The sequence below is a fragment of the Halonotius sp. F2-221B genome, from assembly GCF_046719765.1.
In the GTDB taxonomy this organism is placed as follows: domain Archaea; phylum Halobacteriota; class Halobacteria; order Halobacteriales; family Haloferacaceae; genus Halonotius.
Window position 1 is genome coordinate 114758 of the sequence record NZ_JABEBY010000006.1, and the last position, 55887, is coordinate 170644.

Annotated in this window: 57 protein-coding genes and 1 pseudogene (2 of these 58 only partly in view); 28 read left to right on the forward strand and 30 right to left on the reverse strand. The window is 63.7% G+C overall.

Features of this window, described 5'->3' with window-relative positions:
* Positions 1-205, forward strand: partial view of a chemotaxis protein CheD gene (locus HKK80_RS05900; RefSeq protein ID WP_411798685.1) — the 3' end only. It extends 329 nt beyond the left edge of the window; the window shows 205 of its 534 coding nt (coding positions 330-534); its start codon lies beyond the left edge, outside the window; its stop codon occupies positions 203-205.
* 122 nt (positions 206-327) lie between these two features.
* On the opposite strand, the gene HKK80_RS05905 is transcribed toward HKK80_RS05900, so the two are convergent.
* From HKK80_RS05905 to HKK80_RS05940, 8 genes are all read right to left on the reverse strand, one after another.
* Positions 328-609: a hypothetical protein gene (locus HKK80_RS05905; RefSeq protein ID WP_411798686.1), complete on the reverse strand. Its 282-nt coding sequence runs from the start codon at positions 607-609 to the stop codon at positions 328-330.
* 59 nt (positions 610-668) lie between these two features.
* Positions 669-1316: an L-threonylcarbamoyladenylate synthase gene (locus tag HKK80_RS05910; RefSeq protein WP_411798687.1), complete on the reverse strand. Its 648-nt coding sequence runs from the start codon at positions 1314-1316 to the stop codon at positions 669-671.
* 63 nt (positions 1317-1379) lie between these two features.
* Positions 1380-1829 carry a universal stress protein gene (locus HKK80_RS05915; RefSeq protein WP_411798688.1) on the reverse strand — a complete coding sequence of 150 codons (450 nt, stop codon included), beginning with the start codon at positions 1827-1829 and terminating at the stop codon, positions 1380-1382.
* 63 nt (positions 1830-1892) lie between these two features.
* Positions 1893-2846: a phytoene/squalene synthase family protein gene (locus HKK80_RS05920; RefSeq protein ID WP_411798742.1), complete on the reverse strand. Its 954-nt coding sequence runs from the start codon at positions 2844-2846 to the stop codon at positions 1893-1895.
* Positions 2847-3016: 170 nt separating this feature from the next.
* Complete coding sequence (locus tag HKK80_RS05925) at positions 3017-3145, reverse strand: HVO_2523 family zinc finger protein (protein ID WP_411798689.1); 129 nt, start codon at positions 3143-3145, stop codon at positions 3017-3019.
* Positions 3146-3195: 50 nt separating this feature from the next.
* On the reverse strand, positions 3196-4101 hold the full coding sequence (gene cruF, locus HKK80_RS05930; RefSeq protein WP_411798743.1) for a bisanhydrobacterioruberin hydratase: 906 nt from the start codon (positions 4099-4101) through the stop codon (positions 3196-3198).
* A gap of 53 nt (positions 4102-4154) precedes the next feature.
* Positions 4155-5042: a prenyltransferase gene (locus HKK80_RS05935; RefSeq protein ID WP_411798690.1), complete on the reverse strand. Its 888-nt coding sequence runs from the start codon at positions 5040-5042 to the stop codon at positions 4155-4157.
* Positions 5042-6583: a phytoene desaturase family protein gene (locus HKK80_RS05940; RefSeq protein ID WP_411798691.1), complete on the reverse strand. Its 1542-nt coding sequence runs from the start codon at positions 6581-6583 to the stop codon at positions 5042-5044. The genes HKK80_RS05935 and HKK80_RS05940 overlap by 1 nt, the downstream gene beginning before the upstream one ends.
* Positions 6584-6671: 88 nt before the next feature.
* Here HKK80_RS05940 and HKK80_RS05945 point away from each other — a divergent pair, with 88 nt between their 5' ends.
* Both HKK80_RS05945 and HKK80_RS05950 read left to right on the forward strand, forming a co-directional pair.
* On the forward strand, positions 6672-7244 hold the full coding sequence (locus tag HKK80_RS05945) for a magnesium transporter (protein WP_411798692.1): 573 nt from the start codon (positions 6672-6674) through the stop codon (positions 7242-7244).
* Between the two features lie 91 nt (positions 7245-7335).
* Positions 7336-7857 (forward strand): magnesium transporter, encoded by a 522-nt coding sequence (locus HKK80_RS05950; RefSeq protein WP_411798744.1) that lies wholly within the window; start codon positions 7336-7338, stop codon positions 7855-7857.
* A 45-nt stretch (positions 7858-7902) separates the two neighbouring features.
* Here HKK80_RS05950 and lrp read toward each other — a convergent pair whose 3' ends face one another.
* Entirely contained in the window at positions 7903-8364 is a 462-nt protein-coding gene (gene lrp / locus HKK80_RS05955; protein ID WP_411798693.1) for an HTH-type transcriptional regulator Lrp, read from the reverse strand.
* 249 nt (positions 8365-8613) lie between these two features.
* Here lrp and HKK80_RS05960 point away from each other — a divergent pair, with 249 nt between their 5' ends.
* Positions 8614-9312, forward strand: a complete 699-nt coding sequence (locus HKK80_RS05960) for a hypothetical protein (protein WP_411798694.1) — start codon at positions 8614-8616, stop codon at positions 9310-9312.
* 32 nt (positions 9313-9344) lie between these two features.
* Here the strand turns inward: HKK80_RS05960 and HKK80_RS05965 are convergent, their stop codons facing one another.
* On the reverse strand, positions 9345-9797 hold the full coding sequence (locus tag HKK80_RS05965; RefSeq protein ID WP_411798695.1) for a hypothetical protein: 453 nt from the start codon (positions 9795-9797) through the stop codon (positions 9345-9347).
* Positions 9798-9927: 130 nt separating this feature from the next.
* Between HKK80_RS05965 and hemE the strand changes: the two genes are divergently transcribed.
* Positions 9928-10932, forward strand: coding sequence for a uroporphyrinogen decarboxylase (hemE, locus tag HKK80_RS05970; RefSeq protein WP_411798696.1), 1005 nt, complete (start codon positions 9928-9930; stop codon positions 10930-10932).
* Here hemE and hemH read toward each other — a convergent pair.
* The 4 genes from hemH to HKK80_RS05990 all read right to left on the reverse strand — a co-directional run bounded on the left by hemH (position 10929) and on the right by HKK80_RS05990 (position 14315).
* Positions 10929-11996, reverse strand: a complete 1068-nt coding sequence (gene hemH / locus HKK80_RS05975; RefSeq protein WP_411798697.1) for a ferrochelatase — start codon at positions 11994-11996, stop codon at positions 10929-10931. The genes hemE and hemH overlap by 4 nt on opposite strands.
* Positions 11997-12171: 175 nt before the next feature.
* The gene (locus HKK80_RS05980; RefSeq protein WP_411798698.1) at positions 12172-12327 is read right to left on the reverse strand and encodes a rubrerythrin-like domain-containing protein; all 156 of its coding nucleotides are present in this window, start codon (positions 12325-12327) and stop codon (positions 12172-12174) included.
* A 110-nt stretch (positions 12328-12437) separates the two neighbouring features.
* Complete coding sequence (gene hemG, locus HKK80_RS05985; protein ID WP_411798745.1) at positions 12438-13754, reverse strand: protoporphyrinogen oxidase; 1317 nt, start codon at positions 13752-13754, stop codon at positions 12438-12440.
* 126 nt (positions 13755-13880) lie between these two features.
* Positions 13881-14315 (reverse strand): SRPBCC family protein, encoded by a 435-nt coding sequence (locus tag HKK80_RS05990; RefSeq protein WP_411798699.1) that lies wholly within the window; start codon positions 14313-14315, stop codon positions 13881-13883.
* A gap of 92 nt (positions 14316-14407) precedes the next feature.
* Between HKK80_RS05990 and nucS the strand changes: the two genes are divergently transcribed.
* From nucS to HKK80_RS06005, 3 genes are all read left to right on the forward strand, one after another.
* Positions 14408-15253 carry an endonuclease NucS gene (gene nucS / locus HKK80_RS05995; RefSeq protein WP_411798700.1) on the forward strand — a complete coding sequence of 282 codons (846 nt, stop codon included), beginning with the start codon at positions 14408-14410 and terminating at the stop codon, positions 15251-15253.
* 94 nt (positions 15254-15347) lie between these two features.
* Entirely contained in the window at positions 15348-15878 is a 531-nt protein-coding gene (locus tag HKK80_RS06000; protein WP_411798701.1) for a 50S ribosomal protein L16, read from the forward strand.
* Positions 15879-15923: 45 nt separating this feature from the next.
* On the forward strand, positions 15924-16829 hold the full coding sequence (locus tag HKK80_RS06005) for an ATP-grasp domain-containing protein (RefSeq protein ID WP_411798702.1): 906 nt from the start codon (positions 15924-15926) through the stop codon (positions 16827-16829).
* Here the strand turns inward: HKK80_RS06005 and HKK80_RS06010 are convergent, their stop codons facing one another.
* On the reverse strand, positions 16830-17189 hold the full coding sequence (locus HKK80_RS06010; protein WP_411798703.1) for an Hsp20/alpha crystallin family protein: 360 nt from the start codon (positions 17187-17189) through the stop codon (positions 16830-16832).
* 200 nt (positions 17190-17389) lie between these two features.
* Here HKK80_RS06010 and gap point away from each other — a divergent pair, with 200 nt between their 5' ends.
* From gap to radB, 4 genes are all read left to right on the forward strand, one after another.
* Complete coding sequence (gene gap / locus HKK80_RS06015) at positions 17390-18445, forward strand: type I glyceraldehyde-3-phosphate dehydrogenase (RefSeq protein ID WP_411798704.1); 1056 nt, start codon at positions 17390-17392, stop codon at positions 18443-18445.
* Between the two features lie 84 nt (positions 18446-18529).
* On the forward strand, positions 18530-19750 hold the full coding sequence (locus HKK80_RS06020) for a phosphoglycerate kinase (protein WP_411798705.1): 1221 nt from the start codon (positions 18530-18532) through the stop codon (positions 19748-19750).
* Positions 19751-19799: 49 nt separating this feature from the next.
* Positions 19800-20303 (forward strand): metallophosphoesterase, encoded by a 504-nt coding sequence (locus HKK80_RS06025; RefSeq protein WP_411798706.1) that lies wholly within the window; start codon positions 19800-19802, stop codon positions 20301-20303.
* Between the two features lie 91 nt (positions 20304-20394).
* Positions 20395-21087 (forward strand): DNA repair and recombination protein RadB, encoded by a 693-nt coding sequence (gene radB / locus HKK80_RS06030; RefSeq protein WP_411798707.1) that lies wholly within the window; start codon positions 20395-20397, stop codon positions 21085-21087.
* A 60-nt stretch (positions 21088-21147) separates the two neighbouring features.
* Here the strand turns inward: radB and HKK80_RS06035 are convergent, their stop codons facing one another.
* The 6 genes and pseudogenes from HKK80_RS06035 to HKK80_RS06060 form a co-directional block, all read right to left on the reverse strand.
* Entirely contained in the window at positions 21148-22281 is a 1134-nt protein-coding gene (locus HKK80_RS06035) for a CBS domain-containing protein (RefSeq protein ID WP_411798708.1), read from the reverse strand.
* Between the two features lie 127 nt (positions 22282-22408).
* Entirely contained in the window at positions 22409-23911 is a 1503-nt protein-coding gene (locus tag HKK80_RS06040; protein ID WP_411798709.1) for a TrkH family potassium uptake protein, read from the reverse strand.
* A 2-nt stretch (positions 23912-23913) separates the two neighbouring features.
* A pseudogene (gene trkA, locus HKK80_RS06045) lies at positions 23914-25257 on the reverse strand (Trk system potassium transporter TrkA); the annotation flags it as partial.
* A gap of 129 nt (positions 25258-25386) precedes the next feature.
* Positions 25387-25929: a type II toxin-antitoxin system RatA family toxin gene (locus HKK80_RS06050; protein ID WP_411798710.1), complete on the reverse strand. Its 543-nt coding sequence runs from the start codon at positions 25927-25929 to the stop codon at positions 25387-25389.
* Positions 25930-25981: 52 nt separating this feature from the next.
* Complete coding sequence (locus tag HKK80_RS06055) at positions 25982-26443, reverse strand: hypothetical protein (RefSeq protein WP_411798711.1); 462 nt, start codon at positions 26441-26443, stop codon at positions 25982-25984.
* Positions 26412-26930 (reverse strand): ArsR family transcriptional regulator, encoded by a 519-nt coding sequence (locus tag HKK80_RS06060; RefSeq protein ID WP_411798712.1) that lies wholly within the window; start codon positions 26928-26930, stop codon positions 26412-26414. The genes HKK80_RS06055 and HKK80_RS06060 overlap by 32 nt, the downstream gene beginning before the upstream one ends.
* 162 nt (positions 26931-27092) lie before the next feature.
* On the opposite strand from HKK80_RS06060, the gene HKK80_RS06065 reads away from it, so the two are divergent.
* Positions 27093-27377, forward strand: coding sequence for a hypothetical protein (locus HKK80_RS06065; protein ID WP_411798713.1), 285 nt, complete (start codon positions 27093-27095; stop codon positions 27375-27377).
* Here the strand turns inward: HKK80_RS06065 and HKK80_RS06070 are convergent, their stop codons facing one another.
* Genes HKK80_RS06070 through HKK80_RS06080 form a run of 3 tightly spaced genes read right to left on the reverse strand, consistent with a single transcriptional unit; the run spans position 27378 to position 30380 of the window.
* The gene (locus HKK80_RS06070; RefSeq protein ID WP_411798714.1) at positions 27378-28505 is read right to left on the reverse strand and encodes a metal ABC transporter permease; all 1128 of its coding nucleotides are present in this window, start codon (positions 28503-28505) and stop codon (positions 27378-27380) included.
* Entirely contained in the window at positions 28505-29245 is a 741-nt protein-coding gene (locus tag HKK80_RS06075) for a metal ABC transporter ATP-binding protein (RefSeq protein ID WP_411798715.1), read from the reverse strand. The genes HKK80_RS06070 and HKK80_RS06075 overlap by 1 nt, the downstream gene beginning before the upstream one ends.
* A 49-nt stretch (positions 29246-29294) precedes the next feature.
* Positions 29295-30380 carry a metal ABC transporter substrate-binding protein gene (locus HKK80_RS06080; protein ID WP_411798716.1) on the reverse strand — a complete coding sequence of 362 codons (1086 nt, stop codon included), beginning with the start codon at positions 30378-30380 and terminating at the stop codon, positions 29295-29297.
* 663 nt (positions 30381-31043) lie between these two features.
* On the opposite strand from HKK80_RS06080, the gene HKK80_RS06085 reads away from it, so the two are divergent.
* The 11 genes from HKK80_RS06085 (at position 31044) to HKK80_RS06135 (ending at position 46852) form a co-directional block, all read left to right on the forward strand.
* Positions 31044-33137 carry an acetate--CoA ligase family protein gene (locus HKK80_RS06085; protein ID WP_411798717.1) on the forward strand — a complete coding sequence of 698 codons (2094 nt, stop codon included), beginning with the start codon at positions 31044-31046 and terminating at the stop codon, positions 33135-33137.
* Positions 33134-34204 carry a phosphotransacetylase family protein gene (locus tag HKK80_RS06090; protein ID WP_411798718.1) on the forward strand — a complete coding sequence of 357 codons (1071 nt, stop codon included), beginning with the start codon at positions 33134-33136 and terminating at the stop codon, positions 34202-34204. The genes HKK80_RS06085 and HKK80_RS06090 overlap by 4 nt, the downstream gene beginning before the upstream one ends.
* Positions 34205-34407: 203 nt before the next feature.
* Entirely contained in the window at positions 34408-34635 is a 228-nt protein-coding gene (locus HKK80_RS06095) for a DNA-directed RNA polymerase subunit H (protein ID WP_411798719.1), read from the forward strand.
* Positions 34632-36200, forward strand: a complete 1569-nt coding sequence (locus HKK80_RS06100) for a DNA-directed RNA polymerase subunit B'' (RefSeq protein ID WP_411798720.1) — start codon at positions 34632-34634, stop codon at positions 36198-36200. Before HKK80_RS06095 ends, HKK80_RS06100 begins: the two co-directional genes overlap by 4 nt.
* 3 nt (positions 36201-36203) lie before the next feature.
* Complete coding sequence (gene rpoB / locus HKK80_RS06105; RefSeq protein ID WP_411798721.1) at positions 36204-38030, forward strand: DNA-directed RNA polymerase subunit B; 1827 nt, start codon at positions 36204-36206, stop codon at positions 38028-38030.
* A 6-nt stretch (positions 38031-38036) separates the two neighbouring features.
* Positions 38037-40958, forward strand: coding sequence for a DNA-directed RNA polymerase subunit A' (locus tag HKK80_RS06110; protein ID WP_411798722.1), 2922 nt, complete (start codon positions 38037-38039; stop codon positions 40956-40958).
* A complete protein-coding gene (locus tag HKK80_RS06115; RefSeq protein WP_411798723.1) occupies positions 40951-43641 on the forward strand; it encodes a DNA-directed RNA polymerase subunit A'' in 2691 nt (896 codons plus the stop codon). The genes HKK80_RS06110 and HKK80_RS06115 overlap by 8 nt, the downstream gene beginning before the upstream one ends.
* 2 nt (positions 43642-43643) lie before the next feature.
* Complete coding sequence (locus HKK80_RS06120; protein WP_411798724.1) at positions 43644-44063, forward strand: NusA-like transcription termination signal-binding factor; 420 nt, start codon at positions 43644-43646, stop codon at positions 44061-44063.
* 178 nt (positions 44064-44241) lie between these two features.
* The gene (locus HKK80_RS06125; protein ID WP_021040854.1) at positions 44242-44670 is read left to right on the forward strand and encodes a 30S ribosomal protein S12; all 429 of its coding nucleotides are present in this window, start codon (positions 44242-44244) and stop codon (positions 44668-44670) included.
* Positions 44670-45311, forward strand: coding sequence for a 30S ribosomal protein S7 (locus HKK80_RS06130; RefSeq protein WP_411798725.1), 642 nt, complete (start codon positions 44670-44672; stop codon positions 45309-45311). Before HKK80_RS06125 ends, HKK80_RS06130 begins: the two co-directional genes overlap by 1 nt.
* A gap of 176 nt (positions 45312-45487) precedes the next feature.
* Positions 45488-46852, forward strand: coding sequence for a PKD domain-containing protein (locus HKK80_RS06135; protein ID WP_411798726.1), 1365 nt, complete (start codon positions 45488-45490; stop codon positions 46850-46852).
* 9 nt (positions 46853-46861) lie between these two features.
* Here HKK80_RS06135 and HKK80_RS06140 read toward each other — a convergent pair whose 3' ends face one another.
* The 4 genes from HKK80_RS06140 to HKK80_RS06155 form a co-directional block, all read right to left on the reverse strand.
* Entirely contained in the window at positions 46862-47599 is a 738-nt protein-coding gene (locus HKK80_RS06140; protein WP_411798727.1) for a DUF5781 family protein, read from the reverse strand.
* A 469-nt stretch (positions 47600-48068) separates the two neighbouring features.
* Positions 48069-48245 (reverse strand): hypothetical protein, encoded by a 177-nt coding sequence (locus HKK80_RS06145; RefSeq protein ID WP_411798728.1) that lies wholly within the window; start codon positions 48243-48245, stop codon positions 48069-48071.
* Positions 48245-48385 (reverse strand): hypothetical protein, encoded by a 141-nt coding sequence (locus HKK80_RS06150; RefSeq protein WP_185911701.1) that lies wholly within the window; start codon positions 48383-48385, stop codon positions 48245-48247. The genes HKK80_RS06145 and HKK80_RS06150 overlap by 1 nt, the downstream gene beginning before the upstream one ends.
* On the reverse strand, positions 48382-48759 hold the full coding sequence (locus HKK80_RS06155) for a hypothetical protein (protein ID WP_411798729.1): 378 nt from the start codon (positions 48757-48759) through the stop codon (positions 48382-48384). The genes HKK80_RS06150 and HKK80_RS06155 overlap by 4 nt, the downstream gene beginning before the upstream one ends.
* 214 nt (positions 48760-48973) lie before the next feature.
* On the opposite strand from HKK80_RS06155, the gene HKK80_RS06160 reads away from it, so the two are divergent.
* The 3 genes from HKK80_RS06160 (at position 48974) to HKK80_RS06170 (ending at position 52851) form a co-directional block, all read left to right on the forward strand.
* Positions 48974-51160: an elongation factor EF-2 gene (locus tag HKK80_RS06160; RefSeq protein ID WP_411798730.1), complete on the forward strand. Its 2187-nt coding sequence runs from the start codon at positions 48974-48976 to the stop codon at positions 51158-51160.
* A gap of 204 nt (positions 51161-51364) precedes the next feature.
* Entirely contained in the window at positions 51365-51895 is a 531-nt protein-coding gene (locus HKK80_RS06165) for an amino acid-binding protein (RefSeq protein WP_411798731.1), read from the forward strand.
* Entirely contained in the window at positions 51892-52851 is a 960-nt protein-coding gene (locus HKK80_RS06170; protein WP_411798732.1) for a homoserine dehydrogenase, read from the forward strand. The genes HKK80_RS06165 and HKK80_RS06170 overlap by 4 nt, the downstream gene beginning before the upstream one ends.
* 38 nt (positions 52852-52889) lie before the next feature.
* On the opposite strand, the gene HKK80_RS06175 is transcribed toward HKK80_RS06170, so the two are convergent.
* Both HKK80_RS06175 and HKK80_RS06180 read right to left on the reverse strand, forming a co-directional pair.
* On the reverse strand, positions 52890-53834 hold the full coding sequence (locus tag HKK80_RS06175; protein ID WP_411798733.1) for a hypothetical protein: 945 nt from the start codon (positions 53832-53834) through the stop codon (positions 52890-52892).
* Between the two features lie 130 nt (positions 53835-53964).
* Positions 53965-55053: a helix-turn-helix transcriptional regulator gene (locus HKK80_RS06180; RefSeq protein WP_411798734.1), complete on the reverse strand. Its 1089-nt coding sequence runs from the start codon at positions 55051-55053 to the stop codon at positions 53965-53967.
* Between the two features lie 201 nt (positions 55054-55254).
* Between HKK80_RS06180 and tuf the strand changes: the two genes are divergently transcribed.
* On the forward strand, positions 55255-55887 hold the 5' end (the start) of the coding sequence (gene tuf, locus HKK80_RS06185; protein ID WP_411798735.1) for a translation elongation factor EF-1 subunit alpha. The gene runs 633 nt beyond the window's last position; the window shows 633 of its 1266 coding nt (coding positions 1-633); the start codon lies at positions 55255-55257; its stop codon lies beyond the right edge, outside the window.

Below are 55887 nucleotides of genomic sequence, written 5' to 3' on the forward strand. Positions count from 1 at the left end.
CGTCGACATGCGAAACAACTCGGCCGCTGTCGGGCGGGGGATCGGTGACCGAAATATCGAACAGGCAGTCGCAACGCTTCGCACTCTCGATATCACGGTTGCAGCCACGGATGTCGGTGGAGAGGTCGTTCGCTCGGTGTACCTCGATGGTGCTACCGGAGCGGTGACTATCGAAACGACGTGCGGTGACCGATATCGTCTCTGAGGCACTTCTCACCGGTTCCTCTACCACTTTTTACAGTGATTTGGTCACTCTGTGTGTCGTGTACGAGCAACTGCCTCGCAGACAGCCGACCGAGCTCACGCGGCACCGCCGACATATCGAGGTTACCCGAAGAGGCTCCCTCGTGGCCCAGTATCCTGCTGGTTGAGTGCGCCCGCATGCGGGAGTTGTGTTGCACAGCCACCACAGTAGCGGTAGTCGGCATCGTTGGCGGTACCGCACTCGGGGCAGTCGATGACGCCGTTCTCGACTGTCGCCGCGTCGGCGTCGGTGGTGGCAGCGGCCTGCTGGCGGCGGTAGGTGCCGTAAAGCACCACGAGGTGGGCCGCGACGCCGGCGAGCAGCACGCCGAGATACCACTGGCTGTCGAGCATGGTTGCCTCCATCAGTAACTATGACCGCGACACACAAACGAGTAGCTGTTTCTTTCAACTGGCGACGCGGCTCAAGATTCGAACGCGAGCCCGTCGACAGCGGCCGCGAGATCGCTGGCGGTGATGTCGCCGTGTCGGAGGACCGCCGGCGTCGGGCCGGTGAGATCGACGATGGTACTCGATTGGGTCGTTCCTCGCGCCTCGCCGTCGAGGATGTAGTCGACGCAGTCGCCGACCTGCTCGATGGCGAGGTCGAGATCAACGAGTTGGCCGTCGGCCTCTCCCGTGAGATTCGCCGAGGTCATACACAGCGGCTGGTCGACCGCCGCCGAGAGCTCACGCCACGTTGGATTCCCCAGACAGCCCAGCGCGACCGTCTCGCCGCCGGCAACGACGCGGTCGGGGACGGCGTCGGTCTTCGACAGAACGATATTGAGCGGCCCGGGCCAGAAGGCGTCGACGAGGTCGTCGACAACATCGGGCTGGTCGGCTGTTGCCCACGCCCGCCAGTCGGCTGGCTCGCGGATGAACAGCGTCAACGGGTCGGTCGGCGCGCGGTTTTTGATCCGGAAGGCGCGCTCGATAGCCGCCTCGTTCCACGGATCGAGCGTGAGCGCGAGGTTGGTGTCACTGGGCGCGACGATCACGCCGCCGTCAAGAATGCAGTCGGCCGCGGTGGCGATTCCCGCCGCAGTCGGTTCGAGCCGTGTTGCGGTCATGGCTGGTCGTGCGTCCCGATCCTGTTTGGTGGTTGTGCTCGCGTTTCGCAACCCGATTGCGGTCTACTCCGCGTGCCGGACGATATGTACGTCGTACTCGGGGTCTTTCGACAGCGGGCTGCCGACGCTCGTCACCGGCGTCGAGATGCGGCCGGCGTTTTCGGTGCCGATAAAGACGATCGAGACATCCAGTTCGCCGGCGACACGGCGGACGGTGCGGGTGATATCGTCGATGGCAGTTGCGGTCAGGGCATCGTTTTCGGTCGGGGTTTCACACCGGAACCGCGCCTCAGGGGCCAACTCGGCGACGCGCTGTTCGAAGTTCGCACAGAGTTGGTCGATATCGAACGGCTCGCCGGCGTTGATCCAGCCGCGTTCGACCGCGAAGGAGCTGTCGTCGGGGACGACCGTCAGGACGACGACCGCCTCATCGCGGGTCTCGCCGAACTCGGTGGCGCGCCTGAGCGCGGTTGCTGCGAGGTCGGAGCCATCGAATGGAACGAGCAGTGTCATAGCTCGCGGTTTCGCATGCAGTCGGTTATAGCTCGTGTTGATCCCCGGCGTGTGAGAATCGCCTTACCGAACCGGGAGTCGGTCGACGAGCTTCCCGCCGCGGGTGAACATCCCGCCGCCGCTGTCGCCGGTGACCGCCCAGAAGACGGCTTCGGGATCCTTGTTCCAGATCCACTGCCACCGCGTTTTCGCCAGCAGATAGAGCTTGCGGGCGGTGCCCAGCTGTGGCGTCGCCGACAACACGTCGTAGTCGCGCTTGCGGATCAGCCGATGGTGGTCGGCATACAGCACCGCCGCCAGCAACACCGCCAGCTGGCAGTCCTCGGGGAGGTATTTGATCCCCGCAACACCTTTCTCGTAGAGCTCTTCGGCGCGGTGGAGTTCGGTCTGCATGACCGCCGCGAAGTTTTCATCCATCTCGAAGTTCCGGATCTGCTCGTTGGTGACGCCGTGTTGGGCCAGCGTCGACTGGGGGAGGTAGATCCGGTCGCGCTCGACGATATCCTCTCGGACATCCCGCAGAAAGTTGGTGAGTTGGAAGGCTTCGCCCAACGCTGTCGCATGCGGGAGGGCCTTCTCGGGGTCGTCGGGGTTCATCACGTCGGTCATCATCCGACCGACCGCCGAGGCTGAGCCGTCCATGTAGGCCTCCAACTCGTCGTAGGTGGCGTACTCGTCGGTATCGATATCCGACACCATCGCATCGATGAAGACCTCGATGTCCTCGTCAGTGAGGTCGTACTCCTCGCGGAGTTCCGAAAAGGCCGCGAGGACGGGGTCATCAGTCGCCTGCTCGCCGAGGGCGGCCGCCCGAATCGCTTCGAGTTCGGCGCGCTGCTCGGCGGGGGCGACCCCGTCGGCGTCGTCGACGACCTCGTCGGCAACGCGGAAGAAGGCATACAGGACGTAGGTCGCCTCGCGGACGCGCTCGGGCAGCAGCCGGGTCGCGAGGTGGAAGGTCTTGCCAGTCTGCTGTTGGATGGATTTGCTCCGGGCGATTTGGTCGTCGTCTACCATGTCAATGTAGGGGGTAGTCGGGGGCCAGTCGTCGGTCTCGTCGGCCGGTTCCGGCGGCACGGCACATATCGGCAGTAGGGCCGCAAGCGACATAACAGTTCGTGAACCGCCCCCGTTTTGTGCCGTTTGTCAGCCGCCTGTGGCAGGTGGTCGCAGACGAGCGACAGCACCTAGTAGAACGTATCCGCACAGTCGTAGACGACGCCGTGGGTCGGGCAGATGTACTTACAGTGGCGGTGGTGCATCGACTCGCCGCAGAGCGGACAGGGCCGGCCGGGCGGCGTCTCGCTGTCGGCCATACCGGTGCCAGGGCGGCCAGCCAATTAGGTTTCGCGGTCGCCACAACGAATCAGGTCTCACGCTCGGCGACCCGCGGGAGATAGACGCCTGTCGAGGGCCGGAGCAACCCCACGTCGAACCGCTTGGCCCGCAGAATCCCGAGCCCAAAGACGGTAGCCACGACCACCGGCAGCCAGTTGCCGAACCACGCGTTGATCGCCCCCCAGAGGATGACGAAGCTCACCATGTCATCGAGCATGAAGTCACAGGCGTCGAGGCGGTCGAACAGCCCCGACTGGTCGAGCGCGAAATCGAGGACGCCGACGGCGACCGTCGCGCTCACCACCCAGCCCGCGAAGTTCGACAGCGGCACGTCGTAGAAGACGCCGCCGGCGTCGTAGGCCCAGAACCCAAGCGAGACCGCGGCCGGATCGAGCACGAGATCCATCGTCACCACCGCCGGAATCACCACCGCCAGCCGCGCCAGCCGCGAGGCCGCCCGGTCGCCGAGCAACAGCAAACACAGCAGGTAGGCGTTCAACACGAGCGGGATGAAAAAGACAGGGAGTGCGGCGGGAACCCCGCTGACCATCGGCCCGAGGTCGATCCCGTACTCGAAGAAGCCGTACGGCCAGCCGGTCGTCACGCCGAGGTATTCGATCAGGTATGTGTAGGCCGTCAGCAGCCCCAGTCCGGTAACGCCCCGGCGGCCGAGCGTTGGGAGGACGCCGACGAGCATCGGCGCGGCCATCACGACCGTCCCGAAGACGATCAACGGCGGATTGAACCGCAGGAACGCGGGGATCACCGCCCAGCCTTCCGCGCTGCCGACGAGCATGAGCGCGCCGATCAGCGGGAAGAAGACCGCGATCGTGAATCGGTTCCCATCAACGAGGGCGTCAAGCCACGGTTCGACCTCGCGGCGGTTTTTCGGCACGCCGGCGACCGCGTCGGCAAGCCCCTCGGCTTCGGTGATCTGTGGTTGATCAGGGGGAGTCGATTCCGCTGCCGACGACTCCGCAACGTTGCTCACGGCAGCACCTCCGTCGGCGGGACGATCCGCCACAGCAACCCGAGGGTGAACAGCGTCCCAACCGCGGTGTTGAGCGCGGGAAACCACCAGTAGGCGCGGTCGACGGCGACCGAACTGGTCGCCACCCACGCGACAAAGACCGGGTAGACAGCCATGAGCGCGCCAAGCCGTGGATCGACGACCGCGAAGGCGACGGCGGCGGCCAGCCAGCAGACGGCGACGTAGCCGTAGGTACGTCGCTTCCCGAGCCACGTCGCAGTCGTTCGAATACCCGCCCGGCGGTCGGGTTCGATATCCGGAATTGCCGAAAAGGTGTGCATCCCCATCGTCCAGAGCCACGCGCCGACGACCGCCAGCGCGGGCGGCTGGGTTCCGGCGACGGCGGCGTAGGCGGCGATGCCGGGCAGGATGTAGAGGCCGTTGGAGAGTGAGTCGAGCAGCGGCGTCGTCTTGAATCGGGCTGGCGGCGCGCTGTACTCGACCGCAAGGAGGAGAAAGCCGCCGAGCCACGGCCACGCGGCTGCGGATGCGATGGCAAACAGCGGCACCGCCAGCAGCCCGCTGGCGACAACGCTGGCGACGACGGTGGGGCCGCCCTGCCAGCGCGCCTCGCGCTCGGTTTTCTTTGGGTTCTCGGTGTCAATCTCGGCGTCGAAGATGTCGTTGACGCCGTACAGCAGGACGTTTGCCGGCAACAGGAAGTAGCCGAACAAGGCGAAGCCGACGGGGAGAAAGAGGTCGGGCACCGTTTCGGCTGCGGCCGCGACGCCGACGACGACGGGGCCGGCGAGGTAAAACCAGAACCGTGGCCGCGAGAGGATCAGCAGGTAGCGCAGGCCATCGGTTGCCGTGCTGGTCGACTGATCGGTGCCCACGGCGGCCATCACTCCTCGATCGCTTCGGCGGTGTGTTGGCCGCTGATCAGACACATCGGGACGCCGATCCCCGGCGTCGTATACGAGCCGGTGAAATACAGCCCATCGACCTCCTCGGATTTGCGGTTCGGCCGAAGCAGGGCGGTCTGCTGGAGGGTGTGGGCCATCCCGAGGGCGGTGCCGTGCATCGAGTTGTAGCGGTCGCTGAAGTCGTTGACACAGAAGGATTTCTCGAAGACGATGCGGTCGCGGAGTTCGACGCCGGTGTTGTCGGCGATGTCGTCGAGGACGAGTTCGCGGAACTCCTCCCGAAGTTCGGGCGTGTCCTCAAGATTGGCGGCGATCGGGACGAGCGCAAAGAGATTGCTGTGGCCCTCCGGGGCGACAGTGTCGTCAGTTTTTGAGGGGACACAGAGGTAGTAGGCGGGGTCGTCGGGCCACTGTGGGTCGTCGAAGATGGTCTCAAAGTGGTCGTCCCAATCGGTCGGCAGAACGAGTGTGTGGTGTTCGAGTGGTTCCACGTCGCCCTCGACGCCGAGATAGAGGAGATAGGCGGAGGGTGCGTAGGTACGACTTTCCCAGTAGTCTTCGCTGTACTGCCGTTTTTCGGGCGGCAGGAGTTCCTGTTCGGTGTGGGCGTAGTCGGCGTTCGAGACGACGTAGTCGGCGAGGTATTCCTCGCCGTGTTCGGTTCTGACCGCAAAGCCGCCCTTGCGGCCGGCGATCTCATCGACCGGCTGGTCGGTGACGTACTCGACACCGAGTTCCTCCCCGAGGTCGACCATCGCATCGACCAGCGCGCGAAGCCCGCCCTCCGGATAGTAGACGCCCATATTGAAATCGACGTGGCTCATGAGGTTGTAGAGCGCGGGCGTGTTGCTGGGTGAGCCACCGAGGAAGACGAGGGTGTACTGCATGATCTGCTGGAGCTTTGGGTGGTCGAAGTAGTCCGCAACGTGGCCCTGCATCTTGCCAAGCAGCGACAGGCCCCACGAGTAGCGGAACACGTCAGTATCGATGTAATCCCGCAGGCGGGGGCGATCCTCGTAGACGAAGTGTTCCATCCCGACGTTGTAGGTGTACTCGGATTTGTCGAGATACCGGTCTAAGGCGTCGCCCGCGCCGGGTTCGTACCTCTCAAAGATCTCCTTGTTCGTTTCGAGATCGGGCACCATATCGACCTGATCGCCATCCTTGAAGAAGATCCGGTAGTGGGGATCGAGTTGTGTGAGCTCGTAGTAGTCACTTGGCTGTTTGCCGAAGTGGCCGAAAAACCGCTCGAAGACATCGGGCATGAGATACCACGAGGGCCCCATATCGAAGGTGAACCCCTCCGCGTTGAGTTGGCTGGCGCGGCCGCCAACCTGTTCGTTCTTTTCGACGACGGTTACGTTCGCCCCGGCGTCGGCAAGATAACAGGCTGTCGACAGCCCGCCAAAGCCGCTGCCGACGATTACGATATCGTCGCCGTCAACTGGGATCTCGCCGTCGTAGCGGCCCTCATCGCCGCCGTGTGTCACTGCTGTGTCGTCGTCGGTGGCGGTCGCCATACTACCTCTACAGAGGGTCGTCAGTCAAATAAAGGGACGGACTCGGCGGGCGCAGTAGTTTTAGCCGTGGCTTCGCCAAGGAGTATCCATGCAGCCACGCGGCGTCTTCTGGTCGATCTATCGGGAGGCGCTACCGGTGTTGGCGATCGCGCTGCTCGGCGGGCTCTGTTCCGGCCTTGTGTTGTCGGGGCTGCTCGATAGCGTCGCCGACTTTCCAGGGTTGCTTGTGATGGTGCCGGTGTTTCTGGCCACCCGTGGCAACGTGTATGGCTCGCTTGGCGGCCGGATCGCCACCGGGCTCCATCAGGGCCTCATTCAGCCCCGCTTCGCGTGGAACGACCGCCTGGTCAACGCGATCATCGCCTCGGTTGCCAACGCTGTTGGCATCTCGATCGTCATCGGCTCGCTCTCGTGGGGTGTGTTGACCCTGCTTGGTCGGGAGCCGGCACCACTGGGCGTGCTCGTTGGGATCGTGCTCATCGCCAGCCTGTTGACCGCAGCTGTGATGATCGGCGGGCTGCTCACGCTGTTGTTTGCCGGCTACAAGGCCGGCCGCGATCCGGACAATCTTGTCGGCCCGATCGTGACGACGCTGGGCGATGTCTTCGGGATGGCGTTTCTGTTTCTCGCGGTGCTGATCGTCGAGGTGCTCGTCTCGTGAACCGCAGCCGTCGACAGGGAGGTGGTCGTCGGTGGGGCTGCTGACCGACGCCGATCTCGGCAGTTGGGGCGCTGGCCACATCGTCCGGACGATGTTCCCGCTGTTGGTCGTCCTCTCGGCGATCGTTCTCTGGGCCGGGATCACCCTGGAGGACGCCGGCGACCTGCTGGATCGCTACGGGCTGTTGGCGGTGATGGTGCCGGCGATGATCGGGATGGGCGGCAATCTCGGCTCGATCCTCAGCGCGCGGCTCTCGACGCGGCTCCATCTCGGCACGACGACGTTTGATCCGACCGACCGGCTGCTGTGGGCGAATGTGGCGGCGATCTTCGCGCTGGCGGCGACGATCTTTACCGCGCTGGCGGTCGCCGTCTGGCTGGTTGGCATGCTCGTCGGCAGCAGCTTGACGCTCGGGCAACTGCTGGGGATCTCGCTTGCCAGCGGGCTGTCGATCGCCGCTATCGCCGTCGTTGCCAGCGTTGTCGCCACCTACGGCTCCTACCGGCTCGGGATCGACCCCGACGACACCACGATCCCGATCGTCACCAACGTCGTCGACGTCTTCGGGATGCTCGTCTTCCTTGCCGTCTCGCGGTGGGTGCTGGTGGGCTAATTTTCCCGATGCTGGTGGGCTGATCTCCCCATGTTGGTGGGCTGATCACTCCACGTCGGTATCGAGTTCGAACTGTTCGTGCTCTGTGACCGCGTTGAGCACGACGCTCGTGTTTGATTCGTTGATGTCAACGTCGGCCAGCAGGGCCTTGATCTGCTCGTTCATCCCGTCGGTATCCTCAAACTTGCCGATGGCGATGATGTCGTAATCGCCGGTTGTCTCGTAGACGCTGATCATCTGTTTCTGTTCCCGGAGCCGATCGGTTAACGCCGCCATCGCACTCCCTTCGACCTTCAGCTGGATTACCGCCGTCACGTCGTAGCCGAGCTCGTTGTAGTCGATGATCGGGGTGTAGCCGTCGATGATCCCCTCGGCTTCAAGCGTCTCAAGATGGTTCGAGACGGTTGTCACCGAGACATCGAGTTCCTCTCCGAGACTCCGGAGGCTCGCCCGTCCGTCGCCGAGGAGTTCGTTGAGCAGCTCCCTGTCAAGATTGTCATACGTCATCTTCGTTCGGTGATACTCTGCCAAAGTTAAAATACTGTGGTTTGACCATCATAAACGGCTTAAAACGGTTTGATCTTTATCTATATAGGTTTAATAAAACTGATACAGACGTTTAAGGCCAGAATATCTAACATACGTTGGGTTTGTCACTGCCGATATTTGCTGTCCCTTCTCACCTGTCGTCGATTACGGTGGTCGGTCGTTGTGTGACCGGATGTTCATATGGGTGGAGCCGGTTGTCCCCTATCGATGGTTCGGCAGCGTCTCGGATCGGGTCTTCGGCAGCGACGCTCGCTGGCGTTTCGGCTGGTGACCGCACCGGGGATCATCCTCCATGAGCTTGCCCACCGACTCGCCTGTCTGGTGGTGGGTGTGCCGGTACAGTCGGTCGCGTATTTCCAACTGACCGGCCCGCCGGGCTACGTCGAACATGCGACACCGAGCCGATGGTCGACGGCCGCGCTGATCGCGCTTGCGCCGCTGGCGGGTAACGTCGCCGTCGCGGCCGTGCTGATAGAATACTCGCTTGCGACCTACACCGGGAGCGGCATCGACGCCGTCGCCACCGGTGGGTTGTTGTGGTGGGTCGCTGTCGCCGCGCTCATCCATACCCTCCCGAGTTCGACCGATCTCGAAACGGTGTGGGCCGCCACCACCGCGCGGTGGTATCGGGTTCCGCTGGCGGTCGTCGTCGGGCCGCTGTACGCGCTTCGCCGGCTGGCCGGCGTCGTTGGCACCTACCGACTCACCGTCCCGCTGTCGCTTGTCGCACTCGGCGGCATGATCGCGCTTCACGACCTGTCGCCGACCGCGTTTCTCGACTGTGTTCTCGCCGGTCAGTGGGGGTGTTGGGACGGTTCTCCGCAACTGGGGTCGGTGCTCTCGATGGTACTCCTCGCTCTCCTTGATCGACTCCGATCGATGCGTCTCCTGGTATTCGTCTCATAACTCCCGGCGATCTGTGTGTCCCACGCCCTGATTTAACCGCCGAGCAGCCCCTCAAGCACCGGGCCGGCGGTTCGGCGCAGGTTCTCGCTGACCGGCAGGCTGTCGAGGAGGCCATCGAGCAGCGAGCCGCCACCGCTCCCACCGAGCTGCGACAGCAGAAACAACCCCCCGATCGGGACGGCGATCGTGGCGATCAGTGCCACTAAGAGGGTTATCGCCCCGCCGCCAAGATTCAGCCGCTCGAACACCATATACAGCGTGGCACTCACGACGAGTACCACTGTCGCCGCCACCAGCGTCGCCCCAATCAACAACACAACAGAGCCGGTGTCGCTGCCGCCAACATTGGTGAACACCAACAGCCCGAATGCGGCAAGCACCACGACCCACAGCCCGACGCCGATGATGGTGAGCCACCGGCTTGATCCGTAGCCGGAGGGCTGCTCCGGCGGGGCGGTATCAGGTGGTGACCGCGACCGTGCCATGGCTTTTTTCAGGGCTGACATCGCTAAAAGCGTTGCTGCCGCCGTCGGAAGGCAGTTGTCTCGTTGTCGACTCCGGATGCAGTCGGTCCCTTTCACAAGTATTAGGCGGCCACTCGGCGTACGCCCACCTATGAACGATCTCTTCCGGACGGCGATTCGTGGCGAGCCGGTCGACCGCCCGCCGGTCTGGATGATGCGCCAAGCCGGCCGGTATCTGCCGGAGTACCGCGAGATCCGGGAGTCACACTCGTTTCGGGAGGCGATCTCGACACCCGACATCGCCACGGAGATCTCCTTGCAGCCCTACGAGCGGTTCCAGCCCGACGGGGTCGTCATGTACTCCGATATCCTCACCGTGCTCGAACCGCTGGGGTTCAGCTACCATATCGAATCCGGCGTCGGCCCGGTGATCGAAAATCCTGTCTCCTCGCCGTCCGACACCCACCGCGAGGTCGGCGACGTGCGGGAACAGCTCTGGTATGTCGGCGAACTCATCGAGCGACTGACCGCGACCCTCGGCGACGAGGCGGCCGTGCTGGGCTTTGCTGGCGGCCCATTTACGCTGGCGGCCTACGCCTGTGAGGGCAGCACCTCCCGGTCGTTCATGGCCGTCCGGCGGCTCCGGGCGGAGGCCCCGGCAGCCTTCGAGCGGCTGCTTGATGCGTTTACCGACGTGTTGATCGAGTACTGTCAGTATCAGGAGGACGCCGGTGCCGACGTGATCCAGCTGTTCGACACCTACGCCGGCCTGCTGTCGCCGACCGACTACGCCGAGTATATCGTTCCCCGCCATCAGCGCATCCTCGATGCGGTCGACGTGCCGACGATCGTCTTCGTTCGCAACATGAGCGGCAACCTTGAACTCCTGGCCGACAGCGGCGCGGACGTGGTCTCCCTGGACTGGACGGTCGACATCGACACCGCCCGCCAGCAGCTCGGCGATGTGGCGATCCAAGGGAACCTCGATCCCGCGTTGCTCTACGGTGACCCCGAAACTGTCCGCGAACGAACCCGCGAGGTTATCGACGCCGCTGGCGACACCGGCCACATTCTCAATCTCGGCCACGGCGTCGACCGCAACACGCCGGTCGAAAACGTCGCGGCCTTTTTCGAGACCGCAAAAGAGACGCGTTAGGCGTCCTGTGGCGGCAGCTCGGCGTTGAAACAGTAGGTTCCTTCTTCATCGCGGCACTGACACTGCCGGAGCTGGTAGTACGACGGCGCGAACTGTGACAGGAACGGCTCGGTGATATCCGCCAACAGCCCCGGGAACCGTGGGTCGTCGTGTGGGACAGGCACCCGATAGAGGTCAAGGCCGACCTCAGCGGCATCCTCAGCGAGGTCGACATCGAGTTCAACGAGCGTCTCCGACTGCTCGTGCATGAAGCTCATCGGCTCGACGACCACGCGTTCGAAGTCCTCGCCGAGTCCCTCGACGACCTCTTCGGTTTCGGGGGCCGTCCACTCGATGCCGCGGTTGGCGTGGTTCTGGTAGCCGATCTCGTAGTCGTCGATGCCGACGATCCCGGCGACTGCCTCGGCGTGTTCCTCGACGTACTGGTCGTATCTGAACCCCTCGTCGAGATATTTCATCGGCGTGCCGTGCGCCGAGAAGACAAACGCCGTGTCGGGGTCGTTCGGATCGATGTCGTTCTCCTCAAGGAACGAGCCGATTGACTCCGCGCGGATTCGGTTGTAGGTCGGGGCCCGATGCCAGCCGGTCACCGCACTGAAAGCGGGGTCGTAGTCGTCGTGGTCGTCGATGGCCTCTTCGAGGGAATCGATCGACGAGACAGTTGTCGAGGGGCCACACAGCGGGTAGATCGGCAGGGCGATGACCTCGTCGATGCCGTCGTCGGCCAGCGTTGCGGGGATGTCGTCGATCAGCGGCTCCATGAACTGCATCGCGTGGTAGATCTCCACGTCGTGGCCGCGATCGGCCAGTGTTTCTTCCAGGGCGTCAGCTTGCTCGCCTGCCTGTCCTTGCAGCGGCGAGCCGCCGATCTCCTCGTACTCCTCCATCAGTCCAGGGAGGCGGCGCTGAGCGAGTTCGCGGGAGCGCTCCCAGGCTTCCTCTTCTGACTCTGCGTCCTCCAGGGAGGCGTTGTCGTAGAAGATCCGAGTCAGGTATTCGAGGACGGTTTCTCGGTCGGGGTCTGCCGGCTCACCGAAGTTCAACAGGACAATCGCAGTTGCCATACGAGCGGTTGGGGCGTCGGCGGTAAAGCAACTTCGCATGTGACGGTTGTACCACTGCTGTCACGGCGTTTGCCCTGCGTTTGTGGCACGAAAATAGGCGGTGTCAGCGTCGCGTTGCGGTCGGGACGCGTGGTGCTGATACTACTCAACGGGATGGCGAAACCGACCGCGCCTGCTATTCGAGTGATTTCGCGCGATTGGTGAACTGCCCACCACACTCACACGTATTCGGGTGTGCGTCCGACTCAACGATTGCACCACATTGGAGGCATTCATACGTGGATGCGCTTTCGGGGTCGTTCGCATGTTCAACGTCGTTTCCCTGAGGCATGCACCGGGGATACGCCGTGAAAGAATATAATATTAATTGTAATAGGAGATATATACGCGCCTCGATGCTGTCCGCGTCTGCGGAATGCGGAGCCACACTGCCGGTACTGCTCACTCACGCTCGTCGATCTCGCGGGCGATCCGTTTCGCGCTGCGGATTCGCCCGGGAATCCCGGGTCGACCGACAAAGTTCGCACAAAATCGCAGTCCGTCGGGCGGCTGGATGTCGTCCATCGCCGTCCAGGAGCCATCATACGCCGGCATCCCCGGTGTCCACGTATGCACCCCGATCGGGGTCGCCGCTGCACCGGTCAGCTCCTCGAAGGCGTCGGCGGCAAGCTCGCCGACTTCCTCGTCGGTGCGGTTCGGCAGCTCCGGATCGCTGTTCGGGTCGACATAGCAGGTGAACAGCCGGTCTCGATCCAGAAAGCTCGCGTTCCAGGTGGTGCCACTGATCGGCAGATCGCCGTCCGGCGGCACCAGCGCGCCGATCCCCTCCCGATCGAAGTCGGAGTCAAGAAACACCATCGTGATCTGGTTGTATCGGAATCGCTCCAGCGTTGCCGCAAGGTTGCTGTCGAGTGGCTCGACCAACTTCGCGCTCGTCGGTGCCGGTGTCGTCACCACCACCTCGTCGACGATCTCGCTGCCGGCCTCGGTGACGATCTCGAAGTCGCCGGGGTCGTTGCTGTCGACGCTGTTGCCATCATCGCTGTCGACGCCACCGCCGTGGGCCTTGATTTCGACTGCAGCGGTATCGAGATCGATCACGTCGCTGTGGGCTTCATACAGCGCGTCGGTTAGCGTTCCGAGCCCGTCGTCGAACGTACAGATCGGTGGGGCTGCTCGCCCCTCAACGATGCGCTTGGCAACCCACCACAGCAGACTGCGGCCAACGCCTGCGTTGTCGAGGGCCCGTCCCAGCGAGTACTCGTACAGCATCTCTCTGGGATCGGTGCCGTATAAGCCGCTGTACAGCGGGCCCATGTACCGCCGGGCGGCCTGTCGCCCAAACCGCCGGACGAGAAACTCGTCGACCGTCTCGTCGGGCTTGGCGGGGGCGGTCAGCGGCTCGGCGAGAATCCGGAGCTTGCCGAGTGGGCTCAACAGGCTCGTCGTCACCGCCTCCTGAGCCGACAGCGGCGCGACCCGGAGGGCGTCGTCGTGATAGATGTACAGCGGCTGGTCGTCGTCGCCGATGCGAAGCTGATCGCGGAGGCCGTGCTCGTCGACCAGCGATTCGATACTTGGGGTGAGCCGGAGCCGCTGGGGGCCGAGTTCGACGACCCGGCCATCCAGCCGCTTGCTGCGGACGATCCCGCCGGCCTCGGCGCGTGACTCGACGGCGACAACGTCGATCCCGCGGTCGACAAGCGCGTCAACGAGGGTGAGCCCGGAGATACCGGCACCGACAACGCCGACCCGCATCTTAGCTCCCTCGCGGCCGGCATCGGTCGGCGGTTTGGCCACCGCGACCGAGGCGTGTCCACGGCTGTCGATTCATTGTGGGAATCTTAGCCGCGCTCGGCGAATAACGCTTCCGCGTTGGGGCGATCACCCCTGTTCGATCTTGGCTTTGAGATTCGCCAGCGTCGACTCCAGTTCGCCTTTGTTGTACCGCCGGACGAACGGCTCGATGACCTTGGCGATCACCTGTCCGGGGATCGTGTACTCGGCGGTGTAGGTGACCCAACTGCCGTCGTCGGTGGCCTCGATATCGAAGGTTAGCTCCCCCGAGAGCCCGCCGTCCATCGCAAACCGGTGGCAGGTCGGTGGCTCGTGGACGGTCTGAACGAGATGGCCGTCGACCTCGACGGCGACCATCCGGTAGGTAAAATCGAGCTCCTTGCCGCCGTTGTCCAGCGGTTCGACATTGGTGATGCCGGTGATCGCCGGCGTGATCGTCTGGTGGTTGGCCGGCTCATCGAGGTACTCGAAGACTGTCTCTGGAGATGCGTCGATCGCGATCCCGTCGCTTACCGCTACCATAGCGACCCTACAACGAGGCGTGCCTTAGTGATTCCGTGCGTCTGTCGCCGTCGGCCGGCCGTTTTTGTCCCTCCCGGCTGTAGGCGTCGGTGGTGACCGCCACGACCGTCCACCAGCCGACCCACCGGGAAGCCCTCTGGGCGCTTGAGGACGCCTTCGAGCGCGGCGACCTCATTACAATCTTTGGCCGCTGTACCGTCGAGTACGACGGCCGGGCGGCCTCCTCGCTCGACCCCGGGCGTCGCCTCCTGATCCTCAAACCAGACGGCACAGCGTTGGTGCATACCGACGAGAACCAAAAGCCGGTCAACTGGCAGCCGCCGGGGTCGGAACACCACGCCGCGGTTCGAGACGGCCACCTCCGGGTTCGCAGCGTCCGCACCTCACCCGACGAAACGCTGGATGTCCATTTTGAAACCATCGAACAGCTGTCGGCGATGGCGGTTAGCGGCCGCCGCGACCTCTCCGTCACTGGCAGCGAGGCCGACCTCCGAAACGCCCTGCTTGATCGCCCCGCGCTCATTGAGGCCGGCTTCGAGCCGCTGGCGACCGAGCGGCCGACCGACGCCGGCCCGATCGATCTCTTTGGCCGCGACAGCAACGGCCGGCCCGTGGTCGTCGAACTCAAACGTCGTCGGGTCGGGCCAAGCGCGGCCAGCCAACTCCAGCGATACGTTGCGGCCATCAAGCGTGAAGACGGCGACAACGCCGCGGTGCGGGGGATTCTTGTCGCACCGTCGGTGACCGACCGGGCTCGGCGACTGCTTGCGGAACACGGGTTGGAATTTGTCGCTGTCGAGCCGCCGTCGTCGGATACTGACTCTGGTGGCGGTGATGCTGTCGATCCGACCGACGCCGGCGACGCTGCCGATGGCGACACCGACGACGACACGGCCGCGTCGTCGACCGCGGAGCCGTCGGGTGAGGGGTCAAACTGACGAATTTGGCCGTGTCAACGCCTCACAGGCGTCGCCTGTGGGCTGTATTCGAAGGCTTTATTCGGGCCAGCGGCGTTCGCCACGACAAGTAACCATGGGAGAGAAACCAGCCTCGATGTACAGGGATATCGACAAGCCCTCGTACACACGACGTGAGTACATCACCGGCATTCCGGGCTCGAAGATCGCCCAACACGACATGGGCGACCTGCAGGCCGACCCCGACGACTACCCGGTCAAGATCACCCTCGAAACCGAGGAGGAAGTCCAGCTCCGCCACGGATCGCTTGAGTCCTCGCGGCTCTCGGCGAACCGCCACCTGCTGAAGGAACTCGGCGAAGGCGAGTACAAGATGCAGCTCCGGAAGTTCCCCCACCAGGTCATCCGGGAGAACAAACAGGCAACCGGCGCGGGTGCCGACCGTGTCTCCGACGGGATGCGACAGTCCTTCGGGAAGATCGTCGGCACGGCCGCCCGCATCGGTGCCGACGAGCCGATCTTCACGGCCTACTGCACGGCTGAACAGGCTCCGGTTGTCAAGGAAGCCTTCCGGCGTGCGTACAACAAGATCTCCCCGCCCTGCCGCATCAACGTCGAACGCGGCGAGGAACTGCTGGTCTCCTAATCGGCGATCCGACCCCTTTTGTCGCTGCCGCTGTACCCACAGCGTATGCTCCGGCTGGCGGTCACGACCAACGCCGAGACGTTCGCCCGCGTGCGTGAGCCGCTGGCCGACCGTGGGATCGCTGTCGACCATCTTCAAGCGAAAGAGCGGTCGATCCCACTGACCGGCGACTCCCCTGCTTCCAGTCCCGACAGCGACGGCGATACTGACGACACCACCGTCGCCGATTTCGATGTCGGCCTCGTCTATCCCGGCCGTCTGATGGAGGGCGCGGCGATCACCGCCGGGCTCGACATTCCGTGGGTCAACGGCCGCGAGGCGGTGCTCACCTCCCGCAACAAAAGCGGCGTCCTCGCCGCCCTCGATGCCGCCGGCATCGACGTGCCTCGCTCGGTCATGCTCTCGAACCCGGTCGATGAGTCGGTCGTCGTCGACGCCGTCGCCGACCTCTCGTTTCCGGTCGTCGTCAAACCCAACTCGGCGACCCGCGGCGTCGGCGTCGCCAAAGCCGGCGACCTCGACTCGCTGCTCGGCGTCGTCGACTACCTCGATTTAGTTCACGATTTCCGCGCCACGGGCGACAAATCCTACATCGTCCAGGAGTTTCTCCCCGATGCCCGCGACTACCGGGTGATGGTTGTTGACGGCGACTGCGTCGGTGGCGTCGAGCGTCGCCTCCCTGACGGCCTCGCCGAGGGTAGCTGGAAACACAACGTCCACCGCGGAGCCGAGGCGACCGGCGTCGACCTTCCCGAGTCTCACCGCCAACTCGCCGAACGAACCGCCGCCGAACTCGGAATCCCGTATCTCGGTGTCGACCTGCTGGAGACCGACGACCGGCTCGTCGTCAACGAGACGAACGCCCGGCCAACTGTTGATACGGCCGAGAAATACGATAACGGCTTCTACGATCGGCTGGCCGATCTGATCCACGAGACGGCACGCGAGTAACTATTCCACGTCGATGGCGGCCGACTCCGCCTCCCGATCGAAGGTGACGTGGAGGACGCCGTTGTTGAACGTTGCCTCCGCGGAGTGTTCGTCGACCGTCGCCGGCAGGCGGACGCGGTCGTCGTACTCCTGTGTGGCGGTCTGGGCCCGGATCGTGAGCGTCGTCCCATCACACTGGAGGGTGAGATCGCTTTTCTCGACACCCGGGAGATCCGCGACGAGTCGAACGACATCGTCGTCCTCGTAGACATCGATGTGGGCGTCGCCCCCCGAGGCCTCGGGGCCGTTCATCTCGCCCATCATCCGCTCGATCTCATCGAAGATATCGCCGAACGGGTCGTCGCGGTCGTCACAATTCATACGCCATTGTATGGGTGTCTCCATCAAAAGAGTTCTGTCCATCCGCGTGGTGACACGACCGCATGGGCCGGTTTTGCCACACCTGCTCTGGTTTGCGGTTGGTTCTGTTTCGTGGGTTCGATGCGTGTACTTTGTGTTTTGTTCACATACGGAGCGACGATTCGGGCTATTTTAAGTAGCTGTAGAATCGCTATTCGCGTATGAGTAAATCATATTTAGACGCTGGTGAGGAGGTCGCTGACGAGGATGTTGTTCGCGTCGGCCTGAACGGCTTCGGTCGGATCGGTCGCAACACGTTCCGTGCGATCCTCGACAGCCCGCGCGTCGAGCTCGTCGGCATCAACGACGTGATGGACTTCGAGCAGATGCGCTACCTCGGCAAGTACGACACCATCATGGGCACCCTCGATGGCCTCGAACTCGACGGCGACGAGCTGACCATCGGCGGCACCTCGGTCTCGCTGCACAACGTCCAGAGCCCCTCAGACCTGCCGTGGGGCGAAAACGACGTCGACGTTGCCTTCGAGTGTACCGGCATCTTCCGGACGAAAGACGACGCCGCCCAGCATCTGGAGGCCGGCGCGGACAAGGTCGTCATCTCCGCGCCGCCGAAAGGTGACAAACCGGTGCCGCAGCTCGTCTACGGTGTCAACCACGCCGACGACTACGACGGCGAGGACATCGTCTCCAACGCCTCCTGTACGACCAACTCCGTCACGCCGGTCGCGAAGGTGCTCGACGAGGAGTTCGGCATCGAAACCGGGACGCTGACGACGATCCATGCCTACACCGGCAGCCAGACGCTGATCGACGCGCCGAAGGCCAAAACCCGCCGTGGCCGCGCCGCCGCCGAAAACATCGTCCCGACCTCGACGGGTGCCGCCCAGGCCGCGACCCAGGTGCTCCCACAGCTCGAAGGCAAACTCGACGGGATGGCGATCCGCGTCCCCGTGCCGACAGGCTCGATCACCGAACTCGTCGTCGACCTTGCGGCCGACGTGACCGCCGAGGAGGTCAACGACGCCTTCCGCGATGCCGCCGACAGCGGCCCGCTGGCGGGCGTGCTCGGCTACACCGACGACGAGGTCGTCTCCAGCGATATCGTGGGCCTGCCGTTCTCCTCGTACGCCGACCTCAACTCCACGAACGTCATCGGCGACAACGGCCTCGTGAAGATCCTGACGTGGTACGACAACGAGTACGGCTTCTCCAACCGCATGCTCGATATGGCTGAGTTCCTCGTCGACGAATCCTAAGCCGACTAGCGACCCCCGGCCGGCCGCCAGCCTATTGGCGACCCACGCACCTTTTCACCGACCCACCCGATTTCCGACATACCAATGGCATCCTTCAACACCATCGACGATCTCGACGACGCACAGCGCGTCCTCGTCCGTCTCGACCTCAACTCACCGGTCGAGGACGGCGAGGTACAGGACAACCGCCGGTTCCAGCGACACGCGAAAACAGTACGGGAGCTCGCCGAGGCGGGCCACCGCGTCGTGCTGATGGCCCACCAGGGCCGGCCCGGCAACGACACCTTCGTCTCCCTGGATCAGCACGCCGACATCCTCGGCGGCTACATCGACCGCGAGATCGGGTTCGTCGACGACATCTACGGCGACGACGCCCTCGACGCCATCGACGCCCTCGAAGCCGGCGAGGTGCTACTCCTCGAAAACACCCGGATGAGCGACGACGAGTTGCCCGAGGAAGCTCCCGAGGTCAAGGCCGAAACCGAGTTCGTTGAGACCTTGGCTCCGCACTTTGATGCGTACATCAACGACGCCTACTCGGCGGCCCACCGAAAACACGCCTCGCTGGTCGGCTTTCCGCTCGTCTTGCCCGCCGTCGCGGGTCGCGTGATGGAAACCGAGTACGAGGCCAACACCGCCATCGCCAACCGCGAGTTCGACGGCCAGGTGACGATGGTCGTCGGCGGCACCAAAGCGACCGACGTGATCGGCGTCATGGAGACGCTGGGCGACAAGATCGACACCTTCTGTATGGGCGGAATCGCCAGCCACCTCTTCCTCCGGGCGGCTGGCTACGATGTCGGCTACGACCGCCACGAGGATCTGGATCTCTACGACACCCAGTGGGCAAACAACGAGGACGTGATCCGGCGGCTCCTCGACGAGCGACGCGACCAGATCGCACTCCCTGAGGGGCTGGCCTACGAGGACGACACCGGCGAGCGCGCCGAACACACCCGCGAGGAACTCGACGCCGCCACCTACGACTACATGGATATCTCCGAGGAAACGGTCGAAAAGTACGATCCGACGATCCGAAACTCCGATGCCGTCTTCCTCAAAGGCGCGCTGGGCGTCTTCGAAGAGGAGAAGTTCTCCGCCGGGACCGTCGGCGCGGTGAAGGCCATCGCCGAAACCGACTGCTTCTCGGTGATCGGCGGCGGCGACACCTCCCGGTCGATCGAGATGTACGGGATGGACGAAGAGGCCTTCGACCACGTCTCGATCGCCGGCGGCGCGTACATCCGCGCGCTCACGGGCGACGACCTGCCGGGCGTGGAACTGCTGATCGACGCCGCGAACTAAGCCACGCCGGGGACGTACTTTCTTGAGGATTGCCTTCGGCCATTCAGCCATGCAGCTCGGCATTGTCTCCGACACCCACGACAACCTCGCACACGTCCAGCAAGCGGTCTCGCTGTTCGAACTCGAAGGCGTCGACCACGTCATCCACTGCGGCGACATCGTCGCGCCGTTTTCGGCGACGCCGTTCGACACGGACGCCTTCGACTTTTCGGCCGTCCGCGGCAACAACGACGGCGAGTGGGCACTGGGCAACGTTGTCGACGAGTTTGGCACGTATCTCGGTCAGTGCGGCGAACTCACCTTCGACGGCGTCGAGATCGCGGTCTACCACGGCACCAACCGGGTACTTCGGGACGCGCTGGCCGACGCGGGCACCTACGACTACGTTTTCCATGGCCACACCCACGAACGAACGATCACAACCCACGGCGACACCGTTCGCGTCAACCCCGGCGGCCTGCCGATCGAAGGGGCTGACGACACGTTCCATGTCGCCATCCTCGACACTGAGGGGTCGGGGACTGACGCGATTACGCATCACCAACTCGAATAGCGACAGCCGATGGTCGGCTGCTGTTCTGGTTCCCATTCGGACGTTGTCACAGACCGCGGGGCTTTTGCGCCGACCACGCCAACCGACGCCTGTGACGGAGCCAGTCTCAACCGGCTGTGGCGCGCTTGATACGCTGCTCGGCGGCGGGTTCGAACGCGGGGTCGTCTCCCAGCTGTACGGCCCGCCGGCAGCCGGGAAAACCAACATCGCGCTGTCGGCCGCCGTCGGTGTCGCAGCCGCCGGCGACAGCGCGCTGTATATCGACACCGAGGGGCTGTCGGTCGACCGCTTTCAGCAGTTGATCGAACACCGCACCGAGGAAGCCCTCGACACCGTCGCTTCACGGCTCATCATCACCGACGCCGTCGACTTCGACGACCAACAGGAGGCGGTTCGGGACGCCGCCGATTTCGCCGAGCGCGTCGAGCTGATCGTCCTCGACAGCGCGACCGGTTTCTACCGGCTCAACCGCGCCGGCGACGAGGAGGGCGGCGACTCCCTGCGGGCGGTTGCTCGCCAGATCACGGAGCTGCTGTCGATCGCGCGCAAACACGATATCGCGGTCGTGATCACAAACCAGGTGTACACCGATCCCGACGCCGACCGGGTGCGAGCGTTGGGCGGCCACACACTCGAACACTGGACCGGCGTCGTCCTGCGATTGGATCGGTTCCGCGGCGGAAAGCGACGCGCAACCTTAGAAAAACATCGGGCGAAAGCCGCCGGCGAGACGGCGACCTTCGAGATCACCGACAGCGGGATCGACGGCGTCGACGACTTTTGATCGACGGCGTCGACGACTTTTGATCGACGGCGTCGACGACTTTTGTTCGCCGCGACGTGACTACAACTCGAGGTTCTGGAGCAGCTGACCGCGCTGTTTGGCGTCGGCGTTGACGCCTTTTCGCTCTAAGACGTTGCGTTCGAGCTTATCGAGCGCGACGTGGAACGCGTGGTTCGCGCCGTACCCCTCACCCGAGCCCGCAAGCTGGCCGTGGCTCGTTCGGAGGCGGATCTGCGCCTGAATCAGCGGCGTCCCGCGCAGCTTCTCCTTGTGTTCGTGGAACCGGACGTGGGCGTGGATCACGTTCATCGCCTGGTATTTGTCGACGACCTGGGTGATCGAGTCGACGATCTCCGCCCGGTCGATGCTGTCGAGCAGTTTGACGTTCGTGATCTGGACATCCATCGACTCCTCCTCGGTGAACGTCAGCGCGCGCAACACGTCGGTTTTGGTGATGATCCCATCGACACTGTCGGTTTCGTCGGTGACGACAAGCCCGGAGATGTCGTTGTCGAACATGCGCTCGACGGTTGACTCGACGGATTCCGACAGCTCGGCGGTCAACACGGGATCGGTCATCAGGTTTTCGACCGGGAGATCGAGCATGCGGTCGCGGTCGCCGCTGCGGTCGCCTTTCTCCTGGCGGTTTTCGTCACGAACGACGAAGTCGACGATGTCGTGGGTTGTGATGATCCCCGTCAGCGCGTCGCGGTCGTCGACGATCGGGAGCCGGGAGACGCCGTGTTCCCGCAGCCGGTTGATCGCCTGGCCGACCGTCGCCGCCGTCGTTGCGGTGATAACCTCGTCGGTGTAGATCTGTCCAACGGTCAGCGCGTCGAGGTTGTCGAGGACGGCCGCTAGGATCGCGTCGGTCGTGATGATGCCGTCAAGCTGTTCGCCCCGGAACACCGGCGCGACGTTTACGTCGCCTTCGACCAGCAGCCGGGCGGTTTCGCGGATATCCTCGTGGTGGTCGACGCGTGGTGCGGAGGTCATCAGCACCGAGGCCTTTGTGTCGTCTTGGATCCGTGATTTCACCAACTCGGATTCGCCGATCACCCCGGCGTAGTCGCCGTCCTCGGTGACGATGACGCCCTTCGGGTTTGCTTCGTCGAACGCCGCACGCACCTTCGCCAGTCGTTCGTCGGCGTCGACCTCGACGAACTCCTCGACAACTATGTCAGTAATGTCCATGGTCTATCCTGAACCTACACCGGCGGGGGTATTTAAGGTTGTTACAGCGGAGCCGCCGCCGACCGCGTGTTGCTCGCCATCGTCGATCGTGTGTTGCTCGCCGCCGTCGACCGGCGTTGCTCGTCGGTTACGACCGCCAGAACGATGGGGTAAACAACACGAGCACCGGGATGATCTCGATCCGGCCGACATACATCAGGAGGATCATCACCGCTTTGGTGAGCTCCGAAAACGGGCTGTAGCTGTTAAATGGGCCGGCGAGACCGAACGCCGGGCCGATGTTGAAAAAGGTCGCGGCGGTCGCGCTCAGCCCTTCGAACTCCGACAGTTCCAGTCCGATCCGCGCGCCGTCGACGACGACGATGATCGTCCCGAGAAAGAAGATCACGAGGCTCAACATCGTATACGAGAACACGTCTCGGATCGTCTCCTCGTCGATGGCTTTGCCGCTGAGCCGCACCGGTTTGATCGCTTCGGGGTGGATCGTCGTAAACAGGTCGCGCCGGAAGGTTTTGAGGATGATCAGCCAGCGCAGCAGCTTGATCGAACAGGTCGTACTGCCGGCCATCCCGCCGAGAAACATACAGCTAAACAGCAGGTGTTTGGCCGCCGGCGACCACGCGTTGAAGTCGACGGTCGCAAACCCGGTCGTCGTCAGCAACGAGACCACCTGAAACGTCGCCAGCCGGGCGGTCTCCTCGATCCCGGTCGTCGTGAGCGTCGGATCGGTGACGAGCAACAGCCCCATCAACACCGAGGCGCCGACGACAAGGCCGAGATAGAACCGAAACTCCTCGTTGCGCAGTGGCCGGCCCCAGTCGCCGTTGATGAAGAAGTAGACGAGGATGAAGTTCGTCGCGCCGACAAACATGAACGGAACGATCAGCCACTGGGCGGCGGGCGCGAACGCGCCGACGCTATCCGGTTGGGGCGAAAAGCCGGCGGTCGCCACCGCCGTCATCGCATGCGAGACGGCGTTGAAGGCGTCCATGTTCGGCGCGATCCCGGCCAGCCCCAGCGCGAACAGCCCGCCGGCCGCAAGCAGGGTGATCCCCGCGTAGAGCCACCAGATCAGCCGCGCGGTTTCGCTGATCCGCGGGGTCAGCTTGTGGACATCCTGTGTCTGGGATTCGGTCTCCATCAACTGTGCGCCACCGACGGCGAGCTGTGAGAGGATCGAGATCGCCAACACGAGGATACCGAGCCCGCCGAGCCACTGGATCACCTGCCGCCACAGCAAAATCGACCGTGGGTGGGCGGCGAAGTCGTCGATGACGGTCGCGCCGGTCGTCGTGATCCCGCTCATGCTCTCGAAGACGGCGTTGATCGGCGTGGCTAACCCACCGTTGCCGGCGAGGACGAACGGCACCGCGCCGATCAGGCCGACACAGAGCCACGACAGCGCGACCATGAGGTAGGCCTCCCGGGTGTACAGCTGCTTGTCGGTCTCCAGTCGTTCGAGCCCGAGGCCGGCGGCCAGTGTGATCACGATCGGGACGAGAAACGGGGCGATCGGATCGCCGTCGATGGCCGCAAGAACGAGCGGTGCGGCAAGCGGGAGTGCCAGCCACTTCAACACGCCGCCGAGCAGTCGGAGGCTGACACGCCAGTTGACGCGGAGTGTGACCATTGTCAGAGCTTGCTGGTCGTCTCGTCGATCGCGCCGGCATCGACAAAGAGCACGACGTGGTCGCCCGGCTGGATCTCGGTGTCGCCGCGCGGCGTGACAAATGACGTATCCCGCGTGATCGCGCCGATGACGACGCCATCAGGCAGATCGGCGACCGATTCTTGGATCGGCCGCCCGGCGAGGACGCTGTCGGCGTCGATCTCGACCTCGATCACCTCGGCCTTGTCGCTCTCGATGAGCGCAACGTTTTCGGTCTTTTCGGACTGGGTGAGCCGCGTGATCTCCTCGGCGACGACGATCCGGGGGTTGATCGCCACGTCGACGCCGACGGCCTCGAACAGTTCGACGTAGGCGGGTGTGTCGATAACGGCGACGGTTCGGTCGACGCCGAGTCGCTTGGCGAGCAACGAGACCAGGAGATTCTTCTCGTCGCTTTCGAGGGCGGCGACGACGACATCGGCCTCGTCGACGCGTTCGCGTTCGAGAAACTCCATGTCGGTGGCGTCGGACTCCATGATCTGTGCCGCCGGCAGTTCCTCGGCGAGCTCGCGGGCGCGGTCGTGGTTCTGCTCGATCAGCCGCGGTGTGAAGCCGCGCTCGCCGAGCAGCCGGGTGACGTGGTAGCCGATCTCGCTGCCGCCGAAGACGGTGATCTCCTCGTCGGTTCCCGAGTGGTGTCCGGGTTCGAGCTCGTCGGCGAAGCTGTGGACGCTTTCGGGGCTGCCGATGACGACGACCCGGTCGCCGGCGGCGATGGTTGTCGCCCCATCGGGGATCACCACCTCGTCGTCGCGGATGACCGCGGCGAAGGTCAGCGAGTCATACCGGTCGGCCTCCGCGACGGTCTGATCGACGATGGGACAGGCGTCGCTGATCTCGAATTCAGCCATCTGGACGCGGCCGCCGGCGAAGGGATCGACATCGATGGCGGCTGGGAGGCCGACAACCCGGACGATCGACCGGGCGGTCAGCAGATTCGTACACACCATGTTGTCGATGCCGAAGGCGCGGTCGACACCCTCCCACGTCCGGAGATATTTGTTGTGTTTGATCCGGGCGATGGTGAACGCCTCGCTGTGGACGGCCGCCGTCGAGCAGGCAACGATGTTGGTCTCGTCGTCGTCGGTGCTGGCGATCAGCATGTCGCTGTCGGCGAGGTCGGCCTCCTGTAGCGTCGATAGTTCGGTGCCGTCGCCGGTGACGGTCAACACGTCGTAGCCGTAGGCGAGCTCCTCGGTACGCTCGCTTCGCTTGTCGACGATCGTCACATCGTGATCGGACGCGAGATCCCCCGCGATGCTTTCACCGACCTGTCCCGCGCCGACGATGAGTACCTTCACCGCACACCACCGGTCATACCCCTCCGTAGCGACGGCCGCCGTTTATCAGTTCCCCATCGACTCACGGCGACCCAGCGGGTTCGGCTGGCGGTAGAGCGGTCGTGTCGATCAGCGCGGTCATCCCGCCGACCGTGCTCACAGGTAGTCGGAGTCGGTTGTGATCGCGACCGTGACCTCGCGCTGTCGGCCTTCGAGGTCGACGACAGCGCGCTGGATGACGCGTTCGGCCTCGTTGCGGATCAGCGGAACTGCCTTCTCCACCACCCAGCCGATGGAGACGAGCGCGGGGAGGTTCAACACGCCGGCGTCGGCGGAGTCGGGATCGAAGTTGATCTCCAGCGATACCTCGCAGGCCGCGGTCGCGTCCTCGGGGGCGTCGGCCGGGGGTGAGTCGTGGGGGTCGATCCGCCACGCGCCGCCGGCGTCGATATCCTTGGTGATCTCCCAGTCGATGGTGGTTGGGGGGTCGACGCCGACGACCGCCGAGTGGGCGGTGTAGCTGAGCTTCCACCACGCAAACCGGAGGGCGTACTCGGTGCCGACGCCGCCGTCGCCGTGCCGCTGGCGCACGCTCCGCAGGTACTTCGAGTAGTCGGCATACCCCGGAAAATCGAGGAGGAACTCGTAGATCTCCTCGGCGTCGGCGTAGACGACGGTGCTCACGACGATAGTGTCCACAGCCGCGTTTGGGACGCCGGGGGCATAAGCGGGCAGGAAAGCAGTGACCGTGTTATCGCCCGTCCAGCCGTTTCCGAAGTCGTTCCATAACCTCCCACGTGAGTTCGGGTGCTGTCTCGCCGTCGAACCGAATCGGCTCATACCGGTACTCGTCGGTGCCGACCCGCTCCTGATAGTGGGCGTCGCCGTCGACGTGTGGGTTCGGTTCGCGGTGCCAGCCGCAGTCAAAGCTGTCCTCGCTGTAGTGGAACGCGAACTCGGGTGGAGCAAGCGGCTGCCACGTCACCCGCAGCGTCGCGTCCGCGGCATGGTAGCCCCAGCGATGGGGTGCGAGCGTCGCACTCACCTCGGTGAATGTGCTCGGCGGCTGGCCCCGCGCCGCGGTGACGACCGGATGTCGCCGGAGGGCGTCGATCACGGCCCGAAGTGCCCGGTGTCGGTCGCTGGAAAACGGGGTACCGCCGTCGACCCGCTGGCGGTACTCACGCCGGCACGTTCGATGCGGTGTACTCATCGTATCTGGTGATCGCGTCTTCCAGCAGGCTCAGCCGGTAGGCGTAGTGTTCCCAGTCGCCGGCCGCACGGGCCATTGCTCGTGCCTCCTCGGCGTCGACGCCCGGTTCGGCGGCCGCCGCCCGAAGGTCGGCCGGCGTGTCGGCGTCGTAGGCCTCGCGGAGTTCCGCAATCGACTCCTTGAGGTCGACGACGAACTCGCTCAACGCGTCGCTGTCGTACTCGGTCGTGAGTTCGCGGATCTCCCGGAACCGCACGTACGCCGGGTCGGGGCCGTAGGCTGTGCCGCCGTCGGTGGCATGGCTCGTCACGACACCCATGTCGGCGAGGCGGTCAAGATGATCGCGCGCGGTCGACTCGGCAACCCGCGCGTGGTCGGCGATCCACTCGGCTGGCTGTGGCTCGGGGACGGCCAGCACGACCGACCGCACGCGGTCGAACGCGCTCGCGTGCTCCTGCCACGTCGATTCCCAGTCCGACTCGTCCATACCACCAGTACGCACCGATGAATGATAATTCCTTCTCCCAGCCGAATTATCGAACTGATCGCCGATGCCGAGTTGAGAGACGACCGACTGCTCGGTATCCGTCTCACCGTCACCGGGCTCCGGAACCCACACCGACTTACGGCTGCGGGCGAACCAGTTGGTATGGTTGCAACCGACGCCTACACCATCGAAGCCCCGGACGGTTCCACTGAGACGATCGAGATCCCGGACGGCTTGGTCGAAACGCTGGCCGAAGCCGGCGAGGAGCCGACGACCGTCGTCAGCGACATCGTCGTTCAAGCTCTCGCCCAACACGCCCACGCGCTGGTACATCACTCCGAAGGCGAGACGCCCGACGACCTCGTCGAGATCAACGACGCGATGGAGGATGTCTTCGAGGATCGCTTCGGCATGAGCTTGCAGGATGCGATGGGCCACAGCCACTGATCAGTGGGTTGAGATCGCCGTCACACCGCTTTTCGAGAGGCCGATCGCGGCGAGATAGATCCCGATGGCGGCCATGACGATCGAGCCGCCGGCCGGGAGGCTCAGCGACACCGAAACCGCAAACCCCGCGAGCACCGCGGCCTGTCCGATAAGGATCGAGAGATAGACCGTCTCCCGGAACGAGCGGGCGACCTGCGAGGCCGCCGCCACCGGCACGACGAGCATCGCGGCGACGAGAATCACGCCCAGCACCTGCATCGCGCCGACGACGACGACCGCCGTCATGACGACCAACAGCGTGTTGTAGCGGTCGACCGGCAGTTGGGCGACGCGGGCGGCCTGCTCGTCAAACGTAATGAAGAGCAACTGCTTGTAGTTGACCGCGACCGCAAGGACGACTACCACGCTCAACAGCCCCATGAGCCGCGTGCCGTCGGGGGTGACGACCGCGATACTCCCATAGAGGAGGCTCTCGATGCTGAAGTTCGTCTGGCCGCGGCCGGCACTGATGAGCAGCGTCCCCAGCGCGAAACTCCCGCTGAGCATGATCGCGATCGGCACGTCGCCGTAGGTGTCGGTGCGGTCGGCAAGCCACTGGACGATCAGCGCGCCGAGGACGCCGATCACGAGCGCGCCGACGAGGATCGAGCCGTCCCACCCCGTCAGCGAGTTGAACACCAGGCTGATCGCCACGCCCGCGAAGGCAGCATGCGCCAGCGTCTCGCCGATCAGTGCCATCTGGCGGTGCACCAGAAACGAGCCGACCAAGGGGGCGACGATCCCGATCAACACGCCCGTCGACAGCGACTGCCACATGAAGGGGTGTTTGAACACGTTCGTCCCGAGGACGCCGTCGAGAAGCCGCCCCGCGATCCGGAACTCGGTGTAGAGAAGCTCCACGTAGGGGAACTCGCGAAACCAATAGAGGAGGATGAAGCCGAGCATGAACGCCGCAAGCAGACCCACGAGACCGATGCCGACGAGTTCGGCGGTTTCACGGGCCGTGTTTCGGGTGCGGAGCCGCCCGCTGAGCCCGGTTGAGCGTTGGTCGGTGGCGTTGGAAGCGTCTGCGGCACCGGAAGCATCGCCGGGGTCGGACGTATCAGACGGGTCGGTATCAGTGGCCATTAGTGATCGTGGTGGACGACACGGCCCGAGACGCCGTAGGCGTCGGCTAAGGCGTCGCTGTCGACGAAGGATTCGGTGTCGCCGTGGTGGAAGAGTTCGGTGTTGATACAGGCGATGCGGCTGGCGCGGTCGGTGACGACGCCGATGTCGTGTTCGATGAGGATGATCGTGATCCCCTCGGCGTTGAGATCATCGAGGAGTTGGTAGAAGGCATCGCGGGATTCGGCGTCGACGCCGACGGTCGGCTCGTCGAGGGCGAGCAGGTCGGCCTCAGACGCGATGGCACGGGCGATGTAGGCCCGCTGGCGTTGGCCGCCCGAGAGCGCGCTCATCCGGCGGTCGGCCAGCTCGGTGATACCCACGGTGTCGAGGGCGTCATCAACCGTCTCGTGGTCGTGGGCCGTCAGGCGGGCGTGGCCGACGTGGGCGAACCGTCCCATGGTGACGTTCTCGCGGACGGTGACCGGCATCGACCCCGCCTGGCTGGTCGACTCCTGGGAGACGTAGCCGATCCGGTGGCCGTCGTCGAACGCGTCGACCGGCTCGCCGAACAGTTCGACGCGCCCGCTGTCGGGGGTATGCAGGCCGAGCATGAGATGCAGCAGCGTCGTCTTGCCGGAGCCGTTGGGGCCGATCAGTCCCAGAAACTCCCCGGCCGCGACATCGAGGGTGATGTCTCTGACGGCAGGGGTCTCGCCGTAGGCGAAGGTGACTGCATCGAGACTGATGACCGGATTCACAGTGTGTACCGTAGGGGGTGGTCAGCGGCGTGTTTAGTCTGATCGGTTCCTACTCCGCGCCGAGTGCCCGACGGAACGCCGGGATCGTGACTTCCTGCATCTGCTCGATGAAGCCGACGCCCTCCTTGGCCCACTCGCTTGTCGTTCCTGCCCCGGCGGTGATCGGGACGGCCTCGCTCGCGGTGGTGTTGTCGACGATCGTGGTTGCGAGGCGGTCGGACTCGAAGCGGTCGTAGAGGATCACGTCGATCCCGTTGTCGTCGACGAGATCGAGCGTTCCGGCGATCTCGGATGGGGAGGGGGTCGCATCCGGGGAGATGCCGGCTACGGTGTGGATGTCGAAGTCGTAGCGATCTTCGACGTAGGCGAACGAGGAGTGGCTGGCGAGGACGACCGTTGAGCCGTCGGCGTCCTCGACGAGTTGCTGGTAGGCGGCATCGAGGGCGGCGAGTCGCTCCGTGTAGTCGGCCGCGTTGGCCTCGAATGTCTCGCTGTTCTCGGGGTCGATCTCGGCGAACCCCGCGGCGATGGTGTCGACCATCTCCTGGGCGAGGACTGGATCGACCCAGACGTGAGGATCAAGCTGGCTGGCTGATTCCGCTTCGTCGTTGTGTTCGTCGTCGTGATGCTCGTCCTCAGTTTCGTTGTGTTCTTGCTCGTCGTCGTGATGCTCGCCCTCAGTTTCGTTGTGCACCTCATCGTCCTCACTGTGTTCGCCCTCAGTTTCGTTGTGCTCGTGGTCGTGACCGCGCTCCAACATCTGCGATTTGAGGCCGTTGAGGGCGTCGATAGCCGCGACGTTCTCGTAGTCGCTGTCGAGCGTCTCCGCGAGGTCTTGGGCCCACGAGAACTCCGGCGTATCGAGGTAGACGAAGGCACTGGTTGAGGCGACCTCCCGCGGCAGATCACCATCCGGCTCCCAGCCGTGGCCCAACTGACCGTATTCGACCGGGTTTTCGATGTCGGCCTCCTCGCCGGCGATCGCCTGCGACCAGTCGGCGAGGGCAAAAAAGGCCGCATACCCCGAATCGAATCCCGTTTGGTCGCCACCCCCATCGGAGAGACAGCCGGCCAAGCTTCCGAGTGCGAGTGTGCCAGCACCGCTTGTGAGCGCGTTCCGCCGTGTCAGGTTCATACCGCTCCGAGTAGTCCCGCAGTCAAAAGCCCTATTATTTTATCCGTCTTAATTATTAACTTGGCGCAAATAGTCAGTGTAGGTTATTATTTTGGCTGTCTCGGTGCCGACTGTGGGTTGCCCAACCCCGGGCCGATGCTACCGCGACACCGCTCCACGGAGGGGTCTTGGCGGTCGATCCGCCGTGGCTCACCTGGCAGCACATCGAGTGGGAACGCCACCTACCGAGATCGGCCGGACGACCAGCATTCGGCACGGTCGGCGCTTCGACGCCGAACCTGCCGGGGATCAGACGCGCTGCCGATCGGGTCTCCGAGGCGGTCGACGATCTTGACTATGCGGAAAAGGAGACCGCCTCACCGATGTCGGCGACCGGATAGATCGAGTAGTCGACCTCAATGCTACACATATGTGGTTAAAGTAAATTCTTAAAATAATATTTCTTATGTTTTGTAGAGAAATATTAATAGAAATTGCGTGGGTCGTCCACCGGCGGCGTTATGGATTGCCCACCACACTGACTCTCTGCTCCAAACATCCCCTCGCGCACCGCGAAACCGATCAATTGCGCACACAAAACGTGTCGATACTCCGGCATTTTGCGTCTCCCGTTCGAAGCGCAGTCCACTGTGCTTTAAGCACGCCGGGACAAAGTAGAGACTGATGGGAACCCTAACCGAGCTATTCGCGCCAGACCGGATCGCCGTTGTCGGTGCGACCGCACGTGAGGGGTCGATCGGCCGCGCTGTCACCGACAACTTACTGTCGGCGTTCGACGGCGAGGTAGTGCCGGTTAACCCCAACTACGAGGAGGTGTTAGGCCTCTCCTGTGTCGACGAGATCGGGGAGGCGGCGGCCGATATGGCCGTGATCGTTGTCCCGCCGAAGATCGTCATTCCCGCGCTCGAACAGACGGGCGAGGCCGGCGTCGAAAACGTCGTCGTCATCACCGCCGGTTTCGGTGAGACCGGCGGCGACGGCGCAAGCCGGGAGCGGGAACTCAAGGAGATCGCCGCCGAGTACGACCTCAATCTGGTCGGCCCCAACAGTCTCGGTATCATGTCGACGGCCAACGGCATGAACGCCTCCTTCGGCCCCGACAGCCCCGAAGCCGGCAACATGTCGTTTATGAGCCAGTCCGGGGCGTTCATCACCGCCGTTCTCGATTGGGCCAACGATGAGGATGTCGGGTTCAAAGACGTTGCCTCGCTGGGTAACAAGGCGGTGCTCGATGAAACCGACTTTATCGACCACTGGGGTGACGATCCCGACACCGACGTGATCATCGGCTACCTGGAGGGGATCTCGCAGGGTCGAGAGTTCATCGACACCGCCCGCGAGGTGACCCAGGATACCCCGATCGTTCTCGTGAAATCCGGCCGTACCGACGCCGGCGCGCAGGCCGCCTCCTCGCATACGGGCACGATCGCTGGCTCCGAGCAGGCCTACGAGGCCGGCCTCGATCAGGCCGGCGTTCTCCGAGCGGAATCCGTCCAGGGGTTGTTCGACGCCGCCCAGATGCTGGCCAACCAGCCGGTGCCGGAGAACAACGATATCGCCGTCATCACCAACGCCGGCGGCCCCGGCGTGATGTCGACCGATGCCGTCGGCGACTCCGGCCTGGAGATGGCGTCCTTCGAGCAGGCAACGCTGGATACCTTCTCCGAGCAACTGCCGCCGGAGGGCAACATCTACAACCCTGTCGACATCGTCGGCGACGCGGATGTCGAGCGGTTCAGCGAGGCCCTCGATATCGCACTGGCCGACGACAACGTCGGCTCGGCGATGGTGTTGTCCTGTCCGACGGCCGTTCTCGACTACGAGCAGTTGGCCGAGGAGACGGTAAAAATGCGGGAAAAACACGGCAAGCCCGTCGCGGCCTGCTTTATGGGCGGCGAAAGCGTCGACGCCTCCGCGGGGATCCTCAACGAGGCGGGGATCCCGAACTACTTCGATCCCTCCCGGGCGATCGGCGCGCTCGACTCGCTGTGGGAGTATCGCGGGATTCAACAGCGCGAGTACGAGACCCCCGCCGACTTCGACGTGGATCAGGAAGCCGCCCGCGAGATCCTCGAACGCGTCGAGGAGCGCGGCGACAACCGTCTCGGCGTCGAGGCGATGGGGCTGCTCGATGCCTACGGCATCCCAACACCCGACGGCGATATCGTCGACTCCCCCGAGGACGCCCGCGCGGTCGCCGAGGAAATCGATGGCGACGTGGTCATGAAGATCGTCAGCCCCGACATCCTGCACAAATCCGATATCGGTGGCGTCGCGGTCGGCGTTGCCGACGACGAGGTTGCTGACACCTACGAGACACTGATCACACGCGCGCGAAACTACCAACCTGATGCGAATCTCCTCGGCGTCCAGGTACAGGAGATGGCCGATCTGGACGCGGGCACCGAAACGATCGTCGGGATGAACCGCGATCCGCAGTTCGGCCCGCTGTTGATGTTTGGGTTGGGTGGCATCTTCGTGGAGGTATTGGAGGACACCACCTTCCGTGTGGCCCCCGTTTCGGAGACCGAAGCCCGCGAGATGACAGAAGAAATCAAGACGGCACCGCTCCTACGTGGCGCACGAGGCCGTGATGCCGCCGACATCGATGGCATCGTCGAAACCATCCAGCGGCTCTCCCAGCTGGTCGCGGACTTCCCGGCGATCATGGAGTTCGACATCAACCCGCTGGTCGCAACGCCCGACGGCGTCGATGCCGTCGACATCAGACTCACCGTCGACCCCGAGAACCTATGAACACACTACTCATCACCGCAACGGAAGAAAGCACCGGCAAGACCGCTATCGCCCTGGCGTTGGCGACGATCGCCAACGACCGTGGCCACTCGGTCGGCTACATGAAGCCGAAAGGAACCCGCCTGCAGAGCAACGTCGGCAAAACGCTCGACGAGGATCCCATGTTGGCCCGGGAGCTGCTGGATCTCGACGCCGAGATGCATGAGCTCGAACCCGTCGTCTACTCGCCGACGTTTATCGATGGGGCGATCCGCGGCCAGGAGGATCCCGACGAGCTTCGCCAACAGGTCAAAACCCAGTTCGACGGGTTGGCGGCCGACCGCGATACGATGATCGTCGAGGGCGGCGGCTCGCTGTCGACCGGCGGGATCGTCGGGCTGACCGACCCCGAGGTCGCCGAGTTGCTGGACGCACAGGCGGTGTTGGTTGCCGACTACACACAGCCCGGCGACATCGACAGCCTGCTGGGCGCGATCGATCAGCTTGGCGACCGGCTGGCGGGTGTCGTCTTTAACCGCATCTCCGAGAGCGCCTTCGAGGAGCTCGACAGCGACGTGATCCCGTTTCTCGAAAGTCGCGGTGTCGAGGTCTTCGGCGCGGTGCCCCAAGAACAGCGGTTGGCCGGCGTCACCATCGCAGATCTCGCGGCGGAGCTCGGCGCGGACGTGCTGACCGACACGCCGACCGACGCCTACGTCGAACGCTTCCTTGTCGGCGCGATGGGCGGCGACGAAGCGCTCCGCTACTTCCGGCGGGCACGCAACGCGGCGGCGATCACCGGCGGCGATCGGTCGGATATCCACACCGCCGCCCTGGAAGCCTCCGGCGTGAAGTGTCTGATCCTGACCGGCGGCCACCGGCCGTCGTCGGCGATACTGGGCCGCGCCGAGGAGGCCAACACGCCGATCCTCCAGATCAACACCGACACCCTGACTGCTGTCGAGCGCGCCGAATCCGTCGTCCGCAGCGGTCGCACCCGCGATGCGGAGACCGTCGAGACGATGGCTGATCTGCTAACCGAGCGGGTCGATCTTGACGCGCTGTTGGGGACGGCCGGCGAGGACTGATCGCTGACCCCACGGCTCAGGGGTCGGCTACGGTGGGAGCCTGCCACAAACTCTTTATTGATGTCGACCGTTGGTGACGGTATCAGGCCAGCCGCGGTCGATGAGCCGATGGGCTCACGCCGAGTTAGCAATCCTTAACTGGCCTCGTTTGCTACCCGACTGTAGTATCTCGTGATCATTGTTTCTTCACCCCAAACACATCCATGGTAGACGTAAGCCAACACGAACTCGTACCCGAGCATATCCCCATCGAGGGAGCCGAACTCGATTCGGTTCTCGAGGAGTATGGGTTGGATCGTACCGATCTTCCGGAGATCACAGCTGACGACCCGGCACTGCCGGAGGAGGCTGAGACGGGCGATGTCATCAAGATCGTCCGTGACTCCCGGACAACAGACACATCGATTTCCTACCGGCTGGTGGTCGAATGAACCGACAAGATCGACGCGACGTATCCAGAGAGTACTTCTCGGAGGATCGCCTCGCCGAACACCACTTCCGCTCGTTCAACGCCTTCCTCGAACGCGGCATGCAGCAGGTCGCCGACGAGAAGGAAACCATCGAGACCGACATCGGCGACAAGGAGGGCCAAGAGCCCGTCTACGTCGAACTTGGTGACATCCGCATTCTGACGCCCCGAGTGCGGGAGGCCGACGGCAGTGAAGAACTGCTCTTCCCACAGGAAGCCCGTCTCCGCAACATCACCTACGCCGCGCCGGTGTTCATGGAGATGTCGATCGTCCGCGGCGGCGACGAGGAGCCCGAAACCGTCGTTGACTCCACGGAGACCAAGGTCGGCCGGATGCCGATCATGGTCGGCTCCGACAAATGCAACATCGCGGAGTTCTCCGACGAGGAACTCATCGAGATCGGCGAGGATCCCGCCGACCCCGGCGGCTACTTCATCGTCAACGGCTCCGAGCGGGTGCTGATGACCAGCGAGGATCTCGCGCCGAACAAGATCCTCGCCGAACACGACACCAAGTACGACGACGACATTCAGGTCGCCAAGACCTTCAGCCAGCGTCGTGGCTACCGCGCGCTCGTCCTCTGTGAGCGCAACCGTGAGGGGCTGCTTGAGGTCAGTTTCCCATCGGTCTCCGGCAGCGTCAACTTCGTCACGCTCGTTCGCGCACTTGGACTGGAATCCGACGAGGAGATCGTCCACCGCGTCAGCGACGACCCAGAGATCGTGAAGTTCATGCTGGAGAATCTGGAGGAAGCCGATGTCCAAACCACCGAGGCCGCGATCGAAACCCTCGGCCAGCGCGTCGCCAGCGGGCAGGGCAAAAACTACCAGCTCAAACGCGCCAACTACGTCATCGACCGCTACCTCCTGCCGCACCTCCACGAGGAGGGTGTCGACGAGGAGGAGGTTCGCACGAACAAGGCCTACTACCTCTGTCGGATGGCCGAGGCCTGCTTTGAGCTTGCGCTGGATCGCCGCGAAGCCGACGACAAGGATCATTACGCCAACAAACGCCTCAAAGTATCGGGCGATCTGATGACCGATCTGTTCCGCACCGCGCTAAACAAGCTGGCACGCGACGTGAAATACCAGCTCGAACGCGCCAACATGCGGAACCGGGATCTCTCGGTCAGCACGGTCGTTCGCTCGGATGTGCTCACCGAACGGCTCGAACACCCGATCGCCACCGGCAACTGGGTCGGCGGCCGCTCCGGCGTCTCCCAGCTGGTCGACCGCACCGACCACATGGGCGTGCTGTCGCACCTGCGCCGGCTTCGCTCGCCGCTCAGCCGAAGCCAGCCACACTTTGAGGCGCGGGATCTCCACGCGACCCAGTGGGGTCGCATCTGTCCCTCCGAGACGCCGGAGGGCCCGAACTGTGGCCTGGTCAAAAACTTCGCGCAAGCGATGGAGCTGAGCCAGGATATCGAGGACGAGAAGGGACTGAAACGCGAACTATCGTCGATGGGAGTCGAGGGGATCCCCGGTATCGACGGCGTCGAACGAACAACCCCCGCGGACGACTAACCAATGGCTCAATCACGAGAAGCGAAAGTCTACGTCAATGGGAGCCTCGTCGGCACCCACCCGAACCCGGAACAGCTTGCCGAACAGATACGAGACGCCCGCCGCCGCGGCGACGTGAGCGATATGGTCAACGTCTCCGTCCGGGGGCGCACCCAGGAGGTCATCATCAACGCCGACGCCGGCCGCGCGCGCCGCCCGCTGATCGTCGTCGAGGACGGCGAACCGCTGCTCGGCGACGAGGAGATCGAGGCGCTCAAACACGACGACCTCGAGTTCGAGGATCTCGTCGACCGCGGCTACATCGAGTTTATCGATGCCGAAGAGGAAGAGGACATCCTCGTCGGCGTCGACGAGGACGATCTCACCGAGCGACACACCCACCTTGAGATCGATCCCTCGCTGATCTTCGGGATCGGTGCGGGGATGATCCCCTACCCTGAGCACAACGCCAGCCCCCGGATTACGATGGGCGCGGGGATGATGAAACAGTCCCTTGGGCTGCCATCCGCCAACTATCGAATCCGGCCCGACACCCGCCAACACCTGCTGCATTACCCGCAGCTGTCGATGGTGAAAACCCAGACGACCGAACAGATCGGCTACGACGACCGCCCCGCGGCCCAAAATCTCGTCGTCGCCGTGATGAGCTACGAGGGGTTCAACATCGAGGACGCCCTCGTCATGAACAAGGGGTCGGTCGACCGCGCGCTGATGCGGTCGCACTTCTTCCGCACCTACGAGGGTGAGGAACGCCGCTACCCCGGCGGCCAGGAGGATCGCTTCGAGATCCCCGATCAGGACGTTCGCGGTGCCCGCGGCGAGGACGCCTACACCCACCTCGACGACGACGGCCTCGTCAACCCCGAGACCGTCGTCGACGAGAACTCGGTGCTGTTGGGGAAGACCAGCCCGCCGCGGTTCCTTGAGGAGCCCGACGACATGGGCGGGCTCTCCCCGCAGAAACGACGCGAAACCTCCGTGACGATGCGCTCCGGCGAGGACGGCGTCGTCGACACCGTCACCGTCATGGAAAACGAGGATGGCTCGATGCTCTCGAAGGTGAAGGTACGCGACGAGCGCATCCCCGAACTCGGCGACAAGTTCGCCTCCCGACACGGCCAGAAGGGCGTTGTCGGCCACCTCGCACCCCAGGAGGATATGCCGTTCACCGAGGAGGGGCTCGTCCCCGACCTCGTGCTCAATCCGCACGCGCTGCCCTCGCGGATGACTGTCGGCCACGTCCTGGAGATGCTTGGCGGGAAGGTCGGCGCGCTGGAAGGCCGCCGTGTCGACGGCACGCCGTTCCAAGGCGAGGACGAGGATGAGCTTCGCGGCGCGCTGGAGGAACACGGGTTCAAATCCTCCGGCAAGGAGGTCATGTACTCGGGTGTTTCCGGCGAGAAGATCGACGCCGAGATCTTCGTCGGGACGATCTTCTACCACAAGCTCTACCACATGGTCTCGAACAAGCTGCACGCCCGCTCCCGCGGGCCGGTGCAGGTGTTGACCCGACAGCCGACCGAGGGCCGTGCCCGCGAGGGTGGGCTCCGCGTCGGCGAGATGGAACGCGACACGATCATCGGCCACGGTGCGTCGATGGTGCTCAACGAACGCCTGCTTGAGTCCTCCGACAAGGAGACGGTGTACGTTTCTGAGGACACCGGGATGATCGCTGTTGAGGACAGAGAGCAACGCCGGGTGTACGATCCGGCAACCGGTAGCGAGGATAACATCCACGAGCTGGACGTGAGCTACGCGTTCAAGCTGCTGTTGGATGAGATGATGGCGCTCGGCATCCGACCAACCCTCGAACTCGAAGACGCGGTCTAAGATACAATGTCAACGCAAACACCAAAACAGCTCGGCGGGATCGATTTCGGACTGATGGATCCCGAGACGTACCGTGACATCTCGGCGACGAAAGTGATCACGGCCGACACCTACGACGACGACGGCTACCCCATCGACATGGGGCTGATGGATCCACGGCTCGGCGTGATCGACCCCGGTCTCGAATGCCGAACCTGTGGTCAACACTCCGGCTCGTGTCCCGGCCACTTCGGCCACATCGAGCTCGCCGCACCGGTCATCCACGTCGGCTTTACCACGCTCATTCGGCGGCTCCTGCGAGCAACCTGTCGGGAGTGCGGCCGGCTGACGCTCACCGAGATGGAGATGGAGGAGTTCCGCGATGAGCTCGACCGCGCCGAGGATCTCGGCAAGGATCCCGACACGGTGCTGAAGGCGGCTGTCCGGCAGGCCCGCAAGGCTGGCAGCTGCCCGCACTGTGGCGAACCCCAGGCCGACATCAAACACGAGAAGCCGACGACCTACTACGAGGTACAAAACGTCCTGTCGGGCGAGTACTCCGAGATCATCGCCGAGGCGATGCAGCCCGACGAGGAGGACGAAGACGACGAGGGGATGAGCCCGCAGGCACTCTCCGACGAGACGGGCATCCCGCTCGACCGGATCAACCAGATTCTCGGCGGCGAGTTCCGCCCACGCGATGAGGGCCGCCGCGCCCTTGAGAAGGCACTCGATGTCGACCTCACCGAGGAGGACATGAACAAGCTGATGCCGAGCGATATCCGGGACTGGTTCGAGCAGATCCCCGATGAGGATATCGCGGTGCTCGGCATCGACGCCGAGGACTCCCGGCCGGAGTGGATGATCATGACCGTTCTCCCCGTGCCGCCGGTGACCGCCCGGCCATCGATCACGCTGGACAACGGCCAGCGCAGCGAGGACGACCTCACCCACAAGCTGGTCGACATTATCCGGATCAACCAGCGGTTTATGGAGAACCGCGAGGCCGGCGCGCCCCAGCTGATCATCGAGGATCTTTGGGAGCTGCTGCAGTACCACGTTACCACCTTCGTTGACAACGAGATCTCGGGGACGCCGCCGGCCCGACATCGCTCGGGGCGACCCCTCAAAACCCTCAGCCAGCGACTCAAGGGCAAGGAGGGCCGCTTCCGTGGCAGCCTTTCGGGCAAACGCGTCAACTTCTCGGCGCGAACCGTCATCTCGCCGGATCCGACGCTTTCGCTCAACGAGGTCGGCGTGCCCGACCGCGTCGCCAGCGAGATGACGATCACGATCAACGTCACCGACCGCACCATCGAGGAGGCCAAACAGTACGTCGCCAACGGGCCGGAAACCCACCCCGGCGCGAACTACGTCAAACGGCCCGACGGTCGCCGGCTGAAGGTGACCGAGAAGAACTGCGAAGAGTTGGCAACGAAGATCGATGCCGGCTGGGAGGTCAACCGCCATCTGATCGACGGCGACATCGTGATCTTCAACCGCCAGCCGTCGCTCCACCGGATGTCGATTATGGCCCACGAGGTCGTCGTGATGCCGTACAAGACGTTCCGGCTGAACACGACGGTCTGTCCGCCGTACAACGCCGACTTCGACGGCGACGAGATGAACATGCACGCCCTCCAGACCGAGGAGTCACGGGCTGAGGCGCGCGTGCTCATGCGCGTACAGGAACAGATTCTCTCGCCCCGATTTGGCGAGAACATCATCGGCGCGATCCAGGATCACATCTCGGGTACCTATCTGCTCACCCACGACAACCCCAACTTCACGGAGACCCAGGCACTCGACCTCCTGCGGGCGACACAGGTCGATGAGCTGCCGGAGCCTGACGGCGAGGACGAAAACGGCCCCTACTGGAGCGGTCGCACCGTCTTCTCGCTGCTGTTGCCCGATGAGCTGAACCTCGAATTCGACTCCTCGGCCGGCGATCAGGTTGTCATCGAGGACGGCCAGCTCCTCGAAGGCACGATCGACGAGGATGCAGTCGGCGCGTTCGGCGGCGAGATTGTCGACACCATTGTGAAAAAACACTCCGAGACACGGGCGCGGGTCTTCATCAACGAGGTCGCCGCGCTGGCGATGCGGTCGATCATGCATTTCGGCTTCTCGATCGGGATCGACGACGAGTCGATCCCGCCGGTCGCCGACGAGCAGGTCGACGAGGCCATCGACAACGCCTACGACCGGATCGAGGAGCTGATCGACACCTACCGGGCCGGCGATCTCGAATCGCTGCCCGGCCGGACAGTCGATGAGACTCTGGAGATGAAGATCATGCAAACCCTCGGCAAAGCCCGGGATTCCGCGGGTGAGATCGCCGAGGAACACTTCGACGACGACAACCCGGCGGTCGTGATGGCCCGCTCGGGGGCGCGTGGCTCAATGTTGAACCTCACGCAGATGGCCGGCTGTGTCGGCCAACAGGCTGTTCGCGGCGAGCGGATCAACCGCGGCTACGAGGATCGGACGCTGGCCCACTACGAGCCAAACGACCTCTCGGCGGAGGCCCACGGCTTCGTCGAAAACTCCTACCGCGGCGGGCTGACCCCGCGGGAGTTCTTCTTCCACGCCATGGGTGGCCGCGAAGGGCTGGTCGATACGGCCGTCCGTACCTCGAAATCCGGCTACCTGCAGCGACGCTTGATCAACGCTCTGTCGGAGCTTGAGGTGCAGTACGACGGCACGGTTCGGGACACCTCCGATCGCGTCGTCCAGTTCGAGTTCGGCGAGGACGGCACCTCGCCGGTGAAGGTCTCCTCCAGCGAGGACTTCGAGGTCGACGTTGAGGGGATCACCGACCGCGTCGTTGACGCCGAGTTCGACAGCGAAAGCGAGAAAGAGGCGTTCCTCAACCCATCGGAGCCGCCGACGAACCTCTCGGAGCACACTGACTCCGCGCTGACCTCGGAGGTGGAGTCCGATGACTGAGTACGACCACGTCACCGACGATATCAAAGCCGTCGTCGAGGACACCGAGCTTCCGCGTCGCCTCCGGCGGCGGGTGTACGACACCATCGAGGGCCGAGAAGGTGTTTCGACCGAACAGGCCGACGAGATCGCCCGCGCCGTCGAGGCGGAGTATCTCGACGCCCGGATCGAGCCGCTGGAGCCCGCCGGCACCGTCTCGGCCCAATCGATCGGGGAACCCGGCACCCAGATGAGCGTGCCGAGCGACGAGCGGATCGTCGTCCGCCGGGATGGAGAGACGGCCGTTACCGAGATCGGCCCGCTTGTCGATGAGCTACTGGCGGCCGACGACCGCGAGGTCAGAGCGATCGACGACCACGAGGTCGCCCGCGCACCCGGTGAGTTCGAAGTCCTCTCACTGAGAGACGACGAGCAGGTGCGTTGGAAACCGGTCGAGGAGATCAGTCGTCACGACGCGCCCGACGAACTCCTTGAGTTCACGCTGGAGTCTGGGCGACAGATTCGGGCGACGAAGGCTCACTCCTTCGTGACCCGGCGTGACAACGATGTTGTGCCGGTCGCTGGCGACGAGCTTTCGGAGGGCGATTGGCTCCCGGTCTCTCGCTCGTTCAGCATCGACGACGCGACAAGCGAGGTTGACCTCCGAGCGTACCTCCCGGCAGAGGACTACTGGTACACCTCGACGCTGACCGACGGCGGCGCGGCGACCCAGCCAGGCGGAGCCGACCAGCTCCGCAACAAGCGCGACGCGCTTGCGGCTGGCGAACTCGACGAGCATGCTGTCTACCCGAAAGGCGGCACCGTCTCGCTGCCTGAACGCTTCCCGCTCGATTCGGAGACCGGATTCTTCCTCGGTGCGTTTCTCGCGGAGGGTACTCTCACCGAGCATTACGTCTCGATCTCGAACGTCGATTCGACGTTCCAAGATCGTATCCGGGCGTTCGCCGACCGGTTCGATCTCTCGGTCAACGAGTACGCCAACGACAGCGGGTTCGCCGAGGGGTACGACATCCGCGTCAACGGCACCGTCCTTGCCGACTTCATCCGGGCGGCCTGTTACGATGACGGCGCGAAGACCGTGCCCGACTTTGCCTACGGGGCAACCAAGGCGTTTGTCACCGGCTTACTCGCCGGCTACTTCAGCGGCGACGGCAACGTCGCCGATCGCGCGGTACGAGCGAGTTCAACCGACGACAGCCTGATCGAGGGCGTCTCGCTACTGTTGGCACGGGTTGGCGTCTACGCAACGCTCGGATCGACCGACGACTCGCGGACGCTCCGGATTCCGGCGAGCTACGTGTCGGCGTTCCACGATCGCGTCGGCATGGTCGGCGACCGCGGCCGCGAACTCGATGCTCTCGCCGACGACATCGACGCCGACACTCCCGACGCGACCGACCAGATCCCGAACTTCGGCGAGACGCTGCGAGCTGCGGCGTCGGCGGCTGGGATCCCCAGCCGACAGATCAACAGCGCGGAAAACCGCCAGCGGATCGGTCGCAATCGGCTTCGGCGACTCGTCGATGAGATCGAATCGGCAACCGACGAGCGGCCGGTCGAACTCGATACCCTCCAGCAGGCCGTCGAGGGTGATGTGGTTTGGAACCGGATCGACTCTATCGAGACGGTCACGCCGGACGACGAGTACGTCTACGACGTATCCGTCGAGGGGCTGGAGACGTTTACTACGGCCAGCGGCGTCGTCACCCACAACACAATGAACACGTTCCACTACGCCGGTGTCGCCGAGATCGACGTGACACAGGGGCTGCCGCGGCTGATCGAGCTGGTCGACGCCCGCAAGGAGCCCGACACGCCGATGATGACGGTGTATCTCGACGACGAGTACGCCGAAAACCGCGAGAAAGCCCGCGAGGTCGTGTGGGCGCTTGAGGCGACGAAGATCCTCGCGCTCGGCGACGTGTCGACGAACGTCGCCGACATGGTCGTCCGGATCGATCTCAACGAGGAGACGCTGTTGGAGCGGTGGCCGACCGTCGACGCCGCCGAGCCGATCGCCGAGGAGATCGCCGAGACGATCGAGGATGCCCTCGGCGTCGACACCCGGCATCAGGGGATGGCCATCGAGTTCGGCCCCAGCGAACCGAGCTACCGTGAGCTGCTCCAGTTGGTCGAGGAGCTCCGGGAGATCGTCTTCAAGGGGATCGAGGACATCAGCCGCGTCGTCATCCGCAAGGAAGAGCTCGACGACGGCGAGGAGTTCGTCCTCTACACCGAGGGATCGGCCTTCGGCGACGTGCTCCGGATCGAGGGTGTCGATGCCAGCCGCTCGACCTGTAACAACATCCACGAGATCAACGAGGAGCTCGGCATCGAGGCCGCCCGTGAGGCGATCATCAACGAGACGATCGACACGCTCCGCGAGCAGGGGCTCGACGACGTGAACGTTCGACACCTGATGCTCGTCGCCGATATCATGACCAACGAGGGCACCATCGAGTCGATCGGCCGCCACGGCATCTCCGGCTCGAAGGACTCCGTGTTGGCCCGGGCTGCGTTCGAGGTCACGGTCAACCACCTGCTGGATGCCGCGATCCACGGCGAGAGCGACGATCTCAACGGGATCATCGAGAACGTCATCGCGGGCAAACCGGTCTCGATCGGCACCGGCGACGTGCAGCTCCGGATGGGGTCGATGGAGACATCGCCGGCTGACGACTGACGATGCGGGTCACCCTGTCGGCAGACGCAAAGCGGTTCATGCGGCTGTTCGCCGAGGCGACCGACATCAACCCACGGGACTGTCTCGTCGAGGATGACCGCGTTGTCTTCGTGATCCCGGCCGACGAGATGGCGGATGCGATCGGCCCCGACGGCCACACCGTCGAGCGCGTCGAGGAGAAGCTGGGTCGGGAGATCGAGCTGATCGCCGACGCCGACACGCCCGCGGCGTTCGTCGAGAGCACGCTGTCGCCGGCGGCAGTCCGCGGGGTGACGATCTCCGAACAGGGCGATCGGGTCGCCTACGTCGAGGTCGTCGACGCCGACCGTGGGATCGCCATCGGCAGTGACGGCCGCCGGATCGAGACGGCTCGCAAGCTGGCCGAGCGACATTACGAGATCGACGACATCCAACTCACCTGATCGCTGGCGTTGGCGCGCTGTAAACGACGCTTACCGCCTCCACGGCTCTTTGTGGTCGTCAGCGACGAGCGACGAAACGGGCGCAAATTCGGTTAGCGACCCCTGGGGAGCGATCTCAGCCCGTTTCGTCGCCTCGAAAAAGGGATGCTTAAGTAGCCGCGTCCGGAAGAGCGGTCACATGGCAAACGGCAAGTACGCAGCCCGCAAGCTCAAGAAAGACCGGCAGCAGCGACGCTGGTCTGACTCGGAGTACGCGCGACGCGAGCGCGGGCTCAAGAAAAAGTCCGACCCGCTTGAGGGCGCGCCGCAGGGCCGCGGCATCGTCCTGGAGAAGGTCGGCATCGAGGCAAAGCAGCCGAACTCCGCGATCCGGAAATGCGTCCGGGTGCAGCTGATCAAAAACGGCAAACAGGTCACCGCGTTCTGTCCCGGTGACGGCGCGATCTCGTTTATCGACGAACACGATGAGGTCACGATCGCGGGGATCGGTGGCGCGAAGGGTCGCGCGATGGGCGACCTTTCGGGTGTCAACTACAAAGTCGAGAAGGTCAACGGCGTCTCGATGATCGAACTCGTTCGCGGTAACGCCGAGAAACCGGTGCGATAATGTCTGAGAGCGAAGCCACACCCGACGACGAGGAGCCCGTCGACGAGGCTGCGGCCGAGGAGGCCGACGAGGAAGCCGTCGACGATGGCGCGAAGCTGTTCGGTGTCTGGTCGGTCGCGGAGATCGAGTACAACGATCCCTCGACCAAACGCTACATCAACGTGACGCCGATCGCTCACACGATGGGCCGACACGCCGCCAAACAGTTCGAGAAAAGCGAGATCTCGATCGCCGAGCGGCTGATCAACCGGCTGATGCAGACCGAGGACAACACCGGCAAGAAACAGCAGGCGGCCAACATCGTCAAGGACGCCTTCGAGACGGTACACGAGCAGACCGACGACAACCCGGTGCAGGTGCTCGTTACCGCGGTCGAAAACGCCGCGCCGCGAGAGGAGACGGTGCGCCTGAAATACGGCGGGATCTCGGTGCCGAAAGCCGTCGACGTGGCCCCGCAGCGACGGGTCGATGAAGCACTGAAGTTCATCGCCCAGGGCACCCACAACGGCAGCTACAAATCGTCGACCGACGCCTCCGAGGCGTTGGCCCACCAGCTGATCGGTGCGGCCGACTACGACGTGGAAAGCTACTCGATCACCCAGAAAGAAGAGCGGGAACGCGTCGCCGCGGCAGCCCGCTAACGTCGGTCATCCGGCTATTTTGAGCAGGTACAGCAACGATTCCACATTTTATCGGTCAACTTGTTGGCCGAGCAGTGATACAAAAATCTTTGTAGACACAGCGAAAATACTAGATACTCACGTGGTTACTCTGCAGACACCTGCTTCGGGCTGTTGTAGATGACCACGACCCTCTCATGAAACGCCGAACGTTCCTCCTCGGTGGCGGCCTGTTGGCAAGCCTAAGCCTTGGAGCGACCGCGACGAACGCGAGCCTTGCCGACAGCGTTAGCTCAGCGGCTGATTTTAGGATCCTCAACGAGTTTAATCGAACGGCGAACTTGGTCGCCAACCCGAGCACTCCAGATACACTGTCAGCACATACGTGGACAACAAGTGACGTTACAAGCGATGTCGACATCGATACGATCGAGGTAGACTACGATTTCGGTGGGGCCGAAGCCACCTTCGAGAACGTCGACAGCGAAGACACCGCCAGCGATCCGGGTGATGTCATCGTCGAACTCACACGGGAGCTCAGCAGTGGTGTTGACAGATCTATTATCAATGTCAACGATGACGCGTACAGTGGTTCCTCGGCCGTATTCGATCTCTCAGGAGCCCAGACCACAAATATCGTTGCTGACCCGAACAATCCAAATCTCTCAGTTAAAATCAACGCTGACGATCCGGGGGCTGGCATTGAGAACCCCGCGTCAGCGGGTAGCTATACCCCGACGCTGACGCTGACAAACGCAAACGGTGAAACCGTCGAGGTAACCGCAGACCTGACACTGGTGTCTGGACAGTCGTTCTTTGCCACAACGATCACTGATGTTCCAGCAACGTACGCTGTGAACGATCCCATACAGGTTGACTACGAGATTGACAATACCGGCGATGAGGCTGATACGCAGGATATCGTCCTTCTCGTTGAGGGCACACAGGAGGATTCAACCTCAGTAACACTTGATCCGGCTGACCCACCTGCAACCGGTTCGCTGAGTTACACCCCCACAAGCAGCGATGGGGCCTCTTTATCACTCACCGTTGAGAGCAACGATGATAGCAGTTCGGAGACGATCACGAAGGGCAACACGTTTACCCTCTCGCTCGATCCGGACACAGCCGGGGCCACAGATGCGATTCACACGTGGAGTGCCGACACTGTCACCGAGAGCGAGTTCAACGACGGCGAGGATGTCGACACAATCGATGTCGACTACAGTGACAACAGCCAGGGGTCGACGTTGAATAATCTCAATGAGACGGATATCACCGTCAAGATGACCCGTCAATTAGATAGCGGCCCTGATCGATCAACGATCGATGTCAACAGCGGCGACTACAGTGGTGATACCGCGACGTTTGATCTGAGTGGCATCTTTACGACTGATATCACGAACGACCCGAACAACCCTGATATCGTCGTGACCATCGGCGACAGTGATGACAACACCGGTGCAGAAAACCCATCGCAGGGGAGTTATACGGCAACGATCACGCTCAACGGTGAAAACGGTAGTTCTGTCAGCGACACCGTAAGCTACGAGACGACATAACCTGGGCTTTCACTCCGCGGTCGCGTACGCCCGCGTCATCTCCACCAACGATTTCCGATACTCGCTTTCGGTCGGATCATCGCCCAACGTTTTGAACCGCTGTTTGAAGCTCCCGAGATCAACCCCCGGCGCGGCCGCGGCCGCTGTGTCGGCCAGCTCGTAGAGCCGATGCTCGGCGTCGACGAGACCGTGGCGTTCGACCAACGCCAAGGCGAAGGCAGCGTTGACGACGGTCATCTCCGGATCTGCCCCCTTTGTTTCGACTGGAGAAAACCCCTTGTCGTCGCTGTTGTGGTCAGAAATCGCAGTTGCGAGCTTCGAGGCGAAAAAGTCCACAAGCTTGCTCGCGGGCGCAAGCGAGAGGGTGATATCGTCGGCGTAGATGTCCTTCATGTGGTTGGCGATCTGGTAGCAGTGGGCGAGCTTTCGGCGTTCGACTGACTCGCCGGCGAGGGCGAGAAACAGGGCTTCGTCGGTCGATTGGGTGTGGGAGGCGTGTCGTTGCTCATAGCGGGCCATGTGGGCGAACTCATGCAAGGCCAGTTCGCGTGCCAGCACGCTGGTGGCCGCTTGCCGGGAGATGTTGAGGACGTGGTGGTCGTCGTAGTGGGCCGCCCACGTGCGCTCGTCTGGGTTTTCGCGGACGTGCACCTCGACGGGTCGTGAGAGACTGTATTCGGTTTCGAGGAGATCGGCCGCGCTCAAAAACGGATCCGGGGCGACCGTTCCCTGGACACGAACATCCATGTGTAAATGTACCAAGGCGTGGGAGCTATATGGGTGTTTCGCGGCTATACATGGTTGTCAGTTGAGAAGCTGGATCAATGAGTTAGGTGTAGAAAGCCCTCGACGCGCTCGACTCCCGGGACTCTCACGGCTCCCGTTGGTCGCCGTTCGATCGGATCGCGGTCTCCCTGCGGTCGACCGCGCGCTCGCTGCGCTCCTCGTTCGCTTCGCTCACTGGGGTGCTTACGTCGTCACCAGAAATCGGAGATTTCTGGTTGGCTCACGAGAGCTTGCTCTCGTGAACGTCCGGGTTCGCCGAGCGGCCGGCCACGCCGGCCGCCGCAAACGTGGCGGCTTCGCCGCCACGCGCGTCTCGCCCTTTCATTCCGCCAGGGTGCAGTTGATCAGTCGGCTGACCCGCTGTTTGGCTGCTCTTATTCCAACACCGTCGTTGACTAAACAAGAAAACAGTCAGTATCCAGTGCGCAACTTAGTGGTCGCCGCCGTCGGCGACAGGCTCACCGGCGCGGTCGTTGCGGTGTGCTTCGGCGTCATCGTCTTCGGGCTTGCCACCGAGGTCTTCCGCCAGTGCCTCGCGGATTTCCGCACGCTGGTCGTCCATTGCTTCGCAGAGAGCTTCGATCTCTGCGTCTGTCACGCGTTCCACTAGCTTTCACCACCGTCAGCAACCGGCTTTCGCCGATAGTCTTCTGGGTCGCCACCGAGATCCTCGGCGAGGGCCTCGCGGAGCTGTTCGGCCTGTTCGTCCATCGCTGCCTCGAACTCGGCGATCTCCTCGTCGGTCATCGGCTCTTGATCTCGTGCCATGTTTCGAACCTGTTGATGTATCGTTCGGCGTGCTGATTCAAGTGTTCTTCGGCGAATGTGAGAGCCTCACCCGCCCTCATCGGCGGGAAGACCTCTTCTGACCGGAGTTTCTCACCATCACGATATACGTCCATGTGGACGCCCTCTTCGGTCACATCGTGGGCGTGGTCGCTCTTCGGATCGTGGTCGAAGCGAACCACTTCCATCCACTCACCGTCGACTCGGTATTCCAACTGGACGACAAATCGGGTCACTGTCCCTCGGTGGTGTGTGTAGCCGATGCGTCGCCGGGCCCGATGTTTCAGCGGGGTGGTGTACTCCCGGTCGTATTCGCGCGGTTCCTTCTTACCCATTGTCATTTCTGCCGACCGCCGGGATTGTAGTTCGGTCGGTCGTTTCGCGGCACATGGTCGTTGCCGCTCTCAACTCTCATCATGCCGTCGCACCCTGTGGCAACCCACCACACACGCAGTCGTCGGTTTTCGGCTCCTAACCGTCGTTTACGGGCGGATAAACGCGCGGCGAAACACTATGCTTTTCACCCTCCTGCCGGTATCCGTCTGTATAATGGGCCGACGAAAAAAGATCGTCAACGAGTGTGAGCGGCTGATGGACAACCCGGAGAACATCCGGAACATCGCCATCGCCGCCCACGTCGACCACGGTAAGACGACGCTGACAGACAACCTGCTCGCAGGCGCGGGCATGATCTCCGACGAGACCGCCGGCCAGCAGCTGGCGATGGACACCGAGGAGGACGAACAGGAACGCGGGATCACCATCGACGCGGCAAACGTCTCGATGACCCACGAGTACGAGGACACCAACCACCTCATCAACCTCATCGACACGCCAGGCCACGTCGACTTCGGTGGCGACGTGACCCGGGCGATGCGTGCCGTCGACGGCGCGCTCGTCGTTGTCGACGCCGTCGAGGGCGCGATGCCGCAGACCGAGACCGTCCTCCGGCAGGCACTTCGCGAGGGCGTCAAACCCGCACTCTTCATCAACAAGGTCGACCGGCTCATCAACGAGCTCCAGGAAGGCCCCGAGGAGATGCAGAAGCGGCTGCTGTCGGTGATCTCCGATGTCAACGAGCTCATCCGCGGGATGACCGAAGAAGAGGACTACGACTGGACGGTCTCCGTCGAGGACGGCACCGTCGGCTTCGGCTCCGCGCTCTACAAGTGGGGCGTCTCGATGCCGTCGATGCAGCGCACCGGCATCGACTTCGGCGATATCATGGAGCTCGAACGCAGCGGCGAGGAAGGTCGGATGGAACTGCAGGAGCGAACCCCGCTGTCGAACGTCGTTCTCGACATGGTTGCAGAGCACTTCCCGAACCCTGTCGACGCCCAGCCCCGTCGTATCCCGACGGTCTGGCGCGGTGACGCCGACTCCGATCTCGCCGAAAGCATGCGGATGGTCGACGAGGACGGCGAGGTCGTCTTCATGTCGACGGATATCTCGATGGATCCCCACGCCGGCGAAATCGCCACCGGGCGACTGTTCTCCGGCACCATCGAAAAGGGCCAGAACCTCTATGTCTCCGGGACTGCGGGCACCAACCGCGTCCAGTCGGTCGGGATCTTCATGGGTGGCGAACGCGAGGAGGTTGAGGCCGTCCCCGCCGGCAACATCGCCGCCGTCACCGGCCTGAAGGATGCGATTGCGGGCTCGACCGTCTCCAGCGTTGAGATGACACCGTTCGAGTCGATCGAGCACATCTCCGAGCCCGTCATCACGAAATCCGTTGAGGCGAAGACGATGGACGACCTGCCGAAGCTCATCGAGGTGCTCCAGCAGGTCGCCAAAGAGGATCCGACGATCCAGATCGAGATCAACGAGGACACCGGCGAACACCTGATCTCCGGCCAGGGCGAGCTGCACCTCGAAGTTATCACCCACCGCATCCGCGACAATCAGGGCATCGACGTTCACACCGGCGAACCAATTGTCGTCTTCCGGGAGCAACCGCAGGAGGAATCCCGCGAGGTCGAGGGTGTCTCGCCGAACCGCCACAACAAGTTCTACATCACCGCCGAGCCGATGGATCAGGACATCGTCGACGCGATCCATCTCGGCAAAGCGTCGATGGATATGCCGGAGCTCGAACGCCGTGAGGCCCTGCAGGAGGCCGGCATGGACAAAGACACTTCCCAGAACGTCGAGCACATCTTCAACACGAACGTTCTCATCGACGAGACAAAAGGGATTCAGCACCTCAACGAGACGATGGAGCTCGTCATCGAAGGCCTCGAAGACGCCCTCGAAGACGGTCCACTCGCCGCCGAGCCGGTGCAGGGCGCGCTGCTGCGCCTTCACGACGCCAAGCTCCACGAGGACACCATCCACCGTGGCCCGGCACAGGTCATCCCGGCTGTCCGCGATGCGGTGCACCGCTCGCTGATCGACGCGAAGATCAAGATGCTGGAGCCGATCCAGGATGTTCGCATCGACGTGCCCTCGGAGTACATGGGCGATGCCTCCGGCGAGATTCAGGGTCGCCGCGGCCGCGTCGACGACATGTACCAGGAGGGTGACCTCATGGTGATCGAGGGGATCGCCCCCGTCGAGGAGATGATCGGCTTTTCGTCCGATATTCGCTCGGCCACCGAGGGTCGTGCCTCCTGGAACACCGAAAACGCCGGCTTCCGCGTGCTGGTCGACAGCCTCCAGCCCGAGAAGATCAGCGAGATCCGCGAGCGCAAAGGGATGAAGCAGGAGCTCCCGCCGAGCATCGACTACATCTAACGTCGCTGTCGACGCGCTGTTTTTGCTGGTCTGCCGTCAGAGAGCCGCCTTCGATGCAGTCTTATACCGTCCGTCAAAACGTCACACCTGTATGCCGACGGACACGGCACGTTCCCGACCGGTTAGTATCGCACGACGGAGCCGCGGCTCTCTGTCGGGATCGACACCGACACCGTGTCCACCCACACACCGAGGTGGTCGCCGATGAGCGACACAGCAAGCGAGGTGCAAACCCACACCATCCGGCTTGAACTCGTCGACGAACCCGGCGAGCTGCTGCGAGCCCTCGAACCGATCTCGGAGGCCGGCGGCAATCTCATGTCGATCTACCACGAGCGCGGCAACGTCACCCCGCGGGGCCACATCCCTGTCGAGGTTGATGTTTCCTGCGCCCCGGATCGCTTCGATCGGATCGTCGACTCCCTGCGTGAGGCCGGCGTCAACGTGATTCAGGCCGGCTCCGAGCGGTACGACGAGGAACTGGTCGTCCTCCTGGTCGGCCACCTCATTGATACCGATCTCTCGGATACCCTCCAGCAGGTCGAAGCCTCTGCCAACGCATCGTTGACCGACCTCTCGCTGTCGGCACCCCGCGGCAACGACGACAGTTCGAGTGCTCGAATGCGCCTGAAAACCAAAGCGGGGACGACCGATGAGGTGCTGTCGACGCTTCGAGCGATCGCCGACGGCAAGGATCTCCATGTCATCGAACCGCTCACGGAGGGCACCCAATGACGGGAGCACGACTCGCCGTCCTCGGTGTCGGCGCGGTCGGCCGCTCGGTCGTCGAGTTGGCCGCCGAGTACGGCCACACCGTCACCGCCGTCGCCGACTCTTCGTCGGCCGCAATCGATGCTGACGGCATCGACACCGAGGCCGTCCTCGACCGCAAAGCCGACGAGGGTGTTGTTGGCGACAGCGATCCAGACGACGCGCTCGATGCCGACTACGACGTGCTGGTCGAGGCAACCCCAACAACGCTCGGCGATGCCGAACCCGGCTTCTCACACGTCGCCCACGCGCTCAACCGCGACAAACACGCCGTCCTCGCCAACAAGGGGCCGGTCGCCGAGCGGTACGGCGATCTCCGCGAGTTGGAGGCCAAAAGCGAGGGTCAGATCCGATTCGAGGCGACCGTCGGCGGTGCGATCCCGATCTGCTCGACGATCGACGACTTCGGCCCGAACCACATCACCGCCGCCCGCGGGGTGCTCAACGGCACCGCGAACTTCATCCTCTCGCGGATGGCCGCCGAGGGGCTGGATTACGACCACGTGCTGGCGGAGGCCCAGGATCTCGGCGTCGCCGAGGCTGACCCAACGTTCGATGTGGAGGGGATCGACGCCGCCCTGAAGTTCGTCATCCTCTCGAATGTGCTGGCCGACGGCGACGAGGAGTATACCCTCGACGATGCGACGGTTGAGGGGATCACCGATATCCCCGGCACCGCGCTCGAACTTGCCGCCGAGGATGGCCGGACGATCCGGCTGATCGGTGAGGCGACGCCGGAGGGTGTCAGTGTCGGCCCGCGACTCGTTCCCGACGACGGCCCGCTGTCGGTGACAGGGACGCTCAACATCGTCCAACTGGAGACGACCCATGCCGGCCGGCTGAACATCAGCGGCCGCGGTGCCGGCGGCCCCGAAACGGCGACCGCGGTGCTGTCGGATGTGAGTCGGTTGACCGAGTAACTCGGGCTGTCGGTTTCGATTTCGGCTTTTTCAACGAGCTACGGCCTGTTTTGGTTGCCGGCGGCGGTGTCACTGTTTCCACTGTTGCGGGCGGTGTCGCTACTACCTTCTCTACCAGCGTCGTCGTTGTCGTCGTTGGGTTCGCCCCCGGTGTTCTCGCTGTTTCCGCCGCCGCGTCGCTCGCTGGGTTCAGCCGGGGTCGCGTTGCGATCACGACCGGCTTCTCCCGGTGTCTGCGCTTGCTCACTGGTGTTTGCTGGCCCCTGTCCTGCGGGGCCGCGATCAGCCCGTCCACCGCGTTCACCGACTGGCCCCGAACCGCCAGGGGTCGCCTGCTCTGCACCCGGTGTCCCCATCGGCGGGCCACGGCTACCACCGGCCATCGGGTTCCGCGCGGTGGTGCCGCTGATCGATCGCGCGATCTCAGCAGTTTCCGGTCCACCGAGGGTGCGGGCGTCGGCCTGGAGTCGATCGATGGCAGTCACGTTGATGTTGTTGCGCTCTCTGACCTCCTCAGGTAGCTGGCTGGCGGTGCGGTTCAACTGGGCGGCGTCGCGTTCGGTGTCGGCCGCCTGCGCGGCGACGGTGGCGACTCTGGCGCGGTACTCGGCGTTCGAGATGGTGCCGTTTGCCCGCGCTTCTCTGAGGGTAGCGAGCCGGTCGCTCTGGCTGGCTAGCTGGGCTTGCGTGCTGTTCTGGCGTTCGGCGATGATCGCGGCGCGTTCCGCGTCGCTGTCGGCGTTGGCAACGCGGAGCCCGAAGGTTCGGTTGTCGAGATCGCTGTCGACCTCGGTCTGCTGAACGCCGACAACGCCGGCGAGTTGGGCACCCGGCGCGGTCGCGTTTGCGGTCGTGTCGTTTGCGGCGACTTGCGGGGCGGCTGCCGGCCCAGCGGTGGCGGTGACGCCGCCGGCGATGGCCGCCAGCGCGATCACCATCGCCGCGAGGAGGGCGGTTCCAAACAGGGTCGTCGGTCGGTTCATGATGATTTCTCGTAGGCACCCGTATCGGTTATAAACCGACGGTAGTGTCGCCGAATCACCGCCGTTTTCGCCGAGTTGCGATCGGTTCATCCCGGCGTCTGCTGGTGATTTGATCAGATTGTGGGGGCGGCTACTCATCGGCCTCGTCATCGGTATCGTCGGTCAGCTTCTTGTCGGGATACGTCAGCACGTTTTCTCGACCGATCCGGAAGGAGTCGATCTGTCCGTCCTCCCGAAGCCCGCTGACGACCTTGCTTGTCTTGGCGTCGGTCCAGCCGAGTTCCTCGATGACCTGTTTTTGTTTCATCCGACCGCCGTGGTCGTCGAGCAGGCGAAGCACCTGTTCTTCGTTGCTGAGGAGCTCCGGATCGGGCTCATCGTCGGCTGCGGCGGCTGTGTCAGTCTTGGTGTGGCGTGCGTCGGTATCGGCGTCGGTCGCTGAACCGGTGTTGGTGGCCCCGGCCGTCGCTGGCGGCTGGTCGTCGCTGTCTCGTCGCTGGTAGAACCAGCCGCCGACACCCGCAAGGAGGATGACGATGATGATCCCGATCAGCATACCCGGTGTGAGTCCGCCCCCGCCCGAGGCAACGACGATTCGGGGCTCACCCGTCACAAAGTCCGTTGAGTCGCCATCCCAGACGACGGCGTTGTCCGGGGTTTCGTCGGCCGCGGGCGTCACCGAATCGGCGGTGTAGTCGTCGGGCCACCCTATCCGAAGCCGGGTTTGGTCGTCGAGAAAGAAGCCGTCGATGGCGTCGCCAGCCCGGAACTCGTCGTCAGTCGTGGTTGCGAAGTTTGCCCAGGTGAATCGGTAGGTGACGATCCCGTACTCCCGACCGAGCGACTGGGTTTCGGTGTCGACGCTGAACGAGTCGGCGGCCATCTCACGGTTGGTCGTGTTTTCGGCGGTGGCGACCGTCCGGCGAATCCGCTCGGCGAAGGGGTCGGTGTAGGCCGCGGGGTCGTCGGCAATATCGCTCTGCAGCGATTCGAAGGCGGCTTCGTCGTCGTCGGTCTCAAGGACGCTCCGGAAGGCGAGTTCCCACTCGGCACTACCGTCCTCGGCGAGGGTGACCGTGATCCGGACATCGTCGGCGTCGACCGCCGTCTGCTGGGCGATGAGGCCCGTCTGGCCGGCGGCGGGCGTCACCCCGGCGGTCGCCGCGGCGAGTACGATCACGATGACGGCGAGCACACCGAGCTCGATCCGCGGATGCATACGGGGTCGTTGGTGTGTGGTGAGTTAATTCCCCTGTTGTCGCCCCACTGTGCCCACCCACCGGTTCCCCAGCCATCGCATGGTACGTGCTCCCACAAACCGCAAGACGGCAGCGGGCTCCCCCGGCCGACGTATCGTAATGGTTTTACGGGGAACAGTCGAAAGAGGCTGCACAGAACGCCTTAGCGCGTTACTTTACCCATGAGCGACAAACCACACCAGAACTTGGCCATCATCGGCCACGTTGACCACGGCAAAAGCACGCTCGTGGGCCGGCTCCTGTACGAGACAGGCTCCGTCCCCGAGCACGTGATCGAACAGCACAAAGAAGAGGCCGAGGAGAAGGGCAAGGGCGGCTTCGAGTTCGCCTACGTCATGGACAACCTCGCCGAGGAGCGCGAGCGCGGTGTCACCATCGACATCGCCCACCAGGAGTTCGACACCGACGAGTACTACTTCACCATCGTCGACTGTCCGGGCCACCGCGACTTCGTGAAGAACATGATCACCGGTGCCTCGCAGGCTGACAACGCGGTACTCGTCGTCGCTGCTGACGACGGTGTCGCCCCGCAGACCCGCGAGCACGTCTTCCTCGCCCGCACGCTCGGTATCAACGAGCTCATCGTCGGCGTCAACAAGATGGATCTTGTCGACTACGGCGAGGCCGAATACGAGTCGGTCAAAGACGAGGTCACCGACCTTCTCAATCAGGTTCGCTTCGACATCGAGAACGCGAGCTTCATCCCGATCTCGGCGTTCGAGGGCGACAACATCGCCGAGGCCTCCGACAACACGGGCTGGTACAGCGGCGACACGCTGCTGGAAGCCCTCAAC

What these genes read in the sequence shown, in the direction of transcription:
- HKK80_RS05905 (WP_411798686.1), bottom strand. Translation starts at nt 609, where the DNA reads ATGGAGGCAACCATGCTCGACAGCCAGTGGTATCTCGGCGTGCTGCTC.
- HKK80_RS05910 (WP_411798687.1), bottom strand. Translation starts at nt 1,316, where the DNA reads ATGACCGCAACACGGCTCGAACCGACTGCGGCGGGAATCGCCACCGCG.
- HKK80_RS05915 (WP_411798688.1), bottom strand. Translation starts at nt 1,829, where the DNA reads ATGACACTGCTCGTTCCATTCGATGGCTCCGACCTCGCAGCAACCGCG.
- HKK80_RS05920 (WP_411798742.1), bottom strand. Translation starts at nt 2,846, where the DNA reads ATGGTAGACGACGACCAAATCGCCCGGAGCAAATCCATCCAACAGCAG.
- HKK80_RS05925 (WP_411798689.1), bottom strand. Translation starts at nt 3,145, where the DNA reads ATGGCCGACAGCGAGACGCCGCCCGGCCGGCCCTGTCCGCTCTGCGGC.
- HKK80_RS05935 (WP_411798690.1), bottom strand. Translation starts at nt 5,042, where the DNA reads ATGGCCGCCGTGGGCACCGATCAGTCGACCAGCACGGCAACCGATGGC.
- HKK80_RS05940 (WP_411798691.1), bottom strand. Translation starts at nt 6,583, where the DNA reads ATGGCGACCGCCACCGACGACGACACAGCAGTGACACACGGCGGCGAT.
- HKK80_RS05945 (WP_411798692.1), top strand. Translation starts at nt 6,672, where the DNA reads ATGCAGCCACGCGGCGTCTTCTGGTCGATCTATCGGGAGGCGCTACCG.
- HKK80_RS05950 (WP_411798744.1), top strand. Translation starts at nt 7,336, where the DNA reads ATGTTCCCGCTGTTGGTCGTCCTCTCGGCGATCGTTCTCTGGGCCGGG.
- lrp (WP_411798693.1), bottom strand. Translation starts at nt 8,364, where the DNA reads ATGACGTATGACAATCTTGACAGGGAGCTGCTCAACGAACTCCTCGGC.
- HKK80_RS05960 (WP_411798694.1), top strand. Translation starts at nt 8,614, where the DNA reads ATGGTTCGGCAGCGTCTCGGATCGGGTCTTCGGCAGCGACGCTCGCTG.
- HKK80_RS05965 (WP_411798695.1), bottom strand. Translation starts at nt 9,797, where the DNA reads ATGGCACGGTCGCGGTCACCACCTGATACCGCCCCGCCGGAGCAGCCC.
- hemE (WP_411798696.1), top strand. Translation starts at nt 9,928, where the DNA reads ATGAACGATCTCTTCCGGACGGCGATTCGTGGCGAGCCGGTCGACCGC.
- hemH (WP_411798697.1), bottom strand. Translation starts at nt 11,996, where the DNA reads ATGGCAACTGCGATTGTCCTGTTGAACTTCGGTGAGCCGGCAGACCCC.
- HKK80_RS05980 (WP_411798698.1), bottom strand. Translation starts at nt 12,327, where the DNA reads ATGCCTCAGGGAAACGACGTTGAACATGCGAACGACCCCGAAAGCGCA.
- hemG (WP_411798745.1), bottom strand. Translation starts at nt 13,754, where the DNA reads ATGCGGGTCGGCGTTGTCGGTGCCGGTATCTCCGGGCTCACCCTCGTT.
- HKK80_RS05990 (WP_411798699.1), bottom strand. Translation starts at nt 14,315, where the DNA reads ATGGTAGCGGTAAGCGACGGGATCGCGATCGACGCATCTCCAGAGACA.
- HKK80_RS06000 (WP_411798701.1), top strand. Translation starts at nt 15,348, where the DNA reads ATGGGAGAGAAACCAGCCTCGATGTACAGGGATATCGACAAGCCCTCG.
- HKK80_RS06005 (WP_411798702.1), top strand. Translation starts at nt 15,924, where the DNA reads ATGCTCCGGCTGGCGGTCACGACCAACGCCGAGACGTTCGCCCGCGTG.
- HKK80_RS06010 (WP_411798703.1), bottom strand. Translation starts at nt 17,189, where the DNA reads ATGAATTGTGACGACCGCGACGACCCGTTCGGCGATATCTTCGATGAG.
- gap (WP_411798704.1), top strand. Translation starts at nt 17,390, where the DNA reads ATGAGTAAATCATATTTAGACGCTGGTGAGGAGGTCGCTGACGAGGAT.
- HKK80_RS06020 (WP_411798705.1), top strand. Translation starts at nt 18,530, where the DNA reads ATGGCATCCTTCAACACCATCGACGATCTCGACGACGCACAGCGCGTC.
- HKK80_RS06025 (WP_411798706.1), top strand. Translation starts at nt 19,800, where the DNA reads ATGCAGCTCGGCATTGTCTCCGACACCCACGACAACCTCGCACACGTC.
- HKK80_RS06035 (WP_411798708.1), bottom strand. Translation starts at nt 22,281, where the DNA reads ATGGACATTACTGACATAGTTGTCGAGGAGTTCGTCGAGGTCGACGCC.
- HKK80_RS06040 (WP_411798709.1), bottom strand. Translation starts at nt 23,911, where the DNA reads ATGGTCACACTCCGCGTCAACTGGCGTGTCAGCCTCCGACTGCTCGGC.
- HKK80_RS06055 (WP_411798711.1), bottom strand. Translation starts at nt 26,443, where the DNA reads ATGAGTACACCGCATCGAACGTGCCGGCGTGAGTACCGCCAGCGGGTC.
- HKK80_RS06060 (WP_411798712.1), bottom strand. Translation starts at nt 26,930, where the DNA reads ATGGACGAGTCGGACTGGGAATCGACGTGGCAGGAGCACGCGAGCGCG.
- HKK80_RS06065 (WP_411798713.1), top strand. Translation starts at nt 27,093, where the DNA reads ATGGTTGCAACCGACGCCTACACCATCGAAGCCCCGGACGGTTCCACT.
- HKK80_RS06070 (WP_411798714.1), bottom strand. Translation starts at nt 28,505, where the DNA reads ATGGCCACTGATACCGACCCGTCTGATACGTCCGACCCCGGCGATGCT.
- HKK80_RS06080 (WP_411798716.1), bottom strand. Translation starts at nt 30,380, where the DNA reads ATGAACCTGACACGGCGGAACGCGCTCACAAGCGGTGCTGGCACACTC.
- HKK80_RS06085 (WP_411798717.1), top strand. Translation starts at nt 31,044, where the DNA reads ATGGGAACCCTAACCGAGCTATTCGCGCCAGACCGGATCGCCGTTGTC.
- HKK80_RS06090 (WP_411798718.1), top strand. Translation starts at nt 33,134, where the DNA reads ATGAACACACTACTCATCACCGCAACGGAAGAAAGCACCGGCAAGACC.
- HKK80_RS06095 (WP_411798719.1), top strand. Translation starts at nt 34,408, where the DNA reads ATGGTAGACGTAAGCCAACACGAACTCGTACCCGAGCATATCCCCATC.
- HKK80_RS06100 (WP_411798720.1), top strand. Translation starts at nt 34,632, where the DNA reads ATGAACCGACAAGATCGACGCGACGTATCCAGAGAGTACTTCTCGGAG.
- rpoB (WP_411798721.1), top strand. Translation starts at nt 36,204, where the DNA reads ATGGCTCAATCACGAGAAGCGAAAGTCTACGTCAATGGGAGCCTCGTC.
- HKK80_RS06110 (WP_411798722.1), top strand. Translation starts at nt 38,037, where the DNA reads ATGTCAACGCAAACACCAAAACAGCTCGGCGGGATCGATTTCGGACTG.
- HKK80_RS06115 (WP_411798723.1), top strand. Translation starts at nt 40,951, where the DNA reads ATGACTGAGTACGACCACGTCACCGACGATATCAAAGCCGTCGTCGAG.
- HKK80_RS06120 (WP_411798724.1), top strand. Translation starts at nt 43,644, where the DNA reads ATGCGGGTCACCCTGTCGGCAGACGCAAAGCGGTTCATGCGGCTGTTC.
- HKK80_RS06125 (WP_021040854.1), top strand. Translation starts at nt 44,242, where the DNA reads ATGGCAAACGGCAAGTACGCAGCCCGCAAGCTCAAGAAAGACCGGCAG.
- HKK80_RS06130 (WP_411798725.1), top strand. Translation starts at nt 44,670, where the DNA reads ATGTCTGAGAGCGAAGCCACACCCGACGACGAGGAGCCCGTCGACGAG.
- HKK80_RS06135 (WP_411798726.1), top strand. Translation starts at nt 45,488, where the DNA reads ATGAAACGCCGAACGTTCCTCCTCGGTGGCGGCCTGTTGGCAAGCCTA.
- HKK80_RS06140 (WP_411798727.1), bottom strand. Translation starts at nt 47,599, where the DNA reads ATGGATGTTCGTGTCCAGGGAACGGTCGCCCCGGATCCGTTTTTGAGC.
- HKK80_RS06150 (WP_185911701.1), bottom strand. Translation starts at nt 48,385, where the DNA reads ATGACCGACGAGGAGATCGCCGAGTTCGAGGCAGCGATGGACGAACAG.
- HKK80_RS06155 (WP_411798729.1), bottom strand. Translation starts at nt 48,759, where the DNA reads ATGGGTAAGAAGGAACCGCGCGAATACGACCGGGAGTACACCACCCCG.
- HKK80_RS06160 (WP_411798730.1), top strand. Translation starts at nt 48,974, where the DNA reads ATGGGCCGACGAAAAAAGATCGTCAACGAGTGTGAGCGGCTGATGGAC.
- HKK80_RS06165 (WP_411798731.1), top strand. Translation starts at nt 51,365, where the DNA reads ATGAGCGACACAGCAAGCGAGGTGCAAACCCACACCATCCGGCTTGAA.
- HKK80_RS06170 (WP_411798732.1), top strand. Translation starts at nt 51,892, where the DNA reads ATGACGGGAGCACGACTCGCCGTCCTCGGTGTCGGCGCGGTCGGCCGC.
- HKK80_RS06175 (WP_411798733.1), bottom strand. Translation starts at nt 53,834, where the DNA reads ATGAACCGACCGACGACCCTGTTTGGAACCGCCCTCCTCGCGGCGATG.
- HKK80_RS06180 (WP_411798734.1), bottom strand. Translation starts at nt 55,053, where the DNA reads ATGCATCCGCGGATCGAGCTCGGTGTGCTCGCCGTCATCGTGATCGTA.